We start from the raw sequence: 57,535 nt of genomic DNA, 5'->3' as shown, positions 1-57,535 counted from the left end.
GTCACCGACGACGACGTCCTCGCCTGCATGACCGGGGGCGAGTTCCGGCCCTGGGTGAAGGCCGCGACGGAGCGGGCCACCTCGCTCCCCCTCGCGAACTCCTCCCTTCCGAAGCTCGAGTCGACGCCGACCGTGCTGGTGAACGGCGAGCAGTACACGGGGAAGCCGGACGACGCGGCGGCGTTCGTCTCCTTCGTCACCTCGACGCTCGAGGCGGAGTCCGCGACCCCCTCTCCCTCTCCGAGTCCGGCGGGCTGATCCGGACCGCGAGAGACGGGATCGGCGCCGCACGCTGCAGCACCGGGCGGAGACGACGAGACCGGCCGGAGCATCGCTCCGGCCGGTCTCGTCGTGGGCGGGCGCCGAGGCGCCCGGGGCTCAGCCCTGCTTCTTGAGGCGGCTCGTCATGCGCGCGCGGGCGTTCGCATCGAGCTCCACCTTGCGGATGCGGACGACCTCGGGGGTGACCTCGACGCACTCGTCCTCGCGGGCGAACTCGAGGCACTCCTCGAGCGTCAGCTGACGCGACGGCGTCATCGACTCGAAGGTGTCGGAGGTGGACTGACGCATGTTGGTCAGCTTCTTCTCCTTGGTGATGTTGACGTCCATGTCGTCGTTGCGCGAGTTCTCGCCGATCACCATGCCCTCGTAGACCTCCTCGGTGGGGTTCACGAAGAAGGTCATCCGCTCCTGGAGCGCGATGATGGCGAACGGGGTCACGACGCCGTTGCGGTCCGCCACGATCGACCCGTTGTTGCGGGTGACGATCGCGCCGGCCCACGGCTCGTAGCCGTGCAGGATCGCGTTCGCGATGCCGGTGCCGCGCGTGGTGGTGAGGAACTCGGTGCGGAAGCCGATCAGGCCGCGCGACGGGACGATGAACTCCATGCGCACCCAACCGGTGCCGTGGTTCGACATGCCGTCCATGCGGCCCTTGCGGGCGGCGAGGAGCTGCGTGATCGCGCCGAGGTACTCCTCCGGAGCGTCGATCGTGAGGTGCTCGAAGGGCTCGTGCGTCTTGCCGTCGACCTGGCGGGTGACCACCTGGGGCTTGCCGACGGTCAGCTCGTAGCCCTCGCGGCGCATCTGCTCGACGAGGATGGCCAGCGCGAGCTCGCCGCGGCCCTGGACCTCCCACGAGTCGGGGCGTCCGATGTCGACGATCTTGAGCGACACGTTTCCGATGAGCTCGCGGTCGAGGCGGTCCTTGACCATGCGCGCCGTGAGCTTGTGGCCCTTGACCTTGCCGACGAGGGGCGAGGTATTGGTGCCGATCGTCATCGAGATCGCCGGGTCGTCGACCGTGATGGCCGGCAGCGGGCGGATGTCCTCGGGGTCGGCGATGGTCTCGCCGATGGTGATCTCGGGGAAGCCCGCGATCGCGACGATGTCGCCGGGGCCCGCGGACTCGGCCGGGTAGCGGTCGAGCGCCTTCGTGATCAGCAGCTCGGTGATGCGCGCGTTGGTGTGGGTGCCGTCGTGGTGGACCCAGGCGACCGTCTGCCCCTTCTTGATCGTGCCGTTGAAGACGCGGAGGAGGGCGAGGCGGCCGAGGAACGGCGACGCGTCGAGGTTGGTGACGTGGGCCTGGAGGGGCGCGTCGTCGTCGTAGGTCGGCGCGGGGATGTGCTTGAGGATCGCCTCGAACAGCGGCTCCAGGTCCTCGGCGTCCGGCAGCGTGCCGTCCTCGGGCTTGTTCGCCGAGGCGCGGCCGGCCTTGCCGGAGGCGTAGACCACGGGGACGTCGAGGATCGCGTCGAGGTCGAGGTCCGGCACGTCGTCGGCCATGTCGGAGGCGAGGCCGAGGAGCAGGTCCTGGCTCTCGGCGACGACCTCGTCGATGCGCGCGTCGGGGCGGTCGGTCTTGTTGACCAGGAGGATGACGGGGAGCTTCGCCTCGAGCGCCTTGCGCAGCACGAAGCGGGTCTGGGGCAGCGGGCCCTCGGACGCGTCGACGAGGAGGCAGACGCCGTCGACCATCGACAGGCCGCGCTCGACCTCGCCGCCGAAGTCGGCGTGGCCCGGGGTGTCGATGACGTTGATGGTGATGGGACCGTCGCTCGCGTGCTTGCCGCTGTACGAGACAGCGGTGTTCTTCGCGAGGATCGTGATGCCCTTCTCGCGCTCGAGCTCGTTGGAGTCCATCGCGCGCTCGTCCACGTGGGCGTGCGCGTCGAAGGAGTTCGTCTGCTTGAGCATGGCGTCGACCAGCGTGGTCTTGCCATGGTCGACGTGGGCGACGATCGCGACGTTGCGCAGGTCGGAGCGGGTGGCACTTGCCATGGATACGGACTCGTCTCGTGTTCTCGTGCAAAAGGGGGACCATCCATCGTACCGCAGCGAGGCGTCCGCACGGCGAAGGGCCCCGGATCCCCGCTCCGGAGGGCTCCGAGGAGCGCTCCAGGCGGGGCCGGGGCCCAGGTGACGGTCGGTCAGACCGCGAACTCGATGCCGGCGCCGGGGATGGCGTCGAGCAGCTCGCGGGTGTACTCCTGCTGCGGCGAGTCGAACACGGTGTCCGTCGGGGCGTGCTCGACGATCCTGCCCTTCTGCATCACGCAGACGTCGTCGGCGATCACGCGGACCACCGCCAGGTCGTGCGTGATGAACAGGTAGGTCAGCCCGAGCTCGGCCTGCAGGTCGGCGAGGAGGCGGAGGATCTGCGCCTGGACGAGGACGTCCAGAGCCGACACGGCCTCGTCGAGCACCACGATCTCCGGCTTCAGCGCGAGCGCGCGGGCGATCGCCACGCGCTGGCGCTGGCCGCCGGAGAGCTCGTTCGGGTACCGGCTCGCGATCACGCGCGGGAGGGACACCTGGTCGAGCAGCTCGAGGACGCGCTCGCGCTGCGACGTCCGGTCGCCGACCTTGTGCACCCGCAGCGGCTCCGAGATGGTGTTGCCGATGTTGTGCAGCGGGTCGAGCGAGCCGTACGGGTCCTGGAACACCGGCTGCATGGAGCGCCGGAGCGCCAGCATGTCGCGGCCCTTGAGCTTCTCGGTCCGGCGGCCCGCGATCGAGATCGCGCCGGACGTCGCCGTCTCGAGGCCCAGCACCAGGCGGGCGATCGTCGACTTGCCCGAGCCGGACTCGCCCACGAGCGCCGTGGTGGTGCCCTTCGGGATCGAGAACGACACGTTGTCGACGGCCGTGAAGTCCTCGGCCTTCAGGCCGCCGCGGCGGATCTTGAAGACCTTGGTGAGGCCGTCGACCTCGATCATCGGGGCGCCCGAGGCGACCGCGCCGGCGTGGTGCGCGGCGCCCGCGCCGACCAGGTCGACCTCGCGGACGGCCTCCGGCTCGCCGGGGACCGACTCCACGGCCCGGCCGGCCGTCGACTGGATGCGGCGCGACGCGAGGCTGGGCGCCGCCGCGATCAGGCGCTGCGTGTAGGGGTGCTGCGGGTTCTGCAGCACCTCCACCGAGGCGCCGGACTCGACGATGCGGCCCTTGTACATGACGATGAGCTTCTCGGCGCGCTCGGCGGCGAGGCCCAGGTCGTGCGTGATGAAGAGCAGCGCGGTGCCGTCGGTCTTCGTCAGCGTCTCGAGGTGGTCGAGGATCCGGCGCTGGACCGTGACGTCGAGCGCCGAGGTGGGCTCGTCGGCGATCAGCAGCTGGGGAGCCGCGGCCAGGCCGATGCCGATCAGCACGCGCTGGCGCATCCCGCCCGAGAACTGGTGCGGGAACTGCTTGAGGCGCTTCTCCGCGTCGGCGAGGCCCGCGTTCTGAAGGACCTCGATCGCCTTGGCGCGCACCTCCTTGCGACCGGTCGCGAGGCCGTTGGCCTTGATGGTCTCCTCGACCTGGAAGCCGACCGACCACACGGGGTTCAGGTTCGACATCGGGTCCTGCGGGACGTAGCCGATCCGGCGGCCGCGGATGTCCTCGAGCTCGGTCCTCGTCGCCTTCGCGAGGTCCTTGCCGTCGAACAGCACGGAGCCGGCGGTGACCTGGCCGGTGCCGGGGAGCAGGCCGATGATCGCGGCGGCGGTCGTCGACTTGCCGGAGCCCGACTCCCCCACGATCGCGACGGTCTGGCCGTGCTCGATCGTGAGGCTCACGCCGCGGAGGGCGGGGACCAGTCCGCTGCCGGTCTGGAAGCCGACCTCGAGGTCGGTGACCTCGAGCAGCGGCCCCTGCGGTGCGTTCGGTGTCGTGGCGGTCATCGGAGGGCCCTCGCCTTCGGGTCGAGCGCGTCGCGGAGCGACTCGCCGAGGAGGATGAAGCTCAGCACCGTGACCGTCAGGGCGATCGACGGGTAGATCAGCGTCTGCGGGTTGGTGCGCAGATCGCGCTGGGCCTGGCTGATGTCGTTGCCCCACGACATGACCGAGCCGGGCAGGCCGACGCCGAGGAACGACAGCGTCGCCTCCGCGGTGATGGCCGCGCCGAGCGAGATCGTCGTGACGACGATGACGGGAGCGATCGAGTTCGGCAGCACGTGCCGGAACAGGATCGCCATGCGCGAGAGGCCGGTCGCGGTGGCGGCGCCGACGAAGTCGGCCTGCTTCACGCGGAGGACCTCGGAGCGCAGGACGCGCGCCGTCGTCGGCCAGGCGAACGCGCCGATCGCCAGGGCGATGACGAACACGTTCCGGTAGGCCGAGAAGACGGACATGATGACGACCGCGGCGAGGATGTAGGGGATCGAGAAGAAGATGTCGCCGAGGCGCATGATCACGGTGTCGACCCAGCCGCCGAAGAAGCCGGCCAGCGCGCCGCCGATGACGCCGGAGACCGTCGTGATCACGATCACGATGAGGCCGACGGTCAGCGACGTGGACGTGCCGTGGATGATCCGCGAGAAGACGTCGCAGCCCTGCTTGGTGTAGCCGAGCAGGCTGCCGTCGCCGGGGCCCTGGTTGCTGAACGAGAGCGCGCACTGGCGGGGGTCCACCGAGGTGAACAGGCCCGGGAACAGCGCGACGGCGATGATGACGAGGATCAGGATGCCCGAGATCCAGAACATGGGCCGCTTGCGCAGGTCGCGCCACGCGTCGGTCCAGAGGTTGCTGGGCTTCTCGTCGAGGCTGACGGCGTCGACCGACGCGATCGGCGTCTCCTCGAGCGGGGCCACGAAGTGGTCGATGCGGCGGGCCTTCTGCGCGCCGCCGGTGGACTCATTTGGCATAGCGGATCCTCGGGTCGAGTACGGCGTAGAGCAGGTCGACGAGGATGTTCACCACGAGGTAGAACAGCACCATGACCGTGACGAAGGAGACGACGGTCGGCCGCTCACCTCGGATGATCGCCTGATAGAGCGTGTTCCCGACTCCGGGAACGTTGAAGATGCCCTCGGTCACGGTCGCGCCGACGATCAGGAGGCCGAAGTCGGCTCCGAACTGCGTCGTGACCGGGATGAGCGAGTTGCGCAGGACGTGCACGGGGATGACGCGGCGTCGCGAGAGCCCCTTGCTGTACGCGGTGCGGACGAAGTCCGAGCCGGCCGTCTCGATGACCGAGCCGCGCGTGAGGCGGATGGCCGAGGCGACCACGAACAGAGCGAGCACGATCGCGGGCAGCAGCAGCCTCTGGAACGACGCGTCGGCTCCGACGGTCGGAGGGAACCATCCCAGCTGGATCGCGAAGAAGGACTGCGCGATGAAGCAGAGCACGAAGATCGGCACCGACACGAGCAGGAGGCTGACGACCAGCGCGCTCGCGTCGAAGAAGCTGCCCTTGCGCAGACCGCTGATGAGACCGATGGTCAGCGCGACGACGATCTCGATGACGATCGCCATCATGGCGAGCGTCAGGGTGACCGGGAAGGTGCGGGCGAGGATCTCGTTGACGGACTGGCCGGAGAACGAGATGCCGAAGTCGCCGCGGACGACGCCTCCCAGGTAGTACAGGTACTGGACGAAGAAGGGCTCGTTCAGGTGGTACTGCTCCTCGAGGCGGGCGAGGAGTGCGGGGCTCGGCGTCTTGTCGCCGAAGAGCGACAGGAGCGGGTTCCCCGGCATGGAGAAGACCATGAAGTAGATGAGGAACGTGGTGCCGATGAGCACGGGGACGGCTTGCAGGATGCGTCGGACGATGTAGGCGAGCATGTCAGCCCAGCCGGTTCCGGAGTCGCATGGATGGGGACCTCATTCGATTGTGACCGAAACAGGGCGCTCCGCCCGTGCCGTGACCTGGTGGCCGACGGCACGGGCGAAGCGCCCCAGTGGTTCGAGCTTAGTTCTTGGTGATCTCGTAGTAGAGCGGCACCGAGTTCCAGCCGAACTCGACGTTCGACACGCCCTCGCCGTAGCCGCCGGTCACGTTCGCGTACCACAGGGGCAGCGACGGGAGGTCCTTCAGGAGGATCTCCTGGGCCTGCTGGAACGTCTTGTTCGCAGCGTCGGCGTCGGCGTCCGACAGGCCCTGCTGGAGCAGGGTGTCGAACTCGGGGTTCGAGTAGTCGCCGTCGTTGGACGAGGCGCCGGTCACGTAGAGCGGTCCGAGGAAGTTGTAGAGGCTCGGGTAGTCGGCCTGCCATCCGGTGCGGAACGCGGTCTCGATCGAGCGGTCGACGATCTTGGTGCGCGCCTCGGCGAAGGTCGGGTACGCGTCGCCCTCGGCGTCGATGCCCAGCGTGTTCTTGATCGAGTTGGTCACCGCGTCGACCCAGCCCTGGTGGCCGCCGTCGGCGTTGTAGGCGATCTTGAAGGTGCCGTCCCAGGGGCTGATCGCGTCGGCCTGAGCCCACAGCGCCTTGGCCTCGTCGGGGTTGTACTCGAGCACGTCGGCGCCGGAGAGGGCGTCGCTGTAGCCGTCGATCACCGGGGAGGTGAAGTCGGAGGCCGGGGTGCGGGTGCCCTCGAAGATCACGTCGGTGATCTCCTTGCGGTCGAAGGACATCGAGATCGCCTGGCGGCGGAGCTTGCCCTCCTCGCCGTCGAAGTGCGGGAGACGGCCCGGGATGGTGAAGGACTGGAACACGGCCGAGGGCTGGTTCACGGCGCGGTCGCCGAGGTCGCTCTCGAAGGTGCCGAAGGCGGAGTCCGGGATCTGGTCGATCACGTCGACGTTGCCGCCGAGGAGGTCGGCGTAGGAGGCGTCCTGGGTGGCGTAGAAGACGATCTTCAGGCCGCCGTTCTGGGCCTCGCGGGGGCCGGTGTACTCGTCGTTCTTGACGAGCTCGATCTGGACGTCGTGCTGCCACGCGTCGTCGCCGTCGAGCTTGTACGGGCCGTTGCCGATCGGGTTCTCACCGAAGGCGGCCATGTCGTCGAACGCGGCGGCGGGCAGCGGGTAGTACGCCGAGTAGCCGAGGCTGATCGGGAAGTCCGACTGGGGGGACTTGAGCGCGACGGTGAAGGTGGTGTCGTCCACGGCCTTGAGGCCGGTGAGCTCGCTGTCCTCGGTGTCGCTGAAGCCCTCGAAGTTCGAGAAGAACGACGCGCTGAGCTGGTTGTTCGACAGCTTGGCGCCGTAGTTCCAGGCGTCGATGAACGAGCTGGAGGTGACCGGGTCGCCGTTCGTGAAGGTCAGGCCCGACTTGATTTTGATCGTGTAGTTCTGCGCGTCGTCCGACTCGATGGACTCGGCGACGTCGTTCTCGGGGGCGCCCTTGGCGTCGTAGTAGACCAGGCCCGCGAAGATCTCGTCGAGGATCTTGCCGCCGCCCACCTCGTTGGTGTTCGTCGGGATCAGCGGGTTCTGCGGCTCGGAGCCGTTCGTGGAGATGATCGCGGCGGCGTCGCCTCCCGATGCACCTCCGCCCGAGTCGTTCGAGCTGCTGCAGCCGGCCAGGACCAGCGTGCTCGCGGCGACGAGCGCCAGAGCCCCGAATCCGTAACGTCTGATGTTCACTATTCCTCCAGTGATGTGGGGGCGCGCGAGAAGTGGTTTCCCTGACGCGTGGAGTGCCGTGCGCGTGGCGACGGCGGCGGCGCACGAGACTGGTGGCCGTCGCGCGGATGCCTTCAACGAGACTATGTATTCGCCCGCTATCTGCACAAAAGCATGTGGCAACCGTTACACAGCGGTAACCGGGAGGTGGAATCCTTGCGCTGTTCTGCACGAAACGTGCGTGCCGGGCGGCCGTCGCGCAACACATCGACTTCAGAGGAGACGCACGGAGTGTCCATCGACCTGTCAGGATCCGCGCCCGGACGGCGCCGGATCCGCGTCGAGATCCTGCTGGTCCTCGGGCTCTCGCTGGGTGCCTCCGCGGTCTACTCGGTGGTCTCCATCGCCAATCGGCTCACCCGCTCGACCGCACTGGCCGACCAGACCGCGACGATCAACGGCGCCCTCAGCGACCGCCCGGGCTTCGACCTCGTCTACCAGCTGCTCGCGCTCTTCTTCGACCTGGTGCCGGTGGCCCTCTGCGCGTTCCTGCTCTGGCAGAGCTCGGGCCGTCCGCTCGGGCGCCTGGGGCTCGACCTCCGCCGGCCGTTCGCGGACCTGGGGACCGGGACCGTCCTCGCGGTGGCGATCGGCGCGCCGGGCATCGCGCTGTACGCCGTCGGACGCGCGCTGGGCATCACCGTGGCGGTGGTGGCCTCGCCGCTGGACGCGTACTGGTGGACGGTGCCGGTGCTCGTGCTCTCCGCGATCCGGGCGGGAGTGCAGGAGGAGGTCGTCGTGATCGGGTACCTCTTCGCCCGCCTGGGCGATCTGGGCTGGGGGCGGTGGCGGATCCTGGTGACCAGTGCGCTGCTCCGGGGCAGCTACCACCTGTACCAGGGCATCGGGCCCTTCATCGGGAACGTGGTCATGGGCCTGGTGTTCGGACTGTTCTACCAGCGCTTCGGCCGCACCCTGCCCCTGGTGATCGCCCACTCGATCATCGACATCGTCTCGTTCGTCGGGTACCCGCTGGCCGTCGCCCTCTGGCCCGAGCTGTTCGCGCCGCCGGCTCCGCGGACGTGACGTCGGACCGATCGCATCCGAGGAGCCGCAGGACCGCGCCGCGGCTCTCCACTGCCGCGGCGTGACGCCCGCACGGTGGAGCTGCTCGCTCGTCGCGACTCCGTCGAGCCCTGCCGGCACCTCCACCACGCGTTCCACACGGTCGGGCTCCCTCGTGCATCGGAGTCGCCGTGCGCCGTTCCCCCCGGATCGGGAGAACTGCGCCCCACTCCGCGCCTGTGCGGGACCGACGGTGTCCGCAGCCGAGGGTGGGAGATGACAGGACGGGCTCGAGGCTCCGTTCCTGCTCTCTCACCCTCGGTTGCGGACGAGCGCGTGCGGGCGGATCAGGCGAAGGCCTCGATGGGCGGGCAGGCGCAGACGAGGTTGCGGTCGCCGTAGGCCTGGTCGATCCGGCGGACCGGCGGCCAGTACTTGCCGCGCACCAGCGAGCGGACCGGGTAGACGGCCTGCTCGCGGCTGTAGGGGTGCGTCCACTCCTCGGCCGTCAGGCACTCGGCGGTGTGCGGGGCGCCGCGCAGCGGGTTGTCGTCCACCGGCCACTCCCCCGCGCCGACGCGGTCGGCCTCCGCCCGGATCCCGATCATCGCGTCGATGAAGCGGTCGATCTCGGCGAGGTCCTCGCTCTCCGTCGGCTCGACCATCAGGGTCCCGGCGACGGGGAAGCTCATGGTCGGGGCGTGGAAGCCGTAGTCGACGAGGCGCTTGGCGACGTCGTCCACGGTCACTCCGGTCGCCGCCGTCAGCGGACGGATGTCGAGGATGCACTCGTGGGCGACGAGCCCGTTGTCCCCCGTGTAGAGCACCGGGTAGTGCTCGCGGAGGCGCGCGGCGACGTAGTTGGCCGAGAGGACGGCCGCCCCGGTCGCGGCCCGCAGGCCCTCCTCGCCCATCATCCGGGCGTACGCCCACGAGATCGGCAGGATGCCGGGGCTGCCGTAGGGCGCTGCCGACACCGGTGCGCCGCCGTGGACGATCCGCTCGCCCTGCGTGCCCACGCCGTGCTCGAGCCGCTGCGCGAGCGGGTGACCGGGCAGGAACGGCGCGAGGTGCGCCTTCGCGGCGACGGGACCGACGCCGGGACCGCCTCCGCCGTGCGGGATGCAGAACGTCTTGTGCAGGTTGAGGTGCGAGACGTCGCCGCCGAAGTCTCCGAAGCGGGCGAAGCCCAGAAGCGCGTTGAGGTTCGCGCCGTCCACGTACACCTGTCCGCCGGCCTCGTGGACGAGGCGGCAGATCTCGGCGACCTCGTGCTCGTAGACGCCGTGGGTCGACGGGTAGGTGATCATCAGCGCTGCGAGGGAGCCCGCGTGCTCGGCGATCTTCGCCCGGAGGTCGTCCAGGTCGACGTTGCCGAGCTCGTCGCAGGCCACGACGACGACGCGCATGCCGGCGAGGACCGCGCTCGCGGCGTTGGTGCCGTGGGCGCTCGAGGGGATCAGGCAGACCGTGCGGTCCTCGTCGCCGTTCGACCGGTGCCAGCCGCGGATCGCCAGCAGGCCCGCGAGCTCGCCCTGCGAGCCGGCGTTGGGCTGGAGCGACACGGAGTCGTAGCCGGTGAGGTGGGCGAGCCACCCCTCCAGCTGGTCGATCAGCGCCAGGGAGCCCTGCACGTCCGCCTCGGGTGCGAACGGGTGCAGGTCCGCGAACTCGGGCCAGCTGACCGCCTCCATCTCGGTGGCGGCGTTGAGCTTCATGGTGCAGGAGCCGAGCGGGATCATGCCGCGGTCCAGCGCGTAGTCCGAGTCGGCGAGGCGCTTGAGGTAGCGCATCATCGAGGTCTCGCTGTGATGGCTGCTGAAGACCGGGTGCACGAGGAACGGCGTGCGGCGGTCGAGCTCGGCGGGGATGCTCCGCGCGGAGCCGCCGAGGAAGCCGAACGACGAGTCCAGCTGCCCGACGGCGGTCGCGACGGCGATCACCTCGAGGTCGGTGACCGTCTCGTCGATCGACACCGAGACCGTGTCGGCGTCGACCAGGCGCACGTCGAAACCGGCCTGGCGGGCGCGGGAGACCGCCGCCTCCGCGCCGCCGGGCACGACGACCGAGACGGTGTCGAAGAAGTCGGCGTGCCGGAGGGAGTGGCCCCGGTCGAGGAGGAGGCGCGCGAGGAGCGCGGCCCGGCCGTGCACGCGCTCGGCGATCGCGGCGAGCCCGTCCGGCCCGTGATAGACCGCGTACATCGCCGCCATGACGGCCAGGAGGACCTGCGCGGTGCAGATGTTGGAGGTCGCCTTCTCGCGGCGGATGTGCTGCTCGCGGGCCTGGAGGGACAGGCGGTAGGCGGGGTGGCCGTCCGCATCCTGGCTGACGCCGACGAGGCGGCCGGGCAGCTGGCGCTCGAGTCCCTTGCGGACGGCGAGGTAGCCGGCGTGCGGTCCTCCGAAGCCCAGCGGGACGCCGAAGCGCTGCGTGGTGCCGACGGCGACGTCCGCGCCGAGCTCGCCCGGCGAGCGCACCAGGGTCAGCGCGAGCAGGTCGGCGGCGACGACCGCCAGGCCTCCGTGGGCCTTCACCGCGGCGAGCACCGCCGACGGGTCCCAGAGGTGCCCGGACGCGCCGGGGTACTGCACGAGGGCGCCGAAGCACTCCGGCACCTCCGCCGCGGCGGTGCGCGAGAGCGGGAGCTCGACGATGCGGATGCCGACGGCCTCCGCGCGGCCGCGCAGCAGCGCGAGGGTCTGCGGGAGAGCGTCGGAGTCGACGACGAAGACGTCGGTGCGCGCCTTCGAGGCGCGGCGCGCGAGCAGCATCGCCTCGACGACGGCGGTGCCCTCGTCGAGCATCGACGCGCCGGCCGTGTCGAGGCCGGTGAGGTCGGAGACCATCGTCTGGAAGTTGATCAGCGCCTCCAGGCGCCCCTGCGAGATCTCGGGCTGGTACGGCGTGTAGGCCGTGTACCAGCTGGGGTTCTCGAGCACGTTGCGCTTGATCACGGCGGGGGTGTGCGTGCCGTAGTAGCCGAGGCCGATCATCGGCCGACGCACCGTGTTCTTCGCGGCGAGTGCGCGCAGCTCGGCGAGCGCCTCCGTCTCGGTGGCCGGAGCGGGCAGCACCTGCGGGAGGTCGCGGACGTGGATCGACTCGGGGACGGCGGCGGTGACGAGCTCCTCCACGGAGTCGTAGCCGAGAGCCGCGAGCATGGTGCGCTGCGCGTCGGCGTCGGTCCCGATGTGGCGGGACTCGAAGGCGCCGGGGGTCCTGGTGGCCGCCATCTACTCGCCGACCAGCTCGGTGTAGGCGGCCGAGTCGAGGAGGCCGTCGGGCAGGGCGTCGAAGCGGACCCGGATCAGCCACCCCTCGCCGAACGGATCGGAGTTGACGAGCTCGGGGCTGTCGACGACGGCCGTGTTGGCCTCGAGGACCTCGCCGTCGACGGGGGCGAACAGCTCGCCCACCGACTTGGTCGACTCGATCTCGCCGACGACGCTGCCGCCCTCGACGCGGGCTCCCGCCTCGGGGAGCTCGACGAAGACGACGTCGCCCAGCTTGTCCGCGGCGTAGGCGGTGATGCCGACGGTCGCGACCTCTCCGTCGACCCGGATCCACTCGTGGTCGGAGGTGTACTGCAGCTCGGTGGGCACGGCCATGTCAGTTCTTCTTTCTCGAGTAGAAGGGGAGCTCGGTGACGGTCATCGGGAGGCGCGTGCCGCGGATGTCGACGGCGAGCGCCGTCCCGGGCTGCGCGGAGGCGGGGGCGACGTAGGCCATCGCGATCGGGACGCCCAGGGTCGGAGAGAGGACGCCGCTGGTGACCACTCCGACCTCGTCGTCGCCGGAGAGGACGGTGTAGTCGGCGCGGGCGGCGCGGCGGCCCTCGCCGACGAGCCCGACGAGCACGGGAGCGTCTCCGGAGGGACCTTCCTCGCTGGCCGCGCGGCCGACGAAGTCGATCGGCTTCCCGAAGGCGACGACGCGGCCGAGGCCGGCCTGTGCGGGGAAGACGTCGCGGGAGAGCTCGTGGCCGTAGAGCGGCATGCCCGCCTCGAGGCGGAGGGTGTCGCGGGCGGCGAGGCCGGCGGGGACGAGGCCCGCTCCGGCGCCGGTCTCGGCGAGCGCCTGCCAGAGCGCGGGGGCGGAGTCGGGCGAGACGTAGATCTCGAAGCCGTCCTCGCCCGTGTACCCGGTGCGCGCGATCAGGATCGGGTGCGCCTCGAAGGTCGCGGGCACGGCGCGGTAGTAGCGCAGCTCCGCGAGCAGGCGGGCGGCGTCGTCCGTGTCGAGCACCGACTCCGCTCCCCGCTCGGTCTCGACGGCGAGGCCCTGGACGTTCTGCAGGATCTCGAGCGAGCGCGGTCCCTGCAGCGCGATGAGGGCGACGTCGTCGCTCTCGTCGAACAGGTCGCACTCGAACATCGCGGTGCGGTCGCGGAGCGTCTCGACGACGATGTGGCGGTTGGCCGCGTTCGCGACGACCATGAAGCGGTCCTCGCCCGTGCGGTAGACGACGAGGTCGTCGATCACGCCGCCCGTGCGCTCCAGGAGGAGGGTGTACTTCGCGCGGCCGGCGGCGACGGCCGAGATGTCGCTCGCCAGCGCGTAGTCGAGGGCGTCGACCGCCTCGGGGCCGACGACGAGGATCTCGGCCATGTGCGAGAGGTCGAAGAGGCCGGCGGCGGTGCGCACGGCGTGGTGCTCGGCGAGGTCGCCGGAGTAGCGGACCGGCATCTGCCACCCGGCGAAGTCGGTGAAGGACGCGCCGGCGGCGACGTGCACGTCGTGCAGGGGCGAGTAGCGGGCTTCGGGGCTGGTCGTCGGGGTCTCGGACATGAGTTCTCCATTTCGTCGCAGTGCTGGACTCGCGCCGCGTTCGCGGCAGAGCACAGCAGTGCCGTGGGAACTCCCCCTCTGTCGTGGAGCCTGAGAGATTCGCGCCGCCCCGAGGGGTCGAGCGCTTTCACCATGGGCGGATCCGAGCGGATCGCTTTCCAGAGTGGCCAGTTCGACGCGGTACAAGACCTGAGAGATTGGCGGGGAGGCTTGCTCCTTCGGTGCCGACCGGAGTCGGCTCTCCCGCGTCGCGTATTGCGGCCCGGTATTCGGTTGTGCGGTCAGCCTAGCGGTGAGGGCGGACCCTGCGCGGCGTGTCGCCTCTTCCGCTAGGTGTTCAGGTGTTCGTGACACTAAGGTGATCCCAGCACTTACAGTCGGTGCGACTCTTAGTAGGGGGCATCGGATGCCGGACGTGCAGCTCGCCGTGTCGACGGTGATCTTCGCCCTACGGCCGCACCCGGAGACCGGAGCGAGCACCGTCTGGATCCCCGTCGTCAGGCGCATCCGCGAGCCGTTCGAGGGACTCTGGGCACTGCCCGGCGGACCGCTGCATCCGGACGAGGATCTCGCCGAGTCGGCCCGCCGCACTCTCCGCGAGACCACGGGCCTGGCTCCGCGCTACCTCGAGCAGCTCTACGCCGTCGGCGGCACCGACCGCTCCCCTGGCGAGGACCGCGTCGTGTCGATCGTCTACTGGGCGCTCGTGCGCTCCGCCGAGGCCGACGAGGCCATCGTGGGAGAGAACGTCGCCTGGCTCTGCACCGATCTGCCGCTCGAGCTCGCCTTCGACCACGGACTGATCGTCGACTACGCCCTCTGGCGCCTGCGCAACAAGATGGAGTACTCCCGCATCGCGCAGGCCTTCCTCGGCGGCGCCTTCACCCTGTCCCAGCTGCGGGAGGTCCACGAAGCCGTCCTGCAGAAGCCCCTCGACCCGGCCAACTTCCGCCGGACGATCGAGAGCTCCGGCACCGTGGTGCCCACCGGGGAGCGCCTGACGGGCACCCGCCACCGTCCCCCGCGCCTCTACCGCTACGACGAGTCGGCGGCGCTCGTCGACAACGGCCCGCTGCCCGTCTGAGCGCGCCGCCCGACTCCCCCACCCGCCTCACGAGGAGAACACCGTGACATCCGTCGACAGCACCATCCGGCTCATCGAGGGCGGCTCCGCGCCCGGCGCCACCTGCGCGCCCGAGCTCGCGGAGGCCCCCTGGTCGTTCGACCTCGGCCTGCCCGCCTACGGGCCCGGCGCCTCCCAGGCCGACCCGATCCCGGCCGACGCCCCGGTCCAGGGCCGTCTGCCGGAGGAGTACACGACGGCGAGCGCCGACGAGCTGCACCACCGCATCCTCGCGGCGAAGGAGACGCTCGGCGAGCGGGTCGTCGTGCTCGGGCACTTCTACCAGCGGGACGAGGTGGTGCAGTACGCCGACTACGTGGGCGACTCGTTCCAGCTGGCGAAGGCGGCGACGAGCCGGCCCGACGCCGAGGCCATCGTCTTCTGCGGCGTGCACTTCATGGCGGAGACGGCCGACATCCTCTCCGGACCGGAGCAGGCCGTGATCCTCCCGAACCTGGCGGCCGGCTGCTCGATGGCGGACATGGCCGACATCGACTCCGTCGAGGACGCCTGGGCCGAGCTCACCGAGCTCTACGGCACCGAGCCGGACGCCGACGGCCGCGTGCCGCTCGTCCCGGTCACGTACATGAACTCCTCCGCCGCGCTGAAGGCGTTCTGCGGCCGCAACGGAGGCGTGGTCTGCACCTCCTCGAACGCGGCGACCGTGCTCGAGGACGCGTTCGCGCGCGGGCAGCGGGTGCTGTTCTTCCCCGACCAGCACCTCGGCCGCAACACCGCGAAGGCGATGGGCGTGCCGCTGGAGCGGATGCCGATGTGGAACCCGCGGAAGCCGCAGGGCGGCTCCGACACTGCGACGCTCCTGGACGCGCAGGTGATCCTCTGGCACGGCTTCTGCTCGGTGCACAAGCGCTTCACGACGGCCCAGATCGCGAAGGCGCGCGCCGAGCACCCGGGCGTGCGCGTGATCGTGCACCCGGAGTGCCCGATGGCGGTCGTCGACGCGGCCGACGAGTACGGCTCGACCGACTACATCGTGAAGGCGATCCAGGCGGCACCCGCGGGATCGACCTTCGCGATCGGCACCGAGATCAACCTGGTGCAGCGCCTCGCCGTCCAGTACCCGCAGCACACGATCTTCTGCCTCGACGACGTGGTCTGCCCCTGCTCGACCATGTACCGCATCCACCCCGGCTACCTCGCCTGGGTGCTCGAGGGGCTGGTCGCGGGGACGGTGCTCAACCGGATCGAGGTCGCGGAATCGGTGCAGGCCGAGGCGCGCATCGCCCTCGAGCGGATGCTCGCGGCCGTTCCGCCCGCCGGGCCGGCGGCGGTCTGACATGGCGCGGGTCGTCGTCGTCGGCAGCGGCATCGCCGGGCTGGTCGCCGCGGTGACGGCGCAGCGCCGCCACGAGGTGCTGCTCGTCACCAAGGGCGCGCTGGCGGAGTCGTCGACGCGCGCCGCGCAGGGCGGGATCGCCGCGGTCACGGCGCCGGGCGACTCCGTGGCGCTGCACGTGGAGGACACGCTCACCGCCGGTGCGGGCCTCGCCGTGCGCTCGGCGGTCGAGGTGCTCTGCGCCGAGGGGCCGGAGGCGGTCGCGGTGCTGCAGGAGTGGGGTGTCGGCTTCGACCGCGAGGGCGGCGAGCTGGCGCGGGGACTCGAGGGCGCCCACTCGCGTCCGCGGATCCTGCACGCCGGCGGCGACGCGACGGGCGCCGCGATCGAGGCCGCGCTCGTGGCGGCGGTGCGGGGCTCGTCCGTCGAGGTGCGCGAGCACGCCGCCCTGGTCGACCTGGTGCGGGAGGGCGGCTCGGTCACGGGCGCCGACGTCCTGCACGACGGCGTGCTCGAGCGCCTGACGGCCGACGCGGTCGTGCTGGCCACGGGAGGCGCCGGGCAGCTCTACCGGCACACCACCAATCCGTCCGTCGCGACCGGGGACGGGCTGGCCGCCGCACTGCGGGCGGGAGCGGAGACGGCGGACCTGGAGTTCTACCAGTTCCACCCGACCACGCTCGCGCTGCCGGGCGGCTTCCTCGTCTCGGAGGCGGTGCGCGGCGAGGGCGCGGTGCTGCGCGACGCCGCGGGCCAGCGGTTCCTGGCCGGGGTGCACCCCGAGGCCGAGCTGGCGCCGCGCGACGTCGTGGCGCGCGCGATCGCGGAGCGGATGCGGCTGCAGGGCGGGCTGCCCGTGCACCTGGACGCCCGGGCGATCGACCCCGAGGTGCTGGCGAAGAGGTTCCCGACGATCTCGGCGGCCTGCCGCGAGAACGGGCTCTCGCTCGCCGACGACCTGCTGCCCGTGACTCCGGCCGCGCACTACTGGATGGGCGGGATCGCGACCGACCTGGACGGGCGCACCAGCCTCCCCGGGCTGCTCGCAGTGGGCGAGGTCGCCCGCACCGGCGTTCACGGCGCGAACCGCCTCGCCTCCAACAGCCTCCTCGAGGGCGTCGTGTTCGCGCGCCGCGCGGCGCTCGCCCTCGACTCCCTCCCGTGGAGCGGCGGCCCGGTCGCCCCTCCCCGCGCCGTCGTCCCGATGACGCTCGACCGCACCGCTCTCCAGGACGCGATGTGGGCGGGAGCCGGCCTCTCCCGGGACGCGGCGGGGCTCACCGCGGCGCGCGACGCACTCGTCGCCTCCGCCTCGCCCGCTCCGCTCGGACTGAGGACGCTCGAGGACGCGAACCTGCTGACCTGCGCCCTCGCTCTCATCGACGCCGCGCTCGCGCGCACGCACTCCGTCGGCGCCCACCACCGCACCGACTCCCCCGACCCCGCGACGGCGAGCGCCGCCGCCCCCACCAGAGAGGCGGCCCTTCCGTGCTGACCCGCCAGAGCATCGACCGCGTCGTCACCCTCGCCCTCGAGGAGGACGCGCCCTGGGGCGACCTGACCTCCGACACCCTCCTCCCCGCGGACGCCACCGCGAGCGCCGCCCTCGTGGCCCGCGAGCCCGGCGTCTTCAGCGGCGGCGCCGTCCTCGTCGGCACGATGCGGCAGGTCGACTCCCGGATCCGCTGCTCGGTGCTCGTGGAGGACGGCGCGGTCTTCGAGGCCGGGCAGACCCTCGCCCGGATCGAGGGCCCCGCGGGCGGCGTGCTCCGCGGCGAGCGGGTCGCGCTCAACCTCGTGCAGCGGATGAGCGGCATCGCCACCCTGACGGCGCAGTACGTCGCCGCGGTGGAGGGGACGCGCGCCCGCATCGTCGACACCCGCAAGACCACGCCGGGCCTGCGCGCGCTCGAGAGGCACGCCGTCCGCAGCGGCGGCGGCCGCAACCACCGCTTCTCGCTCTCGGACGCGGTGCTGGCGAAGGACAACCACCTCGCGGTGCTCGCCGCGCGCGGGATCGACCTGACCGCGGCCCTGCGGGCGGCGCGCGCCTCGATCCCGCACACGGCGCACCTCGAGGTCGAGGTCGACCGGCTCGACCAGATCGAGCCCGCGCTGGCGGGAGGCGCGGACACGATCATGCTCGACAACTTCACCCCCGAGCTGCTCCGCCAGGGCGTCGCGCTCATCGGCGGGCGGGCCGTGGTCGAGGCGAGCGGCGGCGTCGACCTCACGACCGTGCGCGCGATCGCAGAGGCGGGGGTCGACGTGATCTCCGTCGGCGCGCTCACCCACAGCGTCCGCTCGCTCGACCTCGGCCTGGACATCGCGGTCGAGTGATCTACCTCGACCACGCCGCGACCTCGCCCGTGCGCCGCGAGGTGCTGGAGGCCATGTGGCCTTTCCTCACCGCGGAGTACGGCAACCCGTCGAGCAGCCACTCGCTCGGCGACGCCGCGGCGCGCGCGCTGGAGGCGGCGCGCGCTCACGTGGCCCGCTTCCTCGGCGGCCGCGCCTCCGAGACGCTCTTCACCTCCGGCGGCACGGAGTCGATCAACACGGCGATCAAGGGCCTCGCGCTGGGATCGCCGCGCGGACGGCACCTGGTGATCTCGGCGCTCGAGCACGAGGCGACCGTCGAGTCGGCCGACCACCTCCGGCGCCTGCACGGCTTCGAGGTGTCGACGGCCCCCGTCGACGCGACCGGCCTGCTCGACCTCGACGCGCTCGCCGCGCTGGTCCGGCCGGACACCGCGCTGGTCTCGGTGCTCGCGGCGAGCAACGAGATCGGGACGGTGCAGGACGTGCCGGCGATCGCGGCGCTCTGCCGATCGCGGGGCGTGCCGCTGCACGTGGACGCCGTCCAGGCCGCCGGCTGGCTGGACGTCGCGGGCTGGGGCGCCGACGCGGTCTCGGTCTCCGGGCACAAGCTCGGGGCCCCGAAGGGCGTGGGGGCGCTGCTGCTGCGCAGCCGGCTCCCGTTCGAGCCCCTGCTGCACGGCGGCGGCCAGGAGCGGGAGCGGCGCTCGGGCACCGAGAACGTGGCCTTCGCGGTCGCGCTCGGCACCGCGGTGCGCCTGCTCGATCCGGACCGCGCGGCGCGGGTCGGAGCGGTCCGGGACGCGTTCGCCGAGCGGGTCGCGGCCCTGGCGCCCCGGGCCGTGCCGCTGGGCTCCGCGGCGCATCGGCTCCCCTCGATCGCCGCGTACGCCGTCCCCGGGCGCAGCGGCGAGTCGACGCTCCTCGAGCTGGAGGAGCGCGGCGTCGTCGTCTCGAGCGGCTCGGCGTGCGCCGCCGGGCGCGACGAGCCCTCGCCCGCGCTGCTGGCCCTCGGCCTCGACCCCGACGTCGCCCGGACCGCCGTGCGGTTCAGCTTCGGCGAGGGCGCCACGCTCGAGGAGGCCGAGGCCGCGTCCTCCGCGCTCTCCGCGGTCCTCCCCTGAGACCTCTCGCAGCGGATCCCCGTCGATCGGGAATGTCCGGGGCGTCCGCCGCTGTTCTCCCTCCGTACCCCGCATCCGCGCCCGCGAGTCGAGCCGTCGATGCGCCCCTCACACCGATCCCCCTCACGACCGGAGAACACCTGTGACCGAGCGCAGCACCCTTCCCGCCGCGCGGCCCGCCGCACCCGCCGCCGCCACGACCCTCGAGCCGCGCAGCCGCCTGGTCATCAGCCTCCTGCTGGTGTCGGCGTTCGTCGTGATCCTCAACGAGACGATCATGAGCGTGGCGCTGCCCGACCTCATGCGCGACTTCGACGTCGAGGCGCACGTGGGCCAGTGGCTCTCGACCGCCTTCATGCTCACGATGGCCGTCGTCATCCCGATCACGGGCTACCTGATCCAGCGGCTGCACACCCGCACGCTCTTCGCCGCCGCGATGATCCTCTTCAGCCTCGGCACGCTCACCGCCGCGCTCGCCCCGACCTTCGCGGTCCTCCTGGCGGCCCGCGTGGTGCAGGCCGGCGGCACGGCCATCATGATGCCGCTGCTGATGACGACCGTGATGACGCTGGTGCCCCCGGCGATCCGCGGCCGGATGATGGGCAACATCTCGATCGTCATCTCGGTGGCTCCGGCCGTCGGACCGACGATCTCGGGCGTCATCCTCAACTTCCTCGGCTGGCGCTGGATGTTCTGGATCGTGCTGCCGATCGCGATCGGCGCGCTGCTCCTGGGCCTGCGCAAGGTCGAGAACGTCACCGAGCCCCGCTCCATCCCGATCGACTCGCTCTCGGTCGTCCTCTCGGTCTTCGGCTTCGGCGGCCTCGTCTACGGCCTGTCGAGCCTCGGCGAGGGCGGAGCCGCGGTCGTCGCCCCGTGGATCCCGTTCGTCGTCGCGGGCCTCGGCCTCGCGGGCTTCATCGCGCGCCAGCTGCTGCTGCAGCGCACCGACCGGGCCCTGCTGGACCTCCGGACCTTCTCCTCCGCGAACTTCACCATCGTCATCGCGATGATGGCGGTCAGCATGTCGGCGCTCTTCGGCACGCTGATCCTGCTGCCCCTCTACACGCAGAACGTGCTGGGCCTCACTCCGCTGGAGACCGGGCTGCTCCTGCTCCCCGGCGGGCTGCTGATGGGCCTGCTCGCGCCGTTCGTCGGCCGCGGCTACGACCGCTTCGGCCCGCGCGTGCTGCTCGTGCCCGGCTCGATCGTCGTCGCCGGCGCACTGTGGGGGTACACCCTGCTCGCGGCGGACTCGTCGCCCTGGTTCGTCCTCTCGCTGCACGTCACCCTCAGCCTGGGCCTCGCCTTCGTCTTCACGCCGCTGTTCACCGCCGGCCTCGGCTCGGTGCGCCCCTCGCTCTACTCGCACGGCAGCGCGATCATCGGCACGGTGCAGCAGCTGGGCGGCGCGGCGGGCACGGCGCTGTTCGTCACCGTCCTCTCGATCCGGTCGGCGGAGCTCGCGCAGGGCGGAGCCGACGAGGTCGCCTCCTACGCCGGCGGCATCCACTCCGCGTTCCTGTGGGGCGCGTCGATCGCGACGGTCGCGATCGTGGCCGCGTTCTTCGTCCGCCGCCCGGCGGAGTCGGACGCGCCGCTCCCGATGGCGCACTGAGCCGGGCGGGCCGACCCCGCCTGTTCACCTCCGCGTCACCCCGCCTCCCTACGGTGTCGCCCCGGCCGCCGCGCTCCCGATCGCGCGGCCGGGACGGAGACGAGACGTGACCGAGACGGCCGGCCCCCAGGACGTGCTCGACGCCGGAGCGGCCACCCCTCCTCCCCGCACGCTGGTCGACGTCCTCCGCGACACCGCGGAGCGCCACCCGGACGCCTCCGCGCTGGAAGACCCGGCCGGAGCGCTCAGCTACCGGGAGCTGCTGGCCCGCACGGTGCAGCTCGCGGGCGAGCTCACCGCCGCCGGCGTCCGCCGCGGCGACCGCGTCGGGATCCGCATGCCCAGCGGCTCCCGCGAGCTCTACCTCGCGATCCTGGCCGTCCTCGCCGCGGGAGCCGCGTACGTCCCGGTGGACGCGGACGACCCTGAGGAGCGGGCGCGCCTCGTCTTCGGCGAGGCCGCCGTCCGCGGCGTGATCACCGGCTCCGGCCGCTTCGAGCGCACCGGCGCCGACGAGCCGGCCGCCCGCCTGTTCACCGCGAGCGCGCCGCACCCGAGCACGGCGTCGATCCCGCTGCTGCAGCCGCCCTCGCTCGAGGACGACGCCTGGATCATCTTCACCTCCGGCTCCACCGGAACCCCCAAGGGAGTGGCGGTCAGCCACCGCTCCGCCGCCGCCTTCGTCGACGCCGAGGCGCGCCTGTTCCTCCAGGCGGAGCCGCTCGGCCCCGGGGACCGGGTGCTGGCCGGTCTCTCGGTCGCGTTCGACGCGTCCTGCGAGGAGATGTGGCTCGCCTGGCGGCACGGCGCCTGCCTCGTCCCCGCTCCCCGCTCGCTGGTCCGCAGCGGCATGGACCTCGGCCCTTGGCTGACCACGCACGGCATCACCGTGGTCTCGACCGTGCCGACCCTCGCGGCGCTCTGGCCCGCGGAGTCGCTCGAGAACGTCCGCCTGCTGATCTTCGGCGGCGAGGCGTGCCCGCCGGAGCTCGGCGAGCGCCTGGCCGTCGAGGGCCGCGAGGTCTGGAACACCTACGGGCCGACCGAGGCCACCGTCGTCGCCTGCGCCGCGCCCCTCGGCGGGCCTCCCCCGGTGCGCATCGGGCTGCCGCTGGACGGCTGGCGGCTCGCCGTCGTGGACGCGGACGGGCAGCGGGTCGGCGAGGGCGAGGTCGGCGAGCTGGTCATCGGCGGGGTCGGGCTCGCGCGCTACCTCGACCCGGTCAAGGACGCCGAGAAGTACACGCCGGCACCGCTCCTGGGCTGGGAGCGGGCCTACCGCTCCGGCGACCTGGTGCGCTTCGAGAGCGCCGGCCTGGTCTTCCAGGGGCGCGCGGACGACCAGGTGAAGCTCGGCGGTCGGCGGATCGAGCTCGGCGAGGTCGAGGCGGCGCTGCAGGCGCTCCCCGGAGTCTCGGGGGCGGCGGCCGCGGTCCGCACCACGGCGGCCGGCAACCAGGTCCTCGTCGGCTACCTGGCCCTCGCCGGCGGCCGGGAGCTCGACCGCGACGCGGCGCTCGCCCGCCTGCGTGAGGAGCTGCCCGCATCCCTCGTGCCGCTGCTGGCCGTGGTCGAGGAGCTGCCGACCCGCGTCTCCGGCAAGGTCGACCGCGCCGCACTCCCCTGGCCGCTCGCCGTGGGCACGACCGAGGACGCCTCCCTCGACCCCGAGGAGGCGTGGCTCGCCGCCCTCTGGCGCGACGTGCTCGGCGTGCCGGTCGACGAGCGGGCGAACTTCTTCGACCTCGGCGGCGGCTCCCTCGCCGCCGCCCAGCTGGTCGCGCGGATCCGCGAGCGCGACCCCGAGTTCACGGTCGCCGACGTCTACGCCCACCCGCGTCTCGCGGCGATGGCCGCCGAGATCCAGAGCCGCTCGACGGGCACCGCGGAGGTGTCCGCTCACCGCATCGCGCCGGTCCCCCTCCGGATGCGCGTCCTGCAGACCCTCCTCGGCGCACCGCTGCTCGTGCTCGGCAGCGCCCGCTGGATCACCGCGATCCTCACCGTCACCGCGGTGCTCGACCTGGTGCCGGGGTTCGGCTGGCTGCCCACCGCTCCGCTCGCCGCACTGATCCCCGCCTTCGCGCTCTTCCTCACGCCGTTCGGGCGGATGGGGCTCACCGTCCTCGCCGCGCGCACCCTGCTGCGCGGGATCCGAGCCGGAGACCACCCGCGCGGCGGGAGCGTGCACCTCCGGCTCTGGCTGGCCGAGCAGATCGCGTTCCAGCTCAAGGCCGTGAGCCTGGCGGGCGCGCCCTGGGTCGCCTACTACGCCCGCGCGCTCGGTGCCCGCATCGCCGACGACGTCGACCTGCACTCCCTCCCTCCGCTGACCGGGATGCTCACGCTCGGGCGCGGCGCCGCGATCGAGCCCGAGGTCGACCTCTCCGGCTACTGGATCGACGGCGACGTCCTGCGCGTCGGCGCCGTCCGGGTCGGCGCGGGCAGCACGGTGGGCGCGCGCAGCACGCTCCTCCCCGGCGCCCGGATCGGCAAGCACGCGCAGATCGAGCCGGGATCGGCCGTCTTCGGGCGGGTGCCGGCCGGGCAGCGCTGGGGAGGATCCCCCGCCCAGCGGCTCGGCAGGGCGAACGCCGGGTTCCCCTCGGAGCGCCCCGCGCGCCGCCCGGGCTGGGTCTGGGCGTACGGAGCGTCCGCGGTCGGCCTCGCGGCGGTCCCGGTCCTCGCCCTCGCGGCCGGGCTCGCCGTCGTGGCCGCCGCCGTGCGCGGCTCGGCCGGCCTCGGCGCCGCGCTCGGGCCCGCTCTCGCCGCCCTCGTGCCCGCCGTCGCCGTCTCCGGAGTCGTCCTCGCCGCCCTCGTCGTCGTCCTGGTGCGCCTGCTCGGGCGGGGCGTCGAGCCCGGCACCCACCCCGTGCGCGGTCTGATCGGCTGGCAGGTCTGGTCGACGGAGCGGCTGCTCGACTCCGCGCGGGTCCTGCTCTTCCCGCTCTACTCGGGCCTGTTCACCCCGGTCTGGCTGCGGCTCCTCGGCGCGAAGGTCGGACGCGACGTCGAGGCCTCGACGGTGCTGCTCCTGCCCGCGATGACGACCATCCGCGACGGCGCGTTCCTCGCCGACGACACGCTCGTCGCCTCCTACGCGCTCGGCGGCGGCTGGATGCGGCTCGCCCGCGCCGAGATCGGCGAGCGCGCGTTCCTCGGCAACTCCGGCATGGCCGCGCCCGGCCACACCGTGCCCGCCGGCGGACTCGTCGCCGTCCTCTCCTCCGCGCCCCGGAAGTCGAAGGCGGGCTCGTCGTGGCTCGGCTCACCGCCCGTGCGGCTGCGGCGCACCGTCGTCGAGGCGGAGTCGGCGCGCACCTTCCGCCCCGCCCGCCGACTCCGCGCGGCCCGCATCGCGTGGGAGCTCGGCCGCTTCGTCCCGGTGGTCGTCTCGGTCGCGATCGGCCTCGGCGTGGTCGCCGGACTGCTCGCGCTGATCCAGACGCTCGGGGCGGTGCTCGCCGCGCTCGTGGGAGGCGTCGTGCTGCTGGCCGCCGGGGCGGTCGCCGCGGCCGTCTCCACCGCCGCGAAGTGGATCCTGATCCAGAGGGTCGAGCCGAGCGAGCAGCCGCTGTGGTCCTCGTTCGTCTGGCGGAGCGAGCTGGCCGACGCCTTCACCGAGATGGTCGCCGCGCCCTGGTTCGCCCACGCCGCCGCGGGCACTCCGGCGCTGGTCTGGTGGCTGCGGAGCCTCGGCGCCCGGATCGGACGCGGCGTCTGGTGCGAGAGCTACTGGCTCCCCGAGGCCGATCTGATCTCGCTCGGCGACGGAGCGACCGTGAACCGGGGCTGCGTCGTGCAGACGCACCTGTTCCATGATCGAATCATGAGCATGGATCTCGTGAGCCTCGACGCCGGCGCCACCCTGGGCCCGCACAGCGTGATCCTCCCCGCCGCGCGGATCGCCGAGCACGGCACGGTCGGCCCGGCCTCGCTCGTCATGCGGGGGGAGCTGGTGCCCGCGGGCAGCCGCTGGAGCGGCAACCCGATCGGCCCGTGGCGCGAGGTGCGCGTCGCCGACTACCACGCGCCCGTCGCGTGAGCCCCGCGCTGACCGGGCTCGAGACCGCCGGCGACCCCTACGTCCCCGGCATCGGGAACACCGGCTACCGCGTCGAGGCCTACGACCTCGACCTCGACTACCGCGTCGCCTCGAACCGCCTGGCCGGCCGGGCGGTGCTGCGGATCGTCGCGCTGCAGCCGCTCCGGCGGTTCTCCCTCGACCTCTCCCGGCTCCGCGTGGCCCGCGTCCGGATCGACGGGCGCCGCGCCCGCCACGAGCAGGCGCCGCACAAGCTGCGGGTGTCCCCCGCCGAGCCGCTGGCCGCCGGCGAGAGCGTCGACGTCGAGATCGAGTACAGCGGCCACCCCGCCCCCCGCGCCAGCCACTGGGGCGAGCTCGGCTGGGAGGAGCTGGAGGACGGGGTGCTCGTCGCCTCGCAGCCCTCCGGCTCCTCCACCTGGTTCCCCTGCAACGACGACGTCGCCGAGAAGGCTCCGTACCGCCTGCGCGTCACCGCCGAGGAGGGCTACGCCGTGCTCGCGAACGGGGTGCTCGTCGACTCGAGCGCCCGCTCCGGCCGCCGCACCTGGCTCTACGAGCAGCGCGAGCCCAGCGCCGCGTACCTCGCCTCGGTGCAGATCGGCCGCTACGCGATCGAGGAGCGCGTGCTCGCCGGGGTCGCGGTGACCCTCGCCCGCCCCGCCGCCCTGGCCGCTCGGGTCGCGCACGACTTCGCTCCGCTCGAGCGCATGCTCGCCCTGTTCACGCGGCTGTTCGGGCCCTACCCCTTCGCCCGCTACTGCGTCGTCGTCACGGCGGACGAGCTGGAGATCCCACTCGAGGCGCAGGCGATGGCGGTGTTCGGTTCCAATCACGCCGACGGCCGCGGCGGCTCGGAGCGCCTCATCGCGCACGAGCTCGCGCACCAGTGGTTCGGCAACAGCGTGGGCATCGCCCGGTGGCGCCACATCTGGCTCAACGAGGGGTTCGCCTGCTACGCGGAGTGGCTGTGGTCGGAGGAGTCGGGCCGCGCCACCGCCGACGCCTGCGCCCGCCGCCACCACGCGGTGCTGCGGGCCGCGGCGCAGGATCTCGTGCTCGCCGATCCGGGGCCGGTCGCACTCTTCGACGACCGCGTCTACAAGCGCGGCGCGCTCACCCTGCACGCGCTGCGGCTCACCGTCGGCGACGAGCCCTTCCTCCGGCTGCTGCGGGAGTGGACATCCCGCTACGCCTCCGCCGCCGTCACCGACGAGGAGTTCCGCGAGCTCTGCACCGAGGTCCTCGGCGAGGGCGTGGACGACCTGCTCGACGCCTGGCTCCTCGACGAGGAGCTGCCGCCGCTACCGTCCCGGCGCTGACACCAGCGAGTCCGCGAGCGCGTCGCCGTGCTCGCGCCGCCAGCCGATGATGGGCCCGGCGCCCGCGTCCCCCATCGGCCCGAGGGCGACGCTGACCCTCAGCGCGGGGTCCAGCTGCGGCTCGGCCAGCCGGAAGCGGACGCCGTCGATCCGCGCCTCCGCCGCGTGGTGCGACTCGTGCACGTGCACCCGGCGCGGGTCGAGCTCGAGCCCGCGGCCGTCCGCCTTCAGTGCGGCCTCGATCCGGGTCCAGTGCAGGACGGGGTCGGCGGGGCGCATCCCGCCCGTGGCGAAGGGCGCCCCGGCGATGCGCGTGATCCGCTCCCCGCGCTCGGGCGTGCCCAGCGTCAGCTCCACATCGACGCCGACCGCACCGGCGCTGCTCGCCGCGACCACGACGGCGCCCGCGCAGTGCGCGATGCTCACCGACAGCAGCTCGAGCGCGATCCCGCGTCCCTCCAGCCGCGGCCGGCCGTGCGCGCCCCCGCAGCGCGGGCAGCAGGCGACGACCCGGACCTCCGACGCGCGCGTCCCCGTGAGCTCGGCCGCGAGCATCCGCAGGAGCACCCGCCCGAAGACGAAGCGCTCGGCCGCCGACGCGGCGACCGTGCCGGCGTAGCGCTCGCGCTCCTCGTCGCTCAGCAGCGGCAGCAGCCGCTCGGCGTCCAGCGTCTGCTCGTCGAGCGCCAGCCAGCGCAGGTGCACCCCCGGCAGCTCCGCGCCGATCCCCGACTCCCCCATGTCCGTCCCCCCGGTCAGCTCGTCGCGGCGTGCTCGCCGCGCTCGTACACGTCCGCGGCCGATCCGACGATCAGCGGGTCCGGACCCAGCGGGCCCACGACCTCCTCGTCGCGTCCGTCGTAGTCGTAGAGGCTCAGCACATAGCGCATGGCCTCGAGCCGGGCGCGCTTCTTGTCGTTGCTCTTCACGATGGTCCAGGGAGCGTCGGCGGTGTCGGTCGCCGCCATCATCGCCTCCTTGGCCGCGGTGTAGTCGCCCCACTTGTCGAGCGAGGCGAGGTCCATCGGCGAGAGCTTCCACTGGCGCACGGGGTCGATCATGCGGATCGTGAACCGGGTGCGCTGCTCCTCCGCCGAGACCGAGAACCACAGCTTCACCAGGTCGATGCCGTCGCCGACGAGCATCCGCTCGAACAGCGGCGTCTGGCGGATGAACTCGTCGTACTGCGCCGGCGTGCAGAAGCCCATCACGCGCTCCACGCCGGCCCGGTTGTACCAGGAGCGGTCGAAGAGGACGATCTCGCCGGCGGCCGGCAGGTGCGAGACGTAGCGCTGGAAGTACCACTGACCGGCCTCGCGCTCGGTCGGCTTCTCGAGCGCGACCACGCGGGCTCCGCGCGGGTTGAGGTGCTCGGTGAAGCGCTTGATGGTGCCGCCCTTGCCCGCGGCGTCGCGCCCCTCGAACACGACCACGAGCCGGCGCCCGTGCTTCTTGATCCAGTTCTGCAGCTTCAGCAGCTCGATCTGGAGGAGGCGCTTGCCCGCCTCGTACTCCTCGCGCGACATCCGCTCGTCGTAGGGGTAGCCCTCGCGCCAGGTGTCGACCTGCGTGCCGTCGCGGCGCAGGAGCACCGGATCGTCGTCGTCCTCGTCCAGCACGACGAGGTCCCGCGCGTCGGCGGGTGTGAGCGTGCGGAGCAGCTCGGGAGTGGGACGGAGGGCGTCATCGGCGGTGTCGGGCACGGAGGGACGCTAGTGCGGCCGTGCAACGCTCCGGTGAACGGCGGGTATCCCCGCGTCTGCGGGGAGGACGGTCGGACGGGCTGCCGCGCCGATCGCGGTCCCGGCCGCCGGATGCGCAGGCTGACCACGGCGGCTGTACGCAACCGAGGCTGCAGTGCTCGATCCGGGGCGCTCCCGCGAGGATCGACCGGCTCCGCCTCGTCCCGGGACGGCGTCAGCCGGTGAACGCCGCAGGAGGCAGGTCGGTCTCGCCGCCCTCGACCGCGTCGAGCAGCCGGTCGACCACGTCCTGCGGCGCCAGACCCGCGCCGAAGCGGGGCGCGTCTCCCGCGAGCGGGTGCCAGGACAGCTCGGTCTCGGTGTGGCCGGGACGCGCGTCGAGCAGGAGGACGCCCGCCCGCTTGTACTCGCGGGCCGAGGCCTTCACGAAGGCGTGCAGTGCCGCCTTCGAGGCGGAGTACGCGGCGAGGCCCGCGGTCGGAGCCTCCGCCACCACGCCGCTGATGGTCAGCGCGAACGGCTCGCGCCCCTCGCCCGCCGACGCGACGAGCGACGGCAGCGCGGCGGTCAGCACCCGGATCGGCGCCAGCGCGTTCACCTCGACGAGCTCCTCCAGAACGGCCGGATCGAGCTCGGCGGACGGCCCGAAGGCCACGACGCCCGCGGCCACGACGACGCCGTCGAGGCGCCCGTGCCGCTCGAGCACCGCGGCGACCACGCGCCGGGGCTCGTCCTCCCCGCGCAGGTCGGCGACCAGGGGCACCTCGCCGAGCGCCGCGGAGTCGCGCCCCGAGCGCACCGCGACGGCACCGCGCGCCTCCAGCGAATCGGCCAGGAGGCGGCCGAGGCCGCCCGAGGCTCCGAGGACGAGGACGACGGCACCGTCGAGACGAGTCATGTGGCGAGCCTAGACGGGTGCGCTGTCGCGGATCGGCACTACCGTCCGAGCGACGGGGCCCCTACCGTGAGGCCCATGACACGACTGCAGAGCCGTGCCGTGCTGCAGCGCCTGCTCGAGGTCCTCGAGGATCCCGCCCCCGTCACCATCGGCCACGCGCGTCACGTCCGGATGCTCGTCCGCGAGGCTCTGGGATGGATCGCCGGCCCTCGGGCGCACGAGTCCGGTGCGTGGAGCGGCCCCGCCTCCGGCGAGCCCGCGGCCGCGCTCGCCCCCGAGGATCCCGCCGCCACGGACCCGGGTCTCTGACGCTCCCGCCCTCCTCGTAGACTCGTTCGCCGGAGGAACGGGGGGTCGATGGACGAGGGTGCGCCGGCGGGCTGGTACCGCGACGAGGCCGATGCGGCCGAGATGCGCTGGTGGGACGGCAGGCGGTTCACCGGGGCGCGTCGCTCCGCGCAGGACAGTGCCGCGGTGGTGCGGGACGCACCCGTCACCCCCGTCACGGAGCGCGTCGTCTACCGCCTCCCGAACGCCGACGGCGCCCCGAGCGTCGACGCCCTCGCCGAGGCCGAGCGGATCGAGGAGATCGCCGATCTGATCGGCCGCACGCTCGAGCCGGGCGAGATCGACGAGCGGACCCTCGAGGTCGACCTGATCCCCGAGCCCGACCACCCCACCGGCCTCGACGCCGTCTCGGTCCGGGCCGGCGGCCGCGTCCTCGGCTACCTGCCGAACGCCTCCGCCCACCGGGCTACTCTCGACCGGGTCGTGGCGAGCGGAGCCGTCCCGGTCACGACCGCGCGCCTCCGGGTCGAGCGCGGCGAGGAGGGCCTGCGGGCCGTCCTCCGCGTCGCCCTGGTCGCCCCCGAGCTGCTCGTGCCGCTCAACGAGCCGCCCGTCGAGCGCCACTCGATCCTCCCCTGGTCGCGGGGCCTGCCGGTCCTGCGCGAGGACGAGCACTTCGCCCGCCTCTCGACGGTCGTCCCGGCGAGCGGCCGCGGCCTGCTGCTGGTGACCCTGCACCCGGCCGGCGACCTCGTCGAGCTCCGTCTCGACGGCGAGCGGGTGGGCGAGCTCTCCCCGACCCTCTCGGCGGATTTCGCCCCGACCCTCCGCCACCTCGCGAGCCTCGGCCTCACCGCCGCCGCCTACGCCTCCCTCCGCGGATCCCCGCTGAAGGTCGAGCTCACGCTGCAGGCCGCGAAGGCCGCGGAGCTGCCCGCCGAGTGGGTCGACGGCCGTCCGGTCACTCTTCCCCGACTCCTCCCGCCGGCCCGGACCTACACCGTCCCGCCCTCGTACACGGCGCCGCTGCGTCCCACTCCCCGCAGCTCGGAGGCGGTCTCCCGCTCGGTCCGCCGGACCGTCGCCTGGGTGGTCGTCGGCGTCTGCACCCTCGTCGGGCTGTCGAGCTGGCTGATCGGGGACGTGCTGAACTGACGGGGCGGGGCGGACGTCCGGGGACGTGACCGGCCTCGTCTCGGACTCCCGGGGTCGGCCATCCCGCACCTCCGCGCAGAAGCGCCCGGCTCGCGGATCCGGGGATCCGAGCGAACCGGGCGCCTCGAGCCGAGCGCGGCCGTCCTACACGTTGAAGCGGAACTCCACGACGTCGCCGTCCTGCATGACGTAGTCCTTGCCCTCGATGCGGGCCTTGCCCTTCGCGCGGGCCTCGGCGATCGAGCCGGTCTCGACGAGGTCGTCGAACGAGATGATCTCGGCCTTGATGAAGCCCTTCTGGAAGTCGGTGTGGATGACACCGGCGGCCTGGGGCGCGGTCCAGCCCTTCCCGATGGTCCAAGCGCGCGTCTCCTTCGGGCCGGCCGTGAGGTACGTCTGGAGGCCCAGGGTGTCGAAGCCGATGGTCGCGAGCTGGTTGAGGCCCGACTCCGTCTGGCCGGTCGACTCGAGCATCTCGGCGGCGTCGGCCTCGTCGAGGTCGATCAGCTCGGACTCGATCTTCGCGTCGAGGAAGATCGCCTTCGCCGGCGCGACCAGGGCCGCGAGCTCGGCCTTCCGGGCGTCGTCGGTCAGCACGGCCTCGTCGACGTTGAAGACGTAGATGAAGGGCTTGGCGGTCAGCAGGCCCAGCTCGCGGATCGGCTCCAGATCGATCGAGGAGGCCGACAGCGGCTTGCCCTGGTCGAGGAACTCGCGCGCCTTCTTCGCGGTCTCGACCACGATCGGCTCGATCTTCCTCCCCTTGAGCTCCTTCTCGTAGCGGGCCTCGGCCTTCTCGAGGGTCTGGAGATCGGCGAGGACCAGCTCGGTGTTGATCGTCTCCATGTCGCTGGCGGCGTCGACCTTGCCGTCGACGTGGACGACGTCGGAGTCCTCGAAGCCGCGGATGACCTGCGCGATCGCGTCGGCCTCGCGGATGTTCGCGAGGAACTTGTTGCCCAGGCCCTCGCCCTCGGACGCGCCGCGCACGATGCCGGCGATGTCGACGAAGGAGACGGGCGCCGGGAGGATGCGCTCGGAGCCGAAGATCCCGGCGAGCACCTCGAGGCGGGAGTCGGGCAGGTTCACCACACCCACGTTCGGCTCGATCGTCGCGAACGGGTAGTTCGCCGCGAGCACCGTGTTCTTGGTCAGTGCGTTGAAGAGCGTCGACTTGCCGACGTTGGGGAGACCGACGATTGCGATAGTGAGAGCCACGGGCATCCATCCTACGGCGTGGCGGCGGAAGGGCCGGGCGGGCGGAGCGCGGAGGAACGGGACGCGTTCGGCTCACGGCCGGCGGGTGCTCCCGGCCGCTCGGGTCGACGCGCGCGCGACGCTCCCGGCGGCGTCGGAGGTGCGTGAGAGGCTGGAGCGTGCCCATCGACTTCACCGCCATCGACTTCGAGACCGCCAACTCGCACGGGGCCTCCGCCTGCTCCGTCGGGCTCGTCAAGGTCCGCGACGGCCGCGTCGTCGACCGCGCCGGCTGGCTCATCCGCCCGCCGCTGGGGTACGACGACTTCCTCGAGTGGAACACGCGGATCCACGGCATCCGCAAGCACGACGTGCACGCCGCCGCCTCCTGGGTCGACCAGTTCGCCGACCTGGCGGCCTTCGCCGGCGAGGACGTGTTCGTCGCGCACAACGCCGGCTTCGACATGGGCGTCATCCGCGCGGCCTGCGCGGCGACCTCCCTCGAGCACCCCGAGTACGACTACCTCTGCTCGCTGCAGCTCGCCCGCAAGACGTACGAGCTCGACTCCTACCGCCTCCCCGTCGTCGCCATGGCCGCGGGCTTCGAGGACTTCCGCCACCACGACGCGTCGGCCGACGCCGAGGCATGCGCCGCGATCGTCGTGCACGCGGCCCGGCGGCACGGCGCCGCGAGCATGGCCGAGCTCGGCGAGCTGGCCGGCGTCTCCGTGAAGCGCCTTCGCCCGAAGGCTCCCGTCGCCGCCTGACGTCCGTCGTGCCGAGCCTGCTCGAGACGATCGGCTCAGCCGCGGGGGTCGCCGAACCAGGTGCTGAAGATGCGCCAGAAGTTCCGGTTCCCGTAGGCCGAGCAGTCGTCGCCCTCGCCGTAGAGGTTCGCGAGCGCCGCCGCGTTCGGCTGGTACGGCGTGTAGTAGTAGAGACCCGCCGTGGCCGCGTTGGCGATCGTCACCGGGGCGGTGCCGCAGGACTCGTCCGGGGAGTAGCGGACGTCGCTGGCCGCGCCGACCGGGTACCAGTCGAAGCTGCTGTCCGGGTTCCGGTAGCGCTGGAACTGCCACGCCGCTCCGTACACCTGCGCGGCGAAGCCGTAGGAGTCCGTGTCGCAATCGGCGGTGTCCGGGCAGCCGTAGCCCGTGGCACTGCGGAACTGCCGCTCGCTCGGCTCCGGATCGGTCACGAGCGACTGCTCCTTCTGCAGCAGCACCAGGAGGACAGCCGGATTCACGTCGCACGCGCCGGCGACCGAGGTGATGATCTCCGCGGCCGGGACGTTGCGTCCGGCGGGCAGCGCGTCGCACTGCTCGTCGGCCGTGATCGCCGCGGTGTCCTCGGCGTAGTCGCGCAGGCACGGCACCGGCCCGCCCGCGCAGTCGGGGACACGGGCGTCGAGGAACGCCTGCACCGTGAGCGGTCCGAGCGCGTCGCCGTCGAAGAAGACCTCGTCGGAGATCAGGTCGCCCGGGTCGAAGTCGGCCGCGACGGGGCCCGGCTGGAGGAAGGTCCACAGCCGGACGGTCTGCGGCTCGGACGGCACTGCTGCGAGGCGCGTACCGTCGACGGAGCCTCCCAGCAGGAGCGCCACCAGCGCCGCGACGACGACGACCGCACCGCCCCGCCGGCGTCGGAGGCCGGTCGGGGACGGTGCGGTCGGGGTCATCCCTCCACGCTAGTGGCGGGGTCGCGGGCGATCAGCCGCAGGGGGTGAGCCGCGCGACGTCCTCCGAGAGGGTGGTGGGACCGCCGAGGAGGACGACCCGCTGAGCTCCCGACTTCGCGATGTCGGTCAGGACGGCGCGAGGCACGCAGTTCGTCGGCACGGCGAAGAGCGGGCTGTTCGAGTAGCCCGCCGCCGTGGCTCCGGCGAGGGCGTCGGGGAAGTTCTCGCCCGTCGCCAGGAACACGGTCTTCGCCCTCGAGAAGGCTGCCCGGTTCAGCTGCTCCGAGGTGTCGTAGCGGTCGACTCCGCCGATGCGGGTGATCGTCGGCACCGGAAGCGAGTTCTTGATCCCCTCGCTCACCGACAGGGGGCTGCCCGCGATGGTGAGGTTCTGCACCTTGAGCCCCGAGAGGATGCTCTTCGTCACGGCGTCCGCCGTGCTCCCGGTGCCATTGACCAGGACGACGGGAGCGTTCACCGAGCCGGCTGCGGCGCTCGCGCCGAGCGCGTCCGGGAACTTCTCGCCGGTCGCCAGCCAGGCGCGCGACGAACCGCCCGAGAAGGCGTACTGGATGATCTTCCTCGAGGTGTCGTAGCGGTCGGTCCCGCCGAGCCGCTGGATCGACGAGGTGTAGCCGCGGAGCTGGTCGTACACGCCCTTGCCGACGCTGAGCTCCGATCCGACGACGACGATCTTCGCGGGCTTCAGGCGGTCGAGCTCGTCGCGGACGGGCTGCGACATGCCGTCGCGGTCGACCAGGAGCAGCGGACCCTTCTGCTTGGCCGCGGCCGGGGCGGCGCTCAGCGCGTCGGGGAAGTTCGCGCCGGTCGCGATGTAGACGACGGGGACGTTCGGGCCGAAGACGGCCTTCGAGATCTCGACGGCGGTGCCCTGGCGGTCGGTGCCGGCCAGACGCGAGACGTCGATCCCGGCCGACGTGCTCACGGTCGAGCAGCCGAGATCCTTCCGGCCGGGGCCGCGGGAGTCGCCCGAGCCGACCCAGCGGTTCCACTCGACGGAGTCGGTGGAGACGCAGACCTGGTAGGCGCCGGGTGCCGAGACGGGCGTCGTGGCGCCGAAGCCGTGGGCGCGGCCGGCGACGGAGTACTCGCCCGGGATGTCGCCGCGGTCGCCGTTCGCGGTCTGCGTGCGGACCGTGCGGGTGCCGTCGGGGCCGGTCACCGTGACCGTCGTGGTCAGCGCGGCCTGCTGCGTCGTCGGGTCGACGGCCCAGCCGGACACGCTCAGCGTGCTGCCCGAGATGCGCGGGGCGTCGACGCGTCCCGCGGGGGCGATCCCGGCGTTGGCCAGGGTGCCGTTCGGGTTCCAGTCGCTGAAGAGGTACCAGAAGTTGATGTTGCCGTAGGTCGCGCAGTTGGCGTTGCCGGAGCCGGTGAGCGCGTAGTCGTTGGGCTGGTACGGCGTGTAGTAGTAGAGGTCGGCCGTGGCCTGGTTGCGGATGGTGACCGGCGAGGAGCCGCACGCGGTGCTCGGGTAGTAGGCGACGTTCGGCGTCGTGCCCGGAGCGTAGGTGGTGAAGTTCGAGCCGGAGCCGGGCGGGTTGGCGTAGCGCTTGAACTGGCGGGCCGCGCTGTAGACCTGCGTGAAGAAGCCCGCCGAGCCGGGGTCGCACGCCGCGGTGTCCGGGCAGTTGTAGCCGGTCGCCTTGGCGTAGTCCTCGGGGCTCGGCGTCGCGTCGGTGACGAGGCTGCGCTCCTTCTGCACGAGCACGACCAGGGCCAGCGGGTTGATGCCGCAGGCCAGGCCGACGCGCGTGAAGATCGAGGCCGACGACTCGCTGCCGGAGCCCTGGTAGGCGCTGCACATCGCGTCCGCCGCCTTGGACGGCGTCGCCTGCGAGAAGTCCTTGAGGCAGGGGGCGGCGCCGGCGGTGGAGCACCGGCTGCCCTTCTCGTTCAGGAGCGACTGCACCTGACCGGTGCTCAGCGCGTCGCCGTCGAAGAACTGGGCGTCGCTGACGATGAAGCCGGCGCGGAAGCTCTTCGTCTCCTCGGCGCTGTACTGCGTCGACTGGTCCGGGACGCCGAGGTCGGCGCGGTCGAGGGACGCGTCGAGAGCGCCGGTCTCGACCGAGACGGTCGACGGCGCGTCCTCGGCGGCGGAGGCGGAGGTGATCGGAACGAGGGCGGTGCCGAACCCGACGGCGAGAGCGAGCGCGGCCGTGAGCAGGCGCGATGAGCGGTGGTGATTCCCCATGATCGCGAAGTCTACGAGGCGGTCGCAGGGCGTCCTGGCCCTCGTTCGGTGGTCGTGGCGCGTTGATCGCTCGATGTCGGAGGTGCATGGTGTCATCGGCGGCATGGATCTCTCCTTCGTCCTCGGCCTGGTGGTCGGTGCGCTCCTCGCGGGAGTCGTGGCCGTCCTCTTCGCCCGCTCCCGCACGCCCGACGCCGCCCTCGCCCTCGACCTCGCGACGGCCCGCGCCCGCGCGGAGGGCCTGGAGGAGCGGCACGAGGCCGTCGTCGAGCAGCACCGCGAGCACCTCGGCTCCGCCCGCGACCAGATCCGCGAGCTCCAGGAGCAGCTGCGCGTCGTCGCCGAGCGCGAGCGGCACGACGCGCGCATCCTGCAGACCCTCTCCCCCGTCGCCGAGAGCCTGCGCGGCATGCAGGAGGCGGTCGGCCGGCTCGAGCGCGAGCGCGCCGCCCAGTTCGGGGCGATCACCGAGCAGCTCGAGGGACAGCGGGCGGCGGGCGAGCAGCTGCGCTCGACGACCGAGACCCTCGCGTCCGCGCTCCGCTCCACCACGAGCCGCGGCGCCTGGGGCGAGACGCAGCTGCGGAACGTCGTCGAGGCCGCCGGGCTCACCCAGCGGGTCGACTTCGACGTGCAGTTCGGGCTCGAGGGCGAGGCGGGCCGCGGCCGCGCCGACATGGTGGTCCGCCTGCCCGGCGGCAAGGCGATCGCGGTGGACGCCAAGGTGCCGTTCGACGCGTACCTGGAGGCGAGCGCGATCCCCGCGGGCGCCGGCGGAGAGGAGGAGGCGCGGCGCGCGGGGCTCCTGCGCGCGCACGTCCGCGCCCTCCGCGGCCATGTGGACGCGCTGGCCGCCCGCTCCTACTGGACCGGTCTCCCGGCGAGCCCCGAGTTCGTCATCGCGTTCGTGCCGAGCGAGCCGCTGCTCGCGAGCGCGCTCGACGCCGACCCGAGCCTGCTCGAGTACGCGTTCCGCAAGCGCGTCGCCCTCGCCTCGCCTGTGACCCTGTGGTCGGTGCTGAAGACGGTCGCGTACACCTGGCAGCAGGACGTGCTCACCGACGACGCCAAGCGCCTGCTCGACCTCGGCAAGACGCTCTACGCCCGTCTCGGCACCCTCGCCGACCACGCCGAGGGCCTGCGCCGCTCGCTCGAGAAGACGGTCGACTCCTACAACGCCTTCGCCGGCTCGCTCGAGAGCCGCGTGCTGGTCACCGCGCGCCAGTTCGACTCCCTCGACGAGTCGCGCGTCATCGCCCCGGTCGGAGGAGTCGCCTCCTCGCCGCGCCGCCTCACCGCCGTCGAGCTGCTCGCCGCGGACGACGAGTCCGAGCGGAGCGCGTAGGGTCCCCGGTCCCCCGTTGAGCGATCACCGGGCGCGAAGGCCGCGCGCGGGCGGCGCCGTCCATCCGGCTCGACACCCGGACGACCGCAGCTCGCGACGGCACTCCGCCTGCGCGGCTCGGCGGAGTAGCGCCCGCGACGCGCATCGAGACCCGCCGCGGCTCCGCCCGCTCACCTAGTGATGATCGAGGCCGACGTTCTATCGCCCATCACAAGCCGAGACGCCACCGCTCTCGCCGAGGCGCCGTCGGCGGGACGGCGCCTCGGCAGCAGTGCGGCGTCTCGGAGAGAGAGTGACGGCCTAGACCCACTTCTCCGCGAGGTGCTGGGCGGTCACGCGGCGGATGGTGCCCGAGCGGGAGCGCAGCACGATGGACTCCGTCGTGATGACGTGGCCCTCCTTGCGCACGCCCTTCACGAGCCCGCCGTTCGTCACTCCGGTCGCGACGAAGTAGGTGTTGTCGCTGCGGACGAGGTCGTTGGCGTGGAGGACGCGATCGAGGTCGTGGCCGGCGTCGATGGCGCGCTGGCGCTCGTCGTCGTCCTTCGGGCGGAGGATGCCCTGGATCACTCCGCCGAGCGCGCGGATGGCGCAGGCCGTGATGATGCCCTCGGGCGTGCCTCCGGTGCCGACGCACATGTCGAGTCGGGAGTCGTGGCGAGCGGCGTTGATGCCGCCCGCGACGTCGCCGTCGAGCAGGAGGCGCGTGCCGGCTCCGGCCGCGCGGATGTCCTCGATCAGCTGAGCGTGGCGCGGGCGGTCCAGCACCGCGATGCGCATCTCCTCGACGGGCTTGCGCTTGGCGCGGGCCAGGGCGCGGATGTTCTCGCCGATCGGGCGCTGGATGTCGATGATCCCGACGCCCTCGGGCCCGGTGACGATCTTCTCCATGTAGAACACGGCGGAGGGGTCGAACATCGCGCCGCGGTCGGCGACGGCGATCATCGAGAGCGCGTTCTGGCGCCCGGCGGCGGTCAGCGAGGTGCCGTCGATCGGGTCGACGGCGATGTCGGCGGCGGGCCCCGAGCCGTTGCCGACGTGCTCGCCGTTGAAGAGCATGGGCGCGTTGTCCTTCTCGCCCTCGCCGATCACGACGACTCCGTCGAAGTTCACGGTCCCGAGGAAGGTGCGCATGGCGTCGACCGCTGCGCCGTCGGCGGCGTTCTTGTCGCCCTTGCCGATGAAGGGCACGGCGCGGATCGCGGCGGCCTCGGTGGCGCGGACGAGCTCCATGCCGAGGTTGCGGTCGGGGTGGAGGTAGAGCGAGTCGTTGTCGATCACAGAGCGGAGTCCTTCGTCGTCGAGTTCGTGCACGTCGTCGCAGGACCCGCGGAGCGGATCCCCATCCCTGCCCGAAGCCTAGTCCAGGGCCCTCCACGGGCGGAGGGACCGCGGAGGGGCGCCTCGCTAGACTCGTCCGCGACGCGGGCCTCGCCCGACCCCCCTTCGTTCATCCGTCAAAGGAGATGCCATGCCCGTCGCTACCCCGGACCAGTACGCAGAGATGCTCGACAAGGCGAAGGCGGGCGGCTTCGCCTACCCGGCGTTCAACGTCTCGTCGTCGCAGACGATCAACGCGGTCCTCCAGGGCCTCACCGAGGCGGGCTCGGACGGCATCATCCAGGTCACCACCGGAGGCGCGGACTACTTCGCCGGCCACACCGTGAAGAACCGCGCGGCAGGCGCGATCGCCTTCGCGAGGTTCGCGACCGAGGTCGCCAAGAACTACCCGGTCACGGTCGCGCTCCACACCGACCACTGCCCGCAGAACGCGCTCGAGGGCTTCGTCTACCCGCTGATCGCCGCCTCCGAGGAGGAGGTCAAGGCCGGTCGCGAGCCGCTCTTCCAGTCGCACATGTGGGACGGCTCCGCGATCCCGCTCGACGAGAACCTCGCCATCGCGAAGGAGATCCTCCCGCGCGTCAAGAACATCAACGCCATCCTCGAGGTCGAGATCGGCGTCGTCGGCGGCGAGGAGGACGGCGTCTCGCACGACATCAACGAGCACCTCTACACCACGCTCGACGACGCGATCGCGACCGTCGAGGCCCTCGGCTTCGGCGAGCAGGGCCGCTACATGGCCGCCCTCACCTTCGGCAACGTCCACGGCGTCTACAAGCCGGGCAACGTCCGACTGCGCCCGGAGCTGCTCCGCGAGATCCAGGACGGACTGCAGGCGAAGTACGGCACCGGCGCGCTCCCCCTCGATCTCGTCTTCCACGGCGGCTCGGGCTCGACCGACGAGGAGATCGCCGAGGCGGTCCGCAACGGCGTCGTCAAGATGAACATCGACACCGACACGCAGTACGCGTTCAGCCGCTCCGTCGCGGACACCGTGCTGAAGAACTACGACGGCTTCCTCAAGGTCGACGGCGAGGTCGGCAACAAGAAGGTCTACGACCCGCGCTCGTGGGGCAAGATCGCCGAGACCGCGATGGCCGCGCGCGTCGCCGAGGCGACCCGTCAGCTCGGCTCGGCCGGGAACTCCGGGAAGTAGGGCACCGCTCCGTGACGAACGCACACGATCAGCCGGGCGACAGGCGTCCGGAGCCGCAGTACGGCGAGTACGCGCCGCCCGGCTGGTCGTGGCAGCCGCCGGAGGACGCCGTGGTCGTCCCCGACCCGCGGGGGTCGGAGACCGATCCGAGGCCCGCGACCGCTCCGGCCGCGAAGCCGGTCGCGCATCCCGTCGACCGCCTGCTCACGATCGTGCTGCTCGCGCTCGGCGTGTTCTTCGCCGTGCCGACGCTGCTCGACCCCTCGAGCTTCGCGACGACCCTCCAGGAGCTCTACCGCTCCCAGGGCATCGGCACCTACGCGTCTCCGGAGCTCGCGCGGATCCTCGGCGTCGTGGTGGCGCTCGCGCAGTCGCTGATCGTCGCCTTCGCGGTGTGGATCTCGATCCGGCGGCTCCGCGCCGGCAAGCGCGCCGTGCTCGTCCCGATCCTCGGGATCGCGGCGACCGTGCTGCTCTCCCTGATCGTCGCGGCGATCGCCATCCTGGGCGACCCGACGTTCGCGGAGTACGTCACGCGCATGTCGGGCTCGCAGGGCGGCGCCGGCACCGACGTCTAGCGTCGATCCCCGTCCGACCGGACACGGAAGAGGCCGCCGCTCCCGAGGGAGGGCGGCCTCTTCCGTGTGCGGGTCGGAACGCTCTAGGCGCCCGCTCCCGCGCTGATGCGTCCACCGACGCCGCGGGCGTCGCGCTTGCCGGCGACGTCCTTGCGCAGCTCCTTGGGGAGCGAGAACATCAGGTCCTCCTCCGCGGTCTTGACCTCCTCGACGTCGCCGTACCCGGCGGCGGCGAGGTCGTCGAGGACCTCCTGGACGAGCACCTCGGGCACCGAGGCGCCGCTGGTGACGCCGACGGTGCGGATGCCCTCGAGCCACTCCTGCTTGATCTCGCTCGCGTAATCGACCCGGTAGGCGGCCTTCGCGCCGTACTCGAGGGCGACCTCGACGAGGCGCACGGAGTTGGAGGAGTTCGCGGAGCCGACGACGATGACCAGCTCGGCGCCCGCGGCGACCTTCTTGATCGCGACCTGGCGGTTCTGCGTGGCGTAGCAGATGTCGTCGCTCGGCGGGTCCTGCAGGTTGGGGAAGCGCTCGCGGAGGCGGCGCACCGTCTCCATCGTCTCGTCGACCGAGAGCGTCGTCTGCGAGAGCCAGACGACCTTGTCCGGGTCCTTCACGACGATGTTCGGCACGTCGTCGGGGCTGCCGACGAGGGTGACGTGATCGGGGGCCTCGCCCGCGGTGCCCTCGACCTCCTCGTGGCCCTCGTGGCCGATGAGGAGGATCTCGAAGTCGTCGCGCGCGAAGCGGACGGCCTCGCGGTGCACCTTCGTCACCAGGGGGCAGGTCGCGTCGATCGCCTGGAGACCGCGGTCGGCCGCGCCCTGGACGACGGCCGGTGAGACGCCGTGCGCGCTGAAGACGATGTGCGATCCCTCGGGCACCTCGTCGACCTCGTCGACGAAGATCGCGCCCTGGCTCTCGAGCGTGGAGACGACGTGCACGTTGTGCACGATCTGCTTGCGCACGTAGACCGGGGCACCGTAGTGCTCGATGGCCTTCTCGACGGCGACGACCGCGCGGTCGACTCCGGCGCAGTAGCCGCGGGGCGCGGCGAGGAGGACGCGCTTGCGGCCCTCGACGGGGACGTCGCGCAGACGCCCTGTGGCGCGGGGCATGCGCGGCATGGGCAGGCTGATCGGGACTTGGCTCACCCCCTGATTCTACGTGGTGCATCCTGTGCCCGGGCCGTCCCGGTGTCGGACCCGTCCCGTACCGTTGTCGTCGCGGGAGGGCACTCCCGTTCCCCCCGTCCCTCCGAGCAGAGGCAGCGATGACCGACGCCCCACCCACCGCCGACGCACCCTGGCCGGTCGGCCTGCTCGCCAGCAAGATCAAGGGCTGGATCGAGCGCCTCGGCACCGCGTGGGTCGAGGGCGAGATCACCCAGTGGGGCGCGTCCGGCGGCAACGTCTACGGGAAGCTGAAGGACCTGTCCGGAGACGCGACGGTCGGCTTCACCGTCTGGTCGTCGGTGCGGAGCCGCCTCCCGGCCGACCTCAAGCAGGGCGATCGGGTCATCGCGCTGGTGAAGCCCAACTACTGGGTCAAGGGCGGCACGCTCTCGATGCAGGTCTTCGAGATGCGCCACGTCGGCCTGGGCGATCTGCTCGAGAAGCTCGAGCGGCTCCGCCGGCAGCTCGCGTCGGAGGGGCTGTTCGACGCCTCCCGCAAGAAGCCGCTGCCGTTCCTCCCGCACGGCGTGGGCCTCATCACCGGCAAGGACTCGGACGCCGAGAAGGACGTGCTGCGGAACGCGCAGCTGCGCTGGCCGGCCGTGCGCTTCCGGGTGATCCACTCGGCCGTGCAGGGCGACCGGACGGTCCCGGAGGTGCTCTCGGCCCTGCGGACCCTCGAGGCCGACGACAGCATCGACGTGATCGTGATCGCCCGCGGAGGCGGCGACTTCCAGAACCTGCTCGGCTTCAGCGACGAGGCGCTCGTGCGCGCCGTCGCCGCCTGCTCCACTCCGGTCGTCAGCGCGATCGGCCACGAGGCCGACCGCCCGCTGCTCGACGACGTCGCCGACCTGCGCGCCTCCACTCCCACCGACGCCGCGAAGAGGGTCGTGCCCGACGTCTCCGACGAGCTGCTGCGCGTGCAGCAGGCCCGGCTGCGGATGACCGGCCGCGTGAGCGGGCTCGTCTCGCACGAGATCGACCGGCTCTCGCAGCTGCGCTCGCGGCCGGTGCTCGCCCAGCCGCACGTGCTGGTCGACCGGCACGCCGAGGAGCTGACCCGCTGGGTCGCGCGCGGCGCCGAGCTGGTGGACCGCCGCCTCGAGCGCGCGCACCTCGAGGTCGAGCGCCTGCACGGCCACCTGCGCGCCCTCTCCCCCCAGCACACCCTCGACCGCGGCTACGCGATCGTCCAGAACGCGGCCGGGCACGTCGTCCGGGCGCCCGGTGACGCGCCGGCCGGCGGCGCACTCGTCCTCACGCTCGCGGAGGGGGCCGTCGGCGCCCGCTCCGAGGGGCCCACCGGCGATCCCGCCGGCCGGTCCTGAGCCCGCCGCGCCACCCGTCCCCCTCAGCCCCGATCGATAGGATCAGACCCATGCCCGACTCCCCCGACGCCCCGGCGACCGACTCCGACGTCTCGGGATTCTCCTACGAGCAGGCGCGCGACGAGCTCGTCCGCGTCGTGTCCGAGCTCGAGCAGGGCAGCTCCACCCTCGAGCGCTCGCTCGCCCTGTGGGAGCGCGGCGAGGCCCTCGCCGCCCGCTGCGAGGAGTGGCTGATCGGAGCACGCGCCCGGCTGGACGCGGCCCGCTCCGGAGGGGCGGCCGCCGGATGAGCCGCGCGAAGTCCGCGCGGGTCGTCGCCGAGCTCGGGCGCCCGGAGACGGCCGCCGAGACAGCGGCACGCAAGGCCGAGAACTCCCGGCTCTACCGTCAGCGCAAGACGGTCAACAACCTCGTCTTCTCGCTGCTCGCGACCGTCGGCGCCGTGGCGCTCATCGTCCTGCTCGTCCCCCGCGGCGACACCGTGGAGCTCTCCTCGGTCGATGTCCCCCGCGTCGCCGCGCAGGTCCAGCTGGGCGAGGAGCAGACGCTCGCCGTGCCCTCCCTGCCCGAGGACTGGAAGGCCAACGCGGCCGAGCTCCGCCGCGAGAACGGCACCGACTACTGGTACGTCGGCCTGATCACCCCGAAGGCGGGCTACATCGGCCTGAGCCAGGGGCTCGACGCGGACGCGGCCTGGGTCGCGACGCAGCTCGACCGCCGGGCGGCGACCGGCGTCGAGACGATCGACGGCCGCGACTGGACCGTCTACGACCACCGCGACTCCGGCGACGACACCGGCAACACGCCCTACGCACTCGAGACGACGGAGGGCTCCAGCACCTACCTCGTCTACGGCACGGCCCCGACGGACGAGATCCGCCGGGTCGTGGACGCCATCACCCCGCAGATCGGCCAGGAGGAGTCCCGATGAGCCTCGGAACCAGCAGCACCGTCCCCCGCGAATCCCGCCCGCCGGCGTGGGTCTGGAAGGAGATGCTCCGCGGCAACCAGCGCTTCGTCGCCGGCGAGCCCCGCCACCCCCGCCAGGACGTCGAGCGCCGCGCCGAGCTCGCCGCCGCGCAGGCCCCGCTCGCCGCGCTCTTCGGCTGCAGCGACTCCCGCCTCGCGGCCGAGATCATCTTCGACCTGGGGCTCGGCGACCTCTTCGTCGTCCGCAACGCCGGCCAGGTGATCGCCGACTCCATCATCGGCTCGCTGGAGTACGGCGTCGCCGTCCTCGGCGTGAAGGTGCTGCTCGTGCTCGGCCACGACGAGTGCGGAGCGGTCCGGGCGGCGATCCAGTCGCAGGCGCCCGGCGCCGAGCGGCTCCCCCCGCACATCGAGCACCTGATCGAGCCGATCATCCCCGCGGTGCGCCGCCTCGTGGGCGCCCAGCCGGACGGCCGCGTCCTCGTCGACCCGTCGGCGACCGACGCGCTGGCCGTCGGCCGCGAGCACCTGCGCGACACGGTCGCCGAGCTGCTCCAGCGCTCCCCGCTGATCGCCGACGCTGTCGCGACCGGGCGGCTCGCCCTCGTGGGCGCCAACTACCGGCTCTCAGACGGCACCGTGATGTCCGATGTCGTGCTCGGCATCGATCCGCCCGAGCTCAGCCCCTACGTCTCCGAGCTGGAGCGCGACTCCGGCTCGGCCTCCTCCGCCGCCGCTCCGAGCGCGGTGGGATCGGATCCCGCGTGAGCGGCTCCGGACAGCACAGCACCAACCGATCAGACAAGGACGAACACAGCGTGGTGGACCACTCCCCGACCGACGACTCCGGCGACTTCCGCATCGAGCACGACACGATGGGCGAGGTGCGGGTCCCCCGCGACGCCCTCTACGCCGCGCAGACCCAGCGGGCGGTCGAGAACTTCCCGATCTCCGGTGCGGGCCTCGAGCCGGCCCAGATCGCGGCCCTCGCCCGCATCAAGAAGGCGGCAGCGCTGGCCAACGCCGAGCTGGGCGTGCTCGACGCCGACATCGCCACGGCGATCGCCGACGCGGCCGACCTCGTCGTCGGGGGCGGCTACGACGCGCACTTCCCGATCGACGTCTACCAGACCGGCTCGGGCACGTCCTCGAACATGAACATGAACGAGGTGCTGGGCTCGCTGGCGACCACGGCCCTCGGCCGCACCGTGCACCCGAACGACCACGTCAACGCCTCGCAGTCCTCCAACGACGTGTTCCCCACCTCGGTCCACGTCGCCGTCACCGGCGCGCTGATCGAGTCGCTGATCCCCTCGCTCGAGCAGCTCGCCGAGTCGCTCGAGGTCAAGGCGGAGCAGTGGGCCGAGGTCGTCAAGGCCGGCCGCACCCACCTGATGGACGCCACCCCGGTCACGCTCGGCCAGGAGTTCGGCGGCTACGCCGCGCAGATCCGCCTCGGCATCGAGCGCGTGCAGTCGGCGCTCCCCCGCGTCGCCGAGGTCCCGCTCGGCGGCACCGCGGTCGGCACCGGGATCAACACCCCCGCCGGCTTCCCGCAGAAGGTCATCGCGCGCCTCGCGGAGGAGACGGGCCTGCCCGTCACCGAGGCCCGCAACCACTTCGAGGCCCAGGGCGCGCGGGACTCGCTGGTCGAGGCCTCCGGAGCGCTGCGCGTGCTCGCGGTGAGCCTGACCAAGATCAACAACGACCTCCGCTGGATGGGCTCCGGCCCCAACACCGGCCTCGGAGAGCTGCGGATCCCCGACCTCCAGCCCGGATCCTCGATCATGCCCGGCAAGGTGAACCCGGTGATCCCGGAGGCCGTCCTCATGGTCTGCGCGCGCGTGATCGGCAACGACGCCACCATCGCCTGGGCAGGCGCCTCCGGTGCCTTCGAGCTCAACGTCGCGATCCCCGTCATGGGGACGGCGCTGCTGGAGTCGATCCGCCTGCTCGCGAACTCCGCCGTGCTGCTCGCCGACAAGACCGTCGACGGCCTCGAGGCCGACGTCGAGCACGCCCGCGCCCTCGCCGAGTCCTCCCCCTCGATCGTCACCCCGCTCAACAAGGTGATCGGCTACGAGGCCGCCGCCAAGGTCGCGAAGAACTCGGTCGCCAAGGGGATCACCGTCCGCGAGTCGGTCGTGGACCTCGGCTTCGTCGAGCGCGGCGAGGTGACGGAGGAGCAGCTCGACAGCGCTCTCGACGTCATGTCGATGACCCGCCCCGGCTGAGCCCGGCCCTCCGACGGCCCGTCCCTGCGCTCGGCGCGGAGGCGGGCCGTCAGAGCACCAGCCAGAACCCCGCGAGCAGGAACGGTCCGAACGCGACCCGTCCGCGGACGCGCAGCACGAGCACCCACAGCCCTGCCACCGCGAAGCCGACAGCGGGCGCGGCGACGACCTGCTCGGGTCCGAGAGCCGCGAGCGGCGGTGCGAGGGCCGCCTGGAGCTTCAGGTCGCCGAGGCCCAGCCCGCCCGCCGCATGCAGCACGCCCAGGCACAGCACCGTCGCGAGGACGGCGAGAAGCATGCCCGCCGTGGGCGCGAGGACGGCTCCGACCGCCAGCAGCGGGAGCGTGACCGCGTTCGGGAGCCGGTGCCCGCGCACGTCCGCCAGCACCAGCGGCACGCTCGCGAGCGCCACCGGGACGAGGCCGGGCGCCCGACCGAGGTGCGGGGCACCGATCAGGAGGAGCACCAGGGCGCCGAGGAGCAGGGCGGCCCGGTCGAGCAGAGATCCGCGGAGCATCCGCCGAGACTAGGGGGCACCGCCCTCGGGGCGTCGGAGTTCTCCACAGGGCGGCCCGCCGGCGTGCTCGGGCGGCGGCGGGTCCCTCCCCGGCCTCAGTCGCGCGGTGGCAGCGGTCCCAGCAGGAGCGACGCCCAGGCGCCGTGAGCCGACGCGTCGTCGGAGGGGTGGAACTGCCCGGCGAGCACGTCGCGGTAGAGGCGGCCGAGCTCCGACCTGCGCTGGTACGCCGACCCGCCCGCGATCCGGACGGCGCTCTCGACCACGCGGAGCGCTCCTTCCGTGGTGCGGATCTTCACCCCCACCAGCGAGGGGAACCAGCGCGCGCCCCGGTCGACGAGCGCGTCCACGTCGGCCGCCGCCGAGCGCAGGGGCGCCTCGAGCCCGTCGAGCAGCATCCCGGTCTCAGCCACCCGGTGCCGCACCTCGGGGTCCTCCGCCAGTGGCCGCCCTCCCGCCCGAAGGGAGGTCCGTCGGCGGACGGAGGCGACGGCGAGCTCGAGCGCGCGCTGCGCGACACCGAGGTAGACCGAGGAGATCAGCAGCTCGAAGGCCGCGAAGACGGCGAAGACGAAGGGGTCGGCGGTCGGTCCGACGGGCAGCGAGCGGATCATCCGCTCGGCCGGGACGACGACGCCGTCGAGCACCGTCGTGCGGCTCTGGGTCGCCCGCATGCCGAGCGTGTCCCAGTCGTCGCGGACCTCGAGCCCGGCGACCGGAGACTCCGGGCTCTCACGGTGCACGAAGCCGTGCACGAGCCGCGGCTCCGACCCGCTGTCGTCGCGGCCGAACACGCCGAGCCGCGTCCAGGCGGGCGCGAGGGAGGTGAAGACCTTCGTGCCGGTGAAGCGGTAGGCGCCGTCCCCGAGCGGCTCCGCCCGCGTCAGCGAGTCCGAGAGCACGAGGTCGTTGCCCGCCTCGCTGTTGCCGAAGGCGAAGACGTGACCCGCCGCGGCGTCGACGAGAACCGAGCGGAGGGAGTCGTCGCCCCGCTCGAGCAGGAGTCGCGCAATCCCGGTCCAGACCAGGTGCATGTTGACGGCGAGCGCGGTCGCGGGCGCGGCCGTCGCGAGGCGCGTCTGCTCGGCGGCCGCCTGCTCCAGGCCGAGGCCGGCACCGCCGAGCTCCTCGGGGACGAGCAGCGCCAGGTACCCGATCGAGCGCAGCTCCTCCAGGTCGTCCGCGCAGAACGCGTTGCGCTCGTCGTAGTCGGCCGCGCGGGTGCGGAAGCGCTCCAGGAGCGCATCGTCGAGGATGCTCACCCGTCCACGCTACGCCCCGGCGCCCTGCAGGGACGCGCCCGGCCCGGGGATCCTCGGATCCCACGGGCCGGACGCACGGCGAGCCCGTCAGGCGAGCTCGTTCGACTCCAGCATCTCGGTGACCAGAGCGGCGATCGCCGAGCGCTCCGAGCGGGTCAGCGTGACGTGCGCGAACAGCGGGTGGCCCTTCAGCGTCTCGATCACGGAGGCGACCCCGTCGTGCCGGCCGACCCGGAGGTTGTCGCGCTGCGCCACGTCGTGGGTCAGCACCACCCGGGAGTTCTGCCCGACCCGCGAGAGCACCGTGAGCAGGACGTTCCGCTCCAGCGACTGCGCCTCGTCGACGATCACGAACGCGTCGTGCAGCGAGCGCCCGCGGATGTGCGTGAGCGGCAGCACCTCGAGCATCCCGCGCTCGATCACCTCGTCGAGCACGTTCTGCGACACGAGCGCCCCGAGCGTGTCGAAGACCGCCTGCGCCCAGGGGTTCATCTTCTCGGCCGCGTCGCCGGGCAGGAAGCCGAGGTCCTGGCCGCCCACCGCGTAGAGCGGCCGGAAGACCATGATCTTCTTGTGCTGGCGCTTCTCCAGCACCGCCTCCAGGCCCGCGCAGAGCGCCAGCGCCGACTTGCCGGTGCCGGCCCGGCCGCCGAGCGAGACGATGCCGACCTCCGGGTCGAGCAGCAGGTCGATCGCGAGCCGCTGCTCCGCCGACCGCCCGTGCAGGCCGAACACGTCCTTGTCGCCACGGACCAGCGTGATCTGCCGCTTGCCGGTGACCCTCGCGAGAGCGGAGCCGCGGTCGGAGTGGACGACGAGTCCGGTGTTGACCGGGATGTCGGCCACGACGTCCGTGAAGAGCCGCTCGCGGTCGTAGAGCTCGCTCATCGCGTCGCCGCTGAGCGTCACGTCGTCCATGCCGGTCCAGCCGGACTCGGGGGCCTGCTCGGCCAGGTACTCCTCCGCGGCGAGGCCGATGGAGGCGGCCTTCACGCGCATCGGCATGTCCTTGGACACGACGGTGACCGCGGCGCCCTCGCTCTGCAGGTTGAGCGCAACGGCGAGGATCCTCGCGTCGTTGTCGCCCATCTGGAGCCCGCTCGGCAGCACCGACATGTTCGAGTGGTTGAGCTCGACGCGGAGCGTGCCGCCGCGGCCGACGGCGATGGGGAAGTCGAGGCGCTCGTGCTGCACGCGCAGCTCGTCGAGGCGGCGCAGGGCCTGCCGGGCGAAGTAGCCGATCTCGGGATCGTTGCGCTTGCCCTCGAGCTCGCTGATGACGACGATCGGCAGTACGACGGCGTGCTCCGCGAACCGGAACATCGAGGACGGATCCGACAGCAGCACCGAGGTGTCCAGGACATAGGTGCGGAGGAGCTGATCGGCCGGATCCGAGGAGCCGTGCTGGACACGGCGGTGGACGCCGCCCTGCGTCCCGGTCTGCGGATCCATGCCCTGGGGAACTGTCACGACGACTCTCCACACTCCGGGGGCCGGAGCCCCCGGCTCATGTCCTCGAGCCGGTCTCATCGGTGCGTGTCGTGCACCGCGCAGTGTCCCTTCGGCGTCTGCGCGATGTCGAGCCGTACTTCTGTGGCCGTCTCGACCAGGCGCTGTACCTGATGACTCGAACCTAACCCGGCGAATGACATCCGTGTGCTTCTCACCGCTACGAATGTGTAACCAGTGTGTGAACGCGCGGAATCCGGCCTAGTAGTCGATGCTCGTGGCCGACGAGATCAGGGCGGCGCGGAGCAGCGCGAGGGTCGCGTCGGTGGTGCCGGCGTGCGCGCTGAAGCGGACGGTGCTCGGACGCAGGCGCGCGGTGACGCCGTGCGCGGCGAGGGAGGCCGCCAGCGGGGCCAGCTCCTCCGGCTCCGGCTCGACGACCACGATGCCGGCGCGCTCGTGCTCGCCGCGGGAGCCCACGACCGCCAGTCCGAACTCGTCCGCGAGGTCGACGATCGCGCTGACCCGCTCCGCCACGAGCGCGGCGATCGTCGACTGCCCGACCGCGGCGACCTCCTCCAGCGCCGACGCGAGCCGGGCCTGGGCGATCGGGTCCGGGTTGCTGATGCTGAAGGCGCGGGCGTCGCCGCGCGGCGGAGCCACCTCGTCCCACGGCTCCGCCTGCTCCGATCCCGTCCAGCCGGAGAGCACCGGGGTCAGCCGCGACAGCGCCCGCTCGCTGAGCGCGAGGAAGCCCGTCCCCCAGCCGGCGCGGAGCCACTTCTGGCCGCCGGTGACGACCACGTCCGCCAGCTCGTAGGGCGCGTCGACGACGCCGAAGCCCTGGATCGCGTCGAGGACGAGCATCCGGTCGCCGATCACGTCCCGGATCGCCGCGACGTCCGCGAGGTAGCCCGTCCGGGAGTCGACCAGGCTCACCGCGACGGTCGTCACGTCGTCCGTGAGCTGCTCGCGGACCGCCTCCGGCGTCACCCGTCCCTGCTCGGTCCGCAGCCAGCGGGGCTCCACCGAGCCGAGAGCCTGCGCCGAGCGCACCGTCGCGAACGGCAGGCTCGGGAACTCCGCGGCCGACAGCAGCACCGCGCCCGAGGCGCCGAACAGCGCGTGCAGGAGGCCGGTCGAGGTGTTGGGCTGGAAGACGACGCGGTCGGCGGGGACGCGCACGAGCGCCGCCGCCGCCTCCCGGACGCGCTCGTCCTGCCGGAACAGCTCGTCGAGGGTGCCGCTGCGCGCGCGCACCAGCAGCTCGACGGCCGCCTCCTGCTCGGCGGCGACGGTCGCCGAGAGCGGGCCCACCCGGCCGAAGTCGAGGTACCCGGTCTCCTCGCCGAAGCCGGCGAGGTAGTCCTCGGTCGCGGTGGAGGTGACCTCGTTCGTGCTCATGCCGGCCCTTCCGGTCGGTGGTGCGGCAGGAGCCGCGAGGTCAGCTGCCGAAGCGGCGGTGCCGTCCGGCGTAGTCGCGGAGCGCGCGGAGGAAGTCGACCTCGCGGATGTCGGGGCCGAGCGCCTCCATGAAGTAGAACTCGCTGTGCGCGCTCTGCCAGAGCATGAAGTCGGAGAGGCGCTGCTCCCCCGAGGTGCGGATGACCAGATCGGGGTCGGGCTGCCCGCTGGTGTACAGGTGCTCGCCGATGAGCTCCGGGGTCAGCAGGCCCGCGACGTCCTCGATGGAGGAGCCGCGCTTGCCGTGCTCCTCCAGGATGCTCCGCACGGCCTGGGCGATCTCGTGCCGCCCGCCGTAGCCGACCGCGAGGTTGACGTGCAGGCCCGTGTGGGAGGCGGTGCGCGCCTCCGCCGTGTCGAGCGCGGCCACGAGCGAGGGCGGGAGGCCCTCGTCGGAGCCGACGTGCTGCACGCGCCAGTCGGGCTGCTGGGAGACCTCCTCGGCGAGGTCGGCGATGATCGCGATCAGCTCGGTCAGCTCGCTGCTGTCGCGGCCGACGAGGTTGTCCTGCGAGAGCAGGTAGAGGGTGACGTGGCGCACGCCGAGCTCGTCGCACCACTGCAGGAACTCGTGCACCTTGGCGGCTCCGGCCCGGTGGCCGTGCGCTGCGGTCTCGAGGGCCCGCTGCCGCGCCCAGCGCCGGTTGCCGTCGATGATCATCGCGACGTGGTTCGGCAGGGAGTCGGGGGGAAGGCTCGAGCGGAGGCGCTTCTTGTAGACGCCGTAGAGGAGGTCCCTTCCCACAGGCAGTCTCGGCTTCGGCACAGTGACACGGTAGTCGACCCGGGGCGCTCCTCGAAGCCCGGCGGCGCTCGGCGTCGGCCCGGGACGGCGTCGTAGTCTGTCCGGCATGAGCCAGCGGCCGACGCCTCCCCCGTCCGATCCCCGCGCCCGCACTGTCCGCGGCAGAGACGCCGTCGGAGCGGACGGCCCGGACCTGCCCGCCCTCCCCCTCGTCGAGGACGCGATCGAGCACGACTCCTCGGCGGAGGTCCGGCCGACCTGGCGCGGCTGGATCCACGCCGGCCTCTTCCCGCTCGCGATCGTCGCCGGAGTGGTGCTGATCGTGGTCGCGGAGGGGACCGCGGCGAAGTGGGCGGCCGCGGTGTTCGCGACCACGTCGCTCCTGCTCTTCGGGAACTCCGCTCTGTACCACCGCTTCGACTGGAAGCCGCGGACGAAGATGATCCTCAAGCGGATCGACCACGCCAACATCTTCCTGCTGATCGCCGGCACCTACACGCCGCTGGCCGTGCTCGCCCTGCCGCCCGCGCAGGGCACGCTCCTGCTGGTCCTGGTCTGGGCGGGGGCGCTGCTCGGGATCGGCTTCCGCGTCTTCTGGATCGGGGCGCCGCGCTGGCTCTACGTGCCGCTCTACCTGCTGCTGGGCTGGGCGGCCGTGATGTACCTCGGACCGCTCTTCGAGGCCAGCGCGACGATGATGGTGCTCGTCCTCGTCGGCGGGCTCTGCTACTCCGCCGGAGCCGTGATCTACGGGATCAAGAAGCCCAACCCGGTCCCGGGCGTCTTCGGCTTCCACGAGATCTTCCACGCGCTCACGGCCGTGGCGTTCCTCTGCCACTGGACGGCGGCGCTGATCGTCTCGCTCCACCCCGCCTACAACGCCTAGCGGGGCCCGGGCCCACCGCTGCGGGCCGGGCTCAGCCCTCGTTGCGCTCCGCCTCCTCGGCGTCGAGCCGCTCCTTCACCTGGGCGGTGTAGGTGGTGCGCCGCACGCGCCGGACCATGTCGAGCGCGAGGAGGACGGCGGCCAGAGCGATCACGAGCATCGTGATGAAGCCGAAGAGGCCCGGCGTGACCGTGTCCTCGTTGAACTCGGGGCCGGGGGTCGGCACCGTCGTGGAGGCGAGGACGACGGCGCGCTGGGCGCCCTCGAGCAGCGCGGCGATCACGCGCGCACCTCGTCGGCGACGACGACGCCGGAGCCGTCGGGCTCCGGGGACACCGGGGCGTCCCCCGAGGGCTCGGGGTCGGGCGCGATCGGCGGGACGACCGCGGTCGGGCCCGGGGCGAGCTCGGCCAGGTCGAGACCGGCGAAGAGATCCGTCTCGGGCGTCGGCGCGTCGATCCGGCTCTCGACGAGCTGGAAGTCGTCGGTCGGCCAGGCGGCGTCGATCGCCTCGTGCGGGAGGAAGAAGAAGGCGTTGTCCGGAGCGACCTGGCTGGCGTGGGCGAGCAGGGCCGCATCGCGCCGATGGTGGAAGCCGGAGATCACGACCCGCGTGGTCGCGAGGTACGGGGTGTCCTCGTTCCAGCGCTTCATCTCCTCGAAGACCGACAGGCGCGGGTCCTCCGGGTCGATCGAGCGCAGGTGCTCGGCGATCGCCCGCAGCTTCTGGCCGCTGAAGACACGGTCGTAGTACAGCTTCGAGATCGACCACGGAGCGCCCGTGTCCCGGTACTCCTCGGCGAGGCCCGCCGCGCGGTACGCCTCGACGGCGACCTGGTGGGCGCGGATGTGGTCGGGGTGCGGGTAGCCGCCGTTCTCGTCGTAGCTGATGATCACGTGCGGCCGGAACCGGCGGACCAGGCGCACGAGCGGAGCGGCGGCCGTGGCGAGCGGCAGGCCCGCGAACGAGGCGGCGTCGACCTTCCCGTCCTCGGGCATGCCGGAGTCGACGAAGCCGAGCCAGGCGTGCTCGACGCCGAGCGCCTCGCGAGCGGCCGCCATCTCGTACCGGCGGAGGCCGCCGATGTCGCGCTCGGCGTGCGCGCGGGCCTCGAGGCCCTCGTTCAGCACGGAGCCGGCCTCGCCTCCGGTGCAGGAGACCACCATGACCTCGGCGCCCCGCGAGGCGTAGGCGGCCAGCGTCGCCGCGCCCTTGCTCGACTCGTCGTCAGGGTGGGCGTGCACGGCGAGGAGGCGCGGGGTGTCCCGCACCTCCGAATCGACGGAGACCTCGACGGCCTGGGACACGATCGCTCGATTCCTCGGGGTTTAATGGGATCGGCGCTCCCGTCCGCGAAGGACGCGCGCCACCCGTCCAGAGTAGACGCATCACCCAGGGAGTTCCGTGGCCGCCCGCACGTCCGAGAGCGTCGAGGGAGCCGCCGCGCCCGCACTCGATCCGGACGCCGTCCGCGCCGCTGGACCCCTCGCCACCCGCTACGGCCGCACGACGCGCACCCGCCGCGGGAACCGCTGGCTCTTCGGCGGCGTCGCGCTCGCCTTCGTCGCCGTCTTCGCCGCCTGGGTCGTCTGGGCCGGACTCGACGGAGCACGCGGCGGGGTGGACGTCCAGGACACCGCGCACCAGGTCGTGGACGACCGCACCGTCACCGTCTCCTTCGACCTCACCGCGCCCGTCGGCCGCGAGGTCGCCTGCGCGGTCCAGGCCCTCAACGAGCAGTCCGCCGTGGTCGGCTGGCTGGTCGTGGAGTACCCCGCCTCGACGGAGCGCTTCCGCTCCTACACGGAGACGGTCCGCACCACCGAGCTCGCGAACACAGGTTTGATCTCCTCCTGCTGGCTCCCGTAGGCTTGCCCGAAGCCCTGACGGACTCGTCGGGGCCTCGCCATTCCCACCGCCGCCTGACGCCGGCCGTCCCCACCGCCGGACGCGGACACCTCCGCACGGTGCTGCCGGGCGCCGCGAGCGCGGCCCGCAGAGCAGGAGCCCACCATGGCCGACCAGTCACAGGTGACCTGGATGACCCAGGAGTCGTACGACCGCCTCGAGGCGGAGCTCACCGAGCTGTCCACCAACGGACGCGAGGAGATCGCCAAGCGCATCGAGGTCGCCCGCGAGGAGGGCGACCTGAAGGAGAACGGCGGCTACCACGCCGCGAAGGACGAGCAGGGCAAGATCGAGGCCCGCATCCGCCAGCTGACCTCCCTCCTCCGCGAAGCCGAGATCGGCACGCCCCCCGAGAGCCACGGAGTCGTCGAGGCCGGCACCATCATCACCGCCGAGATCGCCGGCGACGAGTCCCGCTTCCTCCTCGGCAACCGCGAGATGGCGGGCGAGAGCGACCTCGACGTCTACAGCCCCCAGAGCCCCCTCGGATCGGCGATCATGGGCCTGAACGTCGGCGACACCGCCCGCTTCACGGCACCCAACGGGCGGGAGATCGAGGTCCGCGTCGCCAACGTCGAGACCTGGTCCGGCCACTGATCGCACGTCGCGGCGCTCTCCGCGGCGTTGTCGTCGGGCGCGATACCGCCGGTATCGCTTCCTCCTCCGCCTTGCGGAGAACGCCGCGACGCACGATCAGCCCTCTCCAGACAGGGGGCGCCGGCTTCGCGGCGACAGCGTAGGGCGCGATAACGCCGGTACCGGCTTCCTCCTCCGCCTTGCGGAGAACGCAGCGACGCACGATCAGCCCTCTCCAGACGGGGGGCGCCGGCTTCGCGGCGACAGCGTAGGGCGCGATAACGCTGGTACCGGCTTCCTCCTCCGCCTTGCGGAGAACGCCGCGACGCACGATCAGCCCTCTCCAGACGGGAGCGGGGCGCCGGCTTCGCGGCGACGGCGGAGGACGCGAGAGCGCCGGAACCGGCTTTCTCCTCCGCTTGGCGGAGAACACCGCGACGCGCCTTCACCCCTCTTCGGACGGGGGGCGCCGGCTTCGCGGCGAGGGCAGAGGACGCGAGATCACCGTGATCGGCTTCTTCCCCGCTGTACCGGGAACGCCGCGACGGACGAACCGCCTTCCCCGGACCGTGGGCGCCGGAGTCGCGACGGGATCGCGGACGCGGCGCCCATAAGCGGTCAGTTGCGCGAGATGCGGGGGGCGTAGCCGGCGTCGGTGAGGACCTGGATGACGCGGTCGGCGTGCTCGGGGCCGCGGGTCTCGACGCTGATCTCGATCTCGACCTCGCTGATCTGCAGGCCCCGGCCGTGCCGGGTGTGCAGAACCTCGACCACGTTCGCGTTCGCCTCCGAGATGAGCTCCGCGATGCGCGACAGCTGCCCCGGACGATCCGGCAGCCCGATGCTCATCTTGAGGTAGCGCTCCGACGCGGCCAGGCCCCGGCTGATCACCCGCTCCATCATCAGCGGATCGATGTTGCCGCCCGACAGGATGACCGCGGTCGCTCCGGCGTCGCGGATCTTCCCCGTCAGGATCGCCGCGATGCCCACCGCGCCCGCGGGCTCCACCACGAGCTTCGCCCGCTCCAGCAGCACCAGCAGAGCCCGGGCGATGTCGTCGTCCTCGACGGTGACGACCTCGTCCACCATCTCGCGGACGATCGCGAAGTTCAGCTGCCCCGGCTTCGCCACGGCGATGCCGTCGGCGATCGTCGGAGAGATCGTGATCGCGGTCGGCTCGCCGCTCGCGAGCGAGAGCGGGTACGGTGCCGCGTTGGCCGCCTGCACGCCGATGACGCGGAGAGTGCGCCCCTCCTCGGCCGCCTTCTGCTTGGCCGCCGAGGCGACCCCGGCGATGAGGCCGCCTCCGCCGATGGGCACCACGATGGTCTCGACGGCGGGGGCCTGCTCGAGGATCTCGAGGCCGACCGTGCCCTGGCCGGTGATCACGTCGGGGTGGTCGTAGGGAGGAACGAAGACCGCGCCCGTGCGCTCGGCGAACTCCGCCGCCGCCGCGAGCGCCTCGTTGAAGATGTGCCCGCTCAGCACCACGTCCGCGCCGTAGTCGCGGGTGGCCGCGAGCTTGGGCAGCGCGACGCCGATCGGCATGAAGATCGTGGCCTTGATCCCCAGCTCCCGCGCCGCGTAGGCGACGCCCTGCGCGTGGTTGCCGGCCGAGGCCGCCACGACTCCGCGGGCCCGCTCCTCCGGGGTGAGCCGCGACATCCGGAACACCGCTCCGCGGATCTTGTAGGAGCCGGTGCGCTGGAGGTTCTCGCACTTGAGGAACACGGGCGAGCCGAGGACCTGCGCGAGGAAGGTGCTCGTCTCCATGGGGGTGGCGGCGATGACGGGGGCGAGGACGGCGCGGGCCGCCTCGAACTCGTGGAGGGCGGGTCCGACGACGCGGCTAGTCTGCATGCTCTGCGGCAACTCTCTCGGGGGTTCGGGTCGGCGAGCGCCAGGCTCCGCTCGCGATGTACTTGACCATGACGTTGAGCGTGGCCACGACGGGCACCGCGAAGAAGGCGCCGGCGATGCCGCCGATGATCGAGCCTCCGGCCACCGCGAGCACCACGGCCAGCGGGTGGACCTTGACCGCCGACCCCATGATCAGCGGCTGGAGGATGTGGCCCTCGAGCTGCTGCACCGCGAGGACGACGATCAGCAGGAAGAGCGCGATCAGCGGCCCGTTGTAGACCAGCGCGATGAAGACGGCCAGCGCCCCCGTCACCACGGCGCCGATGACCGGCACGAAGGAGCCGAGGAAGACGAGCACGCCGATCGGGATGGCCAGCGGGACGCCGAGGAGGAAGGAGCCGAGGCCGATGCCGACCGCGTCGACGAAGGCGACCAGGATCTGCACCTTCACGAAGTTGGTCAGCGTCACCCAGCCTGCGCGACCGGCGCCGTCGACGGCTCCGCGGGCTCGGCGCGGGAAGAGGCGGACGACCCAGCTCCAGATGTTCGGTCCGTCGATGAGGATGAACAGCGTCGAGAAGAGGGTGAGCAGCACGCCCGTCAGCAGGTGGCCGACGGTCGAGCCGACGCTGAGCGCGCCGCTGACCAGCATCCCCGAGTCCTGCTGCAGGGCCGTGAGCGCCTGCTGCGCGTACTGGTTGATGTCGGTCTCGGTGAGGTGGAGCGGCGACTCGAGGAGGAAGGCCTTGAAGTCGTCGTAGGACTGCACGGTCTGCCGGCTGAGGTCGTCGAAGCCGGAGTAGACCTGGGTGACGACGAGGAAGAGGAGCCCGCCGATCACCACGACGATCCCCAGCTCCGCCAGGACGACGGCCGCCCACTTGGGCCAGCGGTGGCGCTGGAGGAAGCTCGAGAACGGCACGAGCAGGGCGGCGATCACGATCGCGAGCAGGAGCGGGATGACGATCAGCCGCAGCTCGATGACGAGCAGCACCAGCACCGCGAGCGCCGCGACCACGACGAGGACGCGCCAGGCCCACGCACCGGCGATGCGCATCCCGTCGCTCACGAAGGCCGAATCGGCGACGGGATGCGCATCGCCGGTGCGTGGGCCTGGCGCGTCCTCGTCGTGGTCGCGGCGCTCGCGGTGCTGG

General features: G+C 72.5%; 49 protein-coding genes and 1 riboswitch (1 of these 50 cut by a window edge). Of the genes, 24 read left to right on the top strand and 25 right to left on the bottom strand.

The annotated features are described in order from the left end of the window. Positions 1-258 carry the 3' portion of a thioredoxin domain-containing protein gene (locus C5C59_RS06760; RefSeq protein ID WP_104237547.1) on the top strand. The gene continues 657 nt to the left of window position 1, outside the view, so the window shows 258 of its 915 coding nt (coding positions 658-915); the start codon falls outside the window, past its left edge; its stop codon occupies positions 256-258. A gap of 120 nt (positions 259-378) precedes the next feature. Here the strand turns inward: C5C59_RS06760 and typA are convergent, their stop codons facing one another. The 5 genes from typA to C5C59_RS06735 form a co-directional block, all read right to left on the bottom strand. Further along, positions 379-2,283, bottom strand: a complete 1,905-nt coding sequence (typA, locus tag C5C59_RS06755) for a translational GTPase TypA (RefSeq protein ID WP_104222978.1) — start codon at positions 2,281-2,283, stop codon at positions 379-381. Between the two features lie 149 nt (positions 2,284-2,432). Further along, positions 2,433-4,169, bottom strand: coding sequence for an ABC transporter ATP-binding protein (locus tag C5C59_RS06750; RefSeq protein WP_104237546.1), 1,737 nt, complete (start codon positions 4,167-4,169; stop codon positions 2,433-2,435). Next, complete coding sequence (locus tag C5C59_RS06745) at positions 4,166-5,134, bottom strand: ABC transporter permease (protein WP_104237545.1); 969 nt, start codon at positions 5,132-5,134, stop codon at positions 4,166-4,168. Before C5C59_RS06745 ends, C5C59_RS06750 begins: the two co-directional genes overlap by 4 nt. Next, on the bottom strand, positions 5,124-6,053 hold the full coding sequence (locus tag C5C59_RS06740; RefSeq protein WP_104222975.1) for an ABC transporter permease: 930 nt from the start codon (positions 6,051-6,053) through the stop codon (positions 5,124-5,126). Before C5C59_RS06740 ends, C5C59_RS06745 begins: the two co-directional genes overlap by 11 nt. Before the next feature lie 127 nt (positions 6,054-6,180). Then, positions 6,181-7,800: an ABC transporter substrate-binding protein gene (locus C5C59_RS06735; RefSeq protein WP_104237544.1), complete on the bottom strand. Its 1,620-nt coding sequence runs from the start codon at positions 7,798-7,800 to the stop codon at positions 6,181-6,183. A gap of 270 nt (positions 7,801-8,070) precedes the next feature. On the opposite strand from C5C59_RS06735, the gene C5C59_RS06730 reads away from it, so the two are divergent. Continuing rightward, positions 8,071-8,865, top strand: coding sequence for a CPBP family intramembrane glutamic endopeptidase (locus C5C59_RS06730; protein WP_258062631.1), 795 nt, complete (start codon positions 8,071-8,073; stop codon positions 8,863-8,865). Positions 8,866-9,191: 326 nt separating this feature from the next. On the opposite strand, the gene gcvP is transcribed toward C5C59_RS06730, so the two are convergent. From gcvP to gcvT, 3 genes are read right to left on the bottom strand one after another with little or no spacing between them, the layout of a single operon-like run. After that, positions 9,192-12,080, bottom strand: a complete 2,889-nt coding sequence (gcvP, locus tag C5C59_RS06725; protein WP_104237542.1) for an aminomethyl-transferring glycine dehydrogenase — start codon at positions 12,078-12,080, stop codon at positions 9,192-9,194. Next, the gene (gene gcvH, locus C5C59_RS06720; protein WP_104237541.1) at positions 12,081-12,455 is read right to left on the bottom strand and encodes a glycine cleavage system protein GcvH; all 375 of its coding nucleotides are present in this window, start codon (positions 12,453-12,455) and stop codon (positions 12,081-12,083) included. Between the two features lies 1 nt (position 12,456). Then, positions 12,457-13,635 (bottom strand): glycine cleavage system aminomethyltransferase GcvT, encoded by a 1,179-nt coding sequence (gcvT, locus tag C5C59_RS06715; RefSeq protein WP_104237540.1) that lies wholly within the window; start codon positions 13,633-13,635, stop codon positions 12,457-12,459. A gap of 168 nt (positions 13,636-13,803) precedes the next feature. Then, positions 13,804-13,891, bottom strand: a riboswitch (glycine riboswitch). Between the two features lie 150 nt (positions 13,892-14,041). Between gcvT and C5C59_RS06710 the strand changes: the two genes are divergently transcribed. The 8 genes from C5C59_RS06710 (at position 14,042) to C5C59_RS06675 (ending at position 26,483) form a co-directional block, all read left to right on the top strand. Further along, a complete protein-coding gene (locus tag C5C59_RS06710) occupies positions 14,042-14,719 on the top strand; it encodes an NUDIX domain-containing protein (protein WP_104222969.1) in 678 nt (225 codons plus the stop codon). A 43-nt stretch (positions 14,720-14,762) separates the two neighbouring features. After that, positions 14,763-16,055: a quinolinate synthase NadA gene (gene nadA / locus C5C59_RS06705; protein WP_104222968.1), complete on the top strand. Its 1,293-nt coding sequence runs from the start codon at positions 14,763-14,765 to the stop codon at positions 16,053-16,055. Between the two features lies 1 nt (position 16,056). Continuing rightward, positions 16,057-17,550, top strand: a complete 1,494-nt coding sequence (gene nadB, locus C5C59_RS06700) for an L-aspartate oxidase (RefSeq protein WP_104237539.1) — start codon at positions 16,057-16,059, stop codon at positions 17,548-17,550. Next, positions 17,544-18,395 carry a carboxylating nicotinate-nucleotide diphosphorylase gene (gene nadC / locus C5C59_RS06695; protein WP_104237538.1) on the top strand — a complete coding sequence of 284 codons (852 nt, stop codon included), beginning with the start codon at positions 17,544-17,546 and terminating at the stop codon, positions 18,393-18,395. The genes nadB and nadC overlap by 7 nt, the downstream gene beginning before the upstream one ends. After that, positions 18,392-19,498 (top strand): cysteine desulfurase family protein, encoded by a 1,107-nt coding sequence (locus tag C5C59_RS06690; protein WP_104237537.1) that lies wholly within the window; start codon positions 18,392-18,394, stop codon positions 19,496-19,498. Before nadC ends, C5C59_RS06690 begins: the two co-directional genes overlap by 4 nt. A gap of 142 nt (positions 19,499-19,640) precedes the next feature. Then, positions 19,641-21,116, top strand: coding sequence for a DHA2 family efflux MFS transporter permease subunit (locus C5C59_RS06685; protein ID WP_104222964.1), 1,476 nt, complete (start codon positions 19,641-19,643; stop codon positions 21,114-21,116). A 106-nt stretch (positions 21,117-21,222) separates the two neighbouring features. Continuing rightward, positions 21,223-25,161: a Pls/PosA family non-ribosomal peptide synthetase gene (locus C5C59_RS06680; RefSeq protein ID WP_181134845.1), complete on the top strand. Its 3,939-nt coding sequence runs from the start codon at positions 21,223-21,225 to the stop codon at positions 25,159-25,161. Beyond that, the gene (locus tag C5C59_RS06675; protein ID WP_258062630.1) at positions 25,158-26,483 is read left to right on the top strand and encodes a M1 family metallopeptidase; all 1,326 of its coding nucleotides are present in this window, start codon (positions 25,158-25,160) and stop codon (positions 26,481-26,483) included. The genes C5C59_RS06680 and C5C59_RS06675 overlap by 4 nt, the downstream gene beginning before the upstream one ends. Here the strand turns inward: C5C59_RS06675 and C5C59_RS06670 are convergent. The 3 genes from C5C59_RS06670 to C5C59_RS06660 form a co-directional block, all read right to left on the bottom strand. Further along, positions 26,466-27,224, bottom strand: coding sequence for a 4'-phosphopantetheinyl transferase superfamily protein (locus C5C59_RS06670; protein ID WP_104237535.1), 759 nt, complete (start codon positions 27,222-27,224; stop codon positions 26,466-26,468). The genes C5C59_RS06675 and C5C59_RS06670 overlap by 18 nt on opposite strands. A 14-nt stretch (positions 27,225-27,238) precedes the next feature. After that, complete coding sequence (ppk2, locus tag C5C59_RS06665; RefSeq protein ID WP_244230712.1) at positions 27,239-28,099, bottom strand: polyphosphate kinase 2; 861 nt, start codon at positions 28,097-28,099, stop codon at positions 27,239-27,241. 301 nt (positions 28,100-28,400) lie between these two features. Next, positions 28,401-29,084: an SDR family oxidoreductase gene (locus tag C5C59_RS06660; RefSeq protein WP_104237534.1), complete on the bottom strand. Its 684-nt coding sequence runs from the start codon at positions 29,082-29,084 to the stop codon at positions 28,401-28,403. Between the two features lie 75 nt (positions 29,085-29,159). Here C5C59_RS06660 and C5C59_RS06655 point away from each other — a divergent pair, with 75 nt between their 5' ends. Next, positions 29,160-29,393: a hypothetical protein gene (locus C5C59_RS06655; RefSeq protein ID WP_146082796.1), complete on the top strand. Its 234-nt coding sequence runs from the start codon at positions 29,160-29,162 to the stop codon at positions 29,391-29,393. Positions 29,394-29,441: 48 nt separating this feature from the next. Continuing rightward, positions 29,442-30,527 carry a DUF2510 domain-containing protein gene (locus C5C59_RS06650; RefSeq protein ID WP_104237532.1) on the top strand — a complete coding sequence of 362 codons (1,086 nt, stop codon included), beginning with the start codon at positions 29,442-29,444 and terminating at the stop codon, positions 30,525-30,527. A 144-nt stretch (positions 30,528-30,671) separates the two neighbouring features. Here C5C59_RS06650 and ychF read toward each other — a convergent pair whose 3' ends face one another. Then, complete coding sequence (gene ychF, locus C5C59_RS06645; protein ID WP_104222958.1) at positions 30,672-31,745, bottom strand: redox-regulated ATPase YchF; 1,074 nt, start codon at positions 31,743-31,745, stop codon at positions 30,672-30,674. 158 nt (positions 31,746-31,903) lie between these two features. Between ychF and C5C59_RS06640 the strand changes: the two genes are divergently transcribed. Continuing rightward, positions 31,904-32,491: an exonuclease domain-containing protein gene (locus tag C5C59_RS06640; protein WP_104224410.1), complete on the top strand. Its 588-nt coding sequence runs from the start codon at positions 31,904-31,906 to the stop codon at positions 32,489-32,491. A gap of 35 nt (positions 32,492-32,526) precedes the next feature. Here the strand turns inward: C5C59_RS06640 and C5C59_RS06635 are convergent, their stop codons facing one another. Together C5C59_RS06635 and C5C59_RS06630 are read right to left on the bottom strand one after the other, a co-directional pair. Continuing rightward, the gene (locus C5C59_RS06635) at positions 32,527-33,402 is read right to left on the bottom strand and encodes a hemagglutinin (RefSeq protein WP_104237531.1); all 876 of its coding nucleotides are present in this window, start codon (positions 33,400-33,402) and stop codon (positions 32,527-32,529) included. Positions 33,403-33,433: 31 nt separating this feature from the next. Next, entirely contained in the window at positions 33,434-35,620 is a 2,187-nt protein-coding gene (locus C5C59_RS06630; RefSeq protein WP_104237530.1) for a cell wall-binding repeat-containing protein, read from the bottom strand. A 103-nt stretch (positions 35,621-35,723) separates the two neighbouring features. Here C5C59_RS06630 and C5C59_RS06625 point away from each other — a divergent pair, with 103 nt between their 5' ends. Then, a complete protein-coding gene (locus C5C59_RS06625; RefSeq protein ID WP_219812418.1) occupies positions 35,724-36,965 on the top strand; it encodes a DNA recombination protein RmuC in 1,242 nt (413 codons plus the stop codon). A gap of 300 nt (positions 36,966-37,265) precedes the next feature. On the opposite strand, the gene glpX is transcribed toward C5C59_RS06625, so the two are convergent. Beyond that, positions 37,266-38,198 (bottom strand): class II fructose-bisphosphatase, encoded by a 933-nt coding sequence (glpX, locus tag C5C59_RS06620; RefSeq protein ID WP_097165697.1) that lies wholly within the window; start codon positions 38,196-38,198, stop codon positions 37,266-37,268. A 238-nt stretch (positions 38,199-38,436) separates the two neighbouring features. Between glpX and fbaA the strand changes: the two genes are divergently transcribed. Both fbaA and C5C59_RS06610 read left to right on the top strand, forming a co-directional pair. After that, complete coding sequence (gene fbaA, locus C5C59_RS06615) at positions 38,437-39,462, top strand: class II fructose-bisphosphate aldolase (protein WP_104224414.1); 1,026 nt, start codon at positions 38,437-38,439, stop codon at positions 39,460-39,462. 11 nt (positions 39,463-39,473) lie between these two features. Then, a complete protein-coding gene (locus tag C5C59_RS06610; RefSeq protein ID WP_104224415.1) occupies positions 39,474-40,040 on the top strand; it encodes a DUF6264 family protein in 567 nt (188 codons plus the stop codon). Positions 40,041-40,123: 83 nt separating this feature from the next. Here C5C59_RS06610 and C5C59_RS06605 read toward each other — a convergent pair whose 3' ends face one another. Next, a complete protein-coding gene (locus tag C5C59_RS06605) occupies positions 40,124-41,170 on the bottom strand; it encodes a 4-hydroxy-3-methylbut-2-enyl diphosphate reductase (protein ID WP_104225527.1) in 1,047 nt (348 codons plus the stop codon). 146 nt (positions 41,171-41,316) lie between these two features. Between C5C59_RS06605 and xseA the strand changes: the two genes are divergently transcribed. Genes xseA through C5C59_RS06580 form a run of 5 tightly spaced genes read left to right on the top strand, consistent with a single transcriptional unit; the run spans position 41,317 to position 45,713 of the window. Next, complete coding sequence (gene xseA / locus C5C59_RS06600) at positions 41,317-42,549, top strand: exodeoxyribonuclease VII large subunit (protein WP_104237528.1); 1,233 nt, start codon at positions 41,317-41,319, stop codon at positions 42,547-42,549. Between the two features lie 50 nt (positions 42,550-42,599). Continuing rightward, positions 42,600-42,839 (top strand): exodeoxyribonuclease VII small subunit, encoded by a 240-nt coding sequence (locus C5C59_RS06595; protein ID WP_104224418.1) that lies wholly within the window; start codon positions 42,600-42,602, stop codon positions 42,837-42,839. After that, a complete protein-coding gene (locus C5C59_RS06590; protein ID WP_104237527.1) occupies positions 42,836-43,480 on the top strand; it encodes a DUF4245 domain-containing protein in 645 nt (214 codons plus the stop codon). The genes C5C59_RS06595 and C5C59_RS06590 overlap by 4 nt, the downstream gene beginning before the upstream one ends. Continuing rightward, positions 43,477-44,247, top strand: coding sequence for a carbonic anhydrase (locus tag C5C59_RS06585; protein ID WP_208543312.1), 771 nt, complete (start codon positions 43,477-43,479; stop codon positions 44,245-44,247). The genes C5C59_RS06590 and C5C59_RS06585 overlap by 4 nt, the downstream gene beginning before the upstream one ends. A 50-nt stretch (positions 44,248-44,297) precedes the next feature. Further along, positions 44,298-45,713 (top strand): aspartate ammonia-lyase, encoded by a 1,416-nt coding sequence (locus C5C59_RS06580; RefSeq protein ID WP_104237526.1) that lies wholly within the window; start codon positions 44,298-44,300, stop codon positions 45,711-45,713. Positions 45,714-45,762: 49 nt separating this feature from the next. On the opposite strand, the gene C5C59_RS06575 is transcribed toward C5C59_RS06580, so the two are convergent. The 5 genes from C5C59_RS06575 to C5C59_RS06555 form a co-directional block, all read right to left on the bottom strand. Beyond that, on the bottom strand, positions 45,763-46,230 hold the full coding sequence (locus C5C59_RS06575) for a prepilin peptidase (RefSeq protein ID WP_104237525.1): 468 nt from the start codon (positions 46,228-46,230) through the stop codon (positions 45,763-45,765). Positions 46,231-46,325: 95 nt separating this feature from the next. Beyond that, the gene (locus C5C59_RS06570; RefSeq protein ID WP_104237524.1) at positions 46,326-47,492 is read right to left on the bottom strand and encodes an acyl-CoA dehydrogenase family protein; all 1,167 of its coding nucleotides are present in this window, start codon (positions 47,490-47,492) and stop codon (positions 46,326-46,328) included. An 87-nt stretch (positions 47,493-47,579) separates the two neighbouring features. Continuing rightward, positions 47,580-48,944 (bottom strand): PhoH family protein, encoded by a 1,365-nt coding sequence (locus C5C59_RS06565; RefSeq protein WP_104237523.1) that lies wholly within the window; start codon positions 48,942-48,944, stop codon positions 47,580-47,582. Positions 48,945-49,202: 258 nt separating this feature from the next. Further along, positions 49,203-50,345, bottom strand: coding sequence for an aminotransferase class V-fold PLP-dependent enzyme (locus C5C59_RS06560; protein ID WP_104237522.1), 1,143 nt, complete (start codon positions 50,343-50,345; stop codon positions 49,203-49,205). A 40-nt stretch (positions 50,346-50,385) separates the two neighbouring features. Continuing rightward, complete coding sequence (locus tag C5C59_RS06555; protein WP_279630826.1) at positions 50,386-51,150, bottom strand: isoprenyl transferase; 765 nt, start codon at positions 51,148-51,150, stop codon at positions 50,386-50,388. Between the two features lie 106 nt (positions 51,151-51,256). Between C5C59_RS06555 and C5C59_RS06550 the strand changes: the two genes are divergently transcribed. Further along, the gene (locus C5C59_RS06550; RefSeq protein ID WP_104237521.1) at positions 51,257-52,036 is read left to right on the top strand and encodes a hemolysin III family protein; all 780 of its coding nucleotides are present in this window, start codon (positions 51,257-51,259) and stop codon (positions 52,034-52,036) included. Positions 52,037-52,067: 31 nt separating this feature from the next. On the opposite strand, the gene C5C59_RS06545 is transcribed toward C5C59_RS06550, so the two are convergent. After that, positions 52,068-52,319 (bottom strand): hypothetical protein, encoded by a 252-nt coding sequence (locus C5C59_RS06545; RefSeq protein ID WP_104237520.1) that lies wholly within the window; start codon positions 52,317-52,319, stop codon positions 52,068-52,070. Next, entirely contained in the window at positions 52,316-53,344 is a 1,029-nt protein-coding gene (gene mca / locus C5C59_RS06540) for a mycothiol conjugate amidase Mca (RefSeq protein ID WP_258062626.1), read from the bottom strand. The genes C5C59_RS06545 and mca overlap by 4 nt, the downstream gene beginning before the upstream one ends. 97 nt (positions 53,345-53,441) lie before the next feature. On the opposite strand from mca, the gene C5C59_RS06535 reads away from it, so the two are divergent. Together C5C59_RS06535 and greA are read left to right on the top strand one after the other, a co-directional pair. Next, positions 53,442-53,906 carry a DUF4307 domain-containing protein gene (locus C5C59_RS06535; RefSeq protein ID WP_104224427.1) on the top strand — a complete coding sequence of 155 codons (465 nt, stop codon included), beginning with the start codon at positions 53,442-53,444 and terminating at the stop codon, positions 53,904-53,906. A 144-nt stretch (positions 53,907-54,050) separates the two neighbouring features. After that, positions 54,051-54,542: a transcription elongation factor GreA gene (gene greA, locus C5C59_RS06530; RefSeq protein ID WP_104225519.1), complete on the top strand. Its 492-nt coding sequence runs from the start codon at positions 54,051-54,053 to the stop codon at positions 54,540-54,542. A 597-nt stretch (positions 54,543-55,139) separates the two neighbouring features. Here greA and ilvA read toward each other — a convergent pair. Together ilvA and C5C59_RS06520 are read right to left on the bottom strand one after the other, a co-directional pair. Next, on the bottom strand, positions 55,140-56,381 hold the full coding sequence (gene ilvA / locus C5C59_RS06525; RefSeq protein WP_104224429.1) for a threonine ammonia-lyase: 1,242 nt from the start codon (positions 56,379-56,381) through the stop codon (positions 55,140-55,142). Next, the coding region (locus C5C59_RS06520; RefSeq protein ID WP_258062625.1) for an AI-2E family transporter at positions 56,371-57,535 on the bottom strand (1,165 nt) is incomplete at its 5' end. The genes ilvA and C5C59_RS06520, both read right to left, overlap by 11 nt.

It is taken from the genome of Rathayibacter sp. AY1F4, from assembly GCF_002931775.1.
Lineage (GTDB): Bacteria > Actinomycetota > Actinomycetes > Actinomycetales > Microbacteriaceae > Rathayibacter.
Note: the sequence above shows the minus strand (reverse complement) of the source record. Positions and strands in the feature narration are given on the sequence as shown.

Excerpts from the sequence above, each read along its gene's own strand:
- typA (WP_104222978.1), bottom strand. The coding sequence starts at position 2,283 with ATGGCAAGTGCCACCCGCTCCGACCTGCGCAACGTCGCGATCGTCGCC.
- C5C59_RS06750 (WP_104237546.1), bottom strand. The coding sequence starts at position 4,169 with ATGACCGCCACGACACCGAACGCACCGCAGGGGCCGCTGCTCGAGGTC.
- C5C59_RS06745 (WP_104237545.1), bottom strand. The coding sequence starts at position 5,134 with ATGCCAAATGAGTCCACCGGCGGCGCGCAGAAGGCCCGCCGCATCGAC.
- C5C59_RS06740 (WP_104222975.1), bottom strand. The coding sequence starts at position 6,053 with ATGCTCGCCTACATCGTCCGACGCATCCTGCAAGCCGTCCCCGTGCTC.
- gcvP (WP_104237542.1), bottom strand. The coding sequence starts at position 12,080 with ATGGCGGCCACCAGGACCCCCGGCGCCTTCGAGTCCCGCCACATCGGG.
- gcvH (WP_104237541.1), bottom strand. The coding sequence starts at position 12,455 with ATGGCCGTGCCCACCGAGCTGCAGTACACCTCCGACCACGAGTGGATC.
- gcvT (WP_104237540.1), bottom strand. The coding sequence starts at position 13,635 with ATGTCCGAGACCCCGACGACCAGCCCCGAAGCCCGCTACTCGCCCCTG.
- C5C59_RS06710 (WP_104222969.1), top strand. The coding sequence starts at position 14,042 with ATGCCGGACGTGCAGCTCGCCGTGTCGACGGTGATCTTCGCCCTACGG.
- nadB (WP_104237539.1), top strand. The coding sequence starts at position 16,057 with ATGGCGCGGGTCGTCGTCGTCGGCAGCGGCATCGCCGGGCTGGTCGCC.
- C5C59_RS06670 (WP_104237535.1), bottom strand. The coding sequence starts at position 27,224 with ATGGGGGAGTCGGGGATCGGCGCGGAGCTGCCGGGGGTGCACCTGCGC.
- C5C59_RS06660 (WP_104237534.1), bottom strand. The coding sequence starts at position 29,084 with ATGACTCGTCTCGACGGTGCCGTCGTCCTCGTCCTCGGAGCCTCGGGC.
- C5C59_RS06655 (WP_146082796.1), top strand. The coding sequence starts at position 29,160 with ATGACACGACTGCAGAGCCGTGCCGTGCTGCAGCGCCTGCTCGAGGTC.
- C5C59_RS06650 (WP_104237532.1), top strand. The coding sequence starts at position 29,442 with ATGGACGAGGGTGCGCCGGCGGGCTGGTACCGCGACGAGGCCGATGCG.
- C5C59_RS06635 (WP_104237531.1), bottom strand. The coding sequence starts at position 33,402 with ATGACCCCGACCGCACCGTCCCCGACCGGCCTCCGACGCCGGCGGGGC.
- C5C59_RS06630 (WP_104237530.1), bottom strand. The coding sequence starts at position 35,620 with ATGGGGAATCACCACCGCTCATCGCGCCTGCTCACGGCCGCGCTCGCT.
- C5C59_RS06625 (WP_219812418.1), top strand. The coding sequence starts at position 35,724 with ATGGATCTCTCCTTCGTCCTCGGCCTGGTGGTCGGTGCGCTCCTCGCG.
- glpX (WP_097165697.1), bottom strand. The coding sequence starts at position 38,198 with ATGGAGCTCGTCCGCGCCACCGAGGCCGCCGCGATCCGCGCCGTGCCC.
- fbaA (WP_104224414.1), top strand. The coding sequence starts at position 38,437 with ATGCCCGTCGCTACCCCGGACCAGTACGCAGAGATGCTCGACAAGGCG.
- C5C59_RS06605 (WP_104225527.1), bottom strand. The coding sequence starts at position 41,170 with ATGCCGCGCATGCCCCGCGCCACAGGGCGTCTGCGCGACGTCCCCGTC.
- xseA (WP_104237528.1), top strand. The coding sequence starts at position 41,317 with ATGACCGACGCCCCACCCACCGCCGACGCACCCTGGCCGGTCGGCCTG.
- C5C59_RS06595 (WP_104224418.1), top strand. The coding sequence starts at position 42,600 with ATGCCCGACTCCCCCGACGCCCCGGCGACCGACTCCGACGTCTCGGGA.
- C5C59_RS06590 (WP_104237527.1), top strand. The coding sequence starts at position 42,836 with ATGAGCCGCGCGAAGTCCGCGCGGGTCGTCGCCGAGCTCGGGCGCCCG.
- C5C59_RS06585 (WP_208543312.1), top strand. The coding sequence starts at position 43,477 with ATGAGCCTCGGAACCAGCAGCACCGTCCCCCGCGAATCCCGCCCGCCG.
- C5C59_RS06575 (WP_104237525.1), bottom strand. The coding sequence starts at position 46,230 with ATGCTCCGCGGATCTCTGCTCGACCGGGCCGCCCTGCTCCTCGGCGCC.
- C5C59_RS06565 (WP_104237523.1), bottom strand. The coding sequence starts at position 48,944 with ATGGATCCGCAGACCGGGACGCAGGGCGGCGTCCACCGCCGTGTCCAG.
- C5C59_RS06560 (WP_104237522.1), bottom strand. The coding sequence starts at position 50,345 with ATGAGCACGAACGAGGTCACCTCCACCGCGACCGAGGACTACCTCGCC.
- C5C59_RS06550 (WP_104237521.1), top strand. The coding sequence starts at position 51,257 with ATGAGCCAGCGGCCGACGCCTCCCCCGTCCGATCCCCGCGCCCGCACT.
- greA (WP_104225519.1), top strand. The coding sequence starts at position 54,051 with ATGGCCGACCAGTCACAGGTGACCTGGATGACCCAGGAGTCGTACGAC.
- ilvA (WP_104224429.1), bottom strand. The coding sequence starts at position 56,381 with ATGCAGACTAGCCGCGTCGTCGGACCCGCCCTCCACGAGTTCGAGGCG.